Below are 52426 nucleotides of genomic sequence, written 5' to 3'. Positions count from 1 at the left end.
TTGAGTAGAGAGGAACGGCCCGTGATCGAGGCTGAGTTGAAGGCGCGCGTCCAGGCTCCGGAGGCGGTCATGCGGCAGCTCGACGAGCGTGCGACGGCCCGCGTCGAGGTGTACCGGGACACCTACTACGACCGGCCTGACGGCTCGCTGGAGAAGTCCGACCAGGAATTGCGCGTGCGTACCGTCCACGGTGCGGATGGAACCCGCACGGTCCTCACGTTCAAGGCCGCGGCGGTCGACGAGGCGTCCGGCTCGAAGCCCGAGCACGAGACCCAGGTGACGGACGCCGAGGCGGTGCACGCGATCGTCCGTGGCCTTGGCCACGTGCCGGTCATCGCCTTCGAGAAGCGGTGCCGCAACTACGACTTCGAGGCATACGGTCGGCAGATGCTCGCCACGCTCGTCCGCGTCCCCGAGATCGGCGGGACGTTCCTGGAGATCGAGACCCTCGTCGACGAGGACGACGTGAGTTCGGCCCTCGACGACATTCGCGCCGTGCTCGCCGAACTCGGCATCGGCTCCGAGGACCTGACGCGCGAGTTGTACACGGACGCGGTCGCCGCTCAGCGCCGCTGACCTCGGGCATGACGAAACGCCCCCTGCACGGCCGTCATGACCGTGCAGGGGGCGTCGTCATACGTATTCGCGGCGGGTGGGGTCGAGGCCTGCGGAGAGCAGGCCGCCACCGCTGGGTTCTGGTTCCGGATCGGGGGCGCCGTCGCGGCGGCAGACGAGGGCGTCGGGGTCGTCGGCTGGGGCTTGGAGGCTATAGCCGTCCGGGCAGGTCTGCCCGTCGCGGCCGTCCTGGCCGTCCGCCCCCGCGGCGCCCGGTTCACCCTGGGGGCCGACTGGCCCGGGTTCGCCCTGCGGTCCGGCGGGTCCCGGTGGTCCGGCAGCGCCGTCAGTGCCCGGGGTGCCAGCGGCGCCGGTCGGTCCGTCCGTGCCGACACCGTCCGTGCCGTCCTCGCCGGGTGACCCGGAGGGGCCTGGTGATCCGGGGTCGCCCTCCGGGCCGCGCGGTCCGGGGATAGGTACGGGGACGCGGGTGCGGTCGTCGAGGTCCTCGACGGCCTGGCTCGGGTCGGGTGCTTTCGGTGTCTCGCCTGCGGCCTGGACTTGTGCGCGCAGGACGCGCACGTCCCCGGCGAGGGTGCTGACGGCGTTGCCGCGCCGATCGGCCTCGTCGGCGAGCTGGCTGTACCAGGACCATCCGATGACGGCCATGCCGGACAGGGCGATGAGCCAGCAGAAGACGGCGATCCACCGCCAACGCCCAGCGAGCGCGCGTTCTGTGCGCGTCACAGATCGCCTCCCAACTGAACGACTTTGACGCGGAGCCGGGCGATCTCCACCTGATCGGCGTGGCGTTGATCGAGCAACTCCGTGATCCGGGTTTCCCGTTCGGCGAGTCGCTTGAGCATTCCGTCCCGCTCTTCCTGGATCTGGTCGATCTCCGAGTTCATGCGGGCGGTCGCGTTCTCGCCGCGTTTGCCGAGGTACGCCACCATCGAGCCGGACAGCACGCCGACGAGCGCGATCACGCTGCCGATGGTGGTGGCGTCCAAGGTGGCTCCCTACTGGCCGTTCGGGGTGCGGCTGGTCTGCCGGTTGGGCACGGCCCATGTGAAGCCGAGCGCGGCCAGTACGGCGGTGAGCGTCAGCCATCCCTCGGCGGCGGAGATGTGGTCGTCGGCGAGCGCGGTGGACAGCGAGCCGGCGCCCGCGACGGTCCCGGCGACGACGGCCTTCCAATACTTCGCGATCTTCATGGGTGATCCCTTCATCAATGCGGGCTGGAGCAAGGGCGGGTCAGGCGGTGACGTCCGGCCCGGTGACGTCGACGCTGACCTTGATGACGGCGTCGGTGATGGCGTCCTGGACTGCGGTCACCACCGCTGCGGTGTCGACGCCGGAACCGACCAGCTTTGCCAGGGCGGTGACGGCCGCTGTCTGCGCGGCCTCCGCCGTCCGCAGCTCCGTGAGGAACTCCAGCAGTCGCGCCTGCTTGGCGTCCGTGTGGGCCAGGAACACGCCAGCCTGCCTGGTCGGGTCCGTGCCCTCGGCCGCGGTGGGCGAGGTCAACTTGTGCGCCCAGACGGCCTTGGCGTACTCCTCGGGGGTGGGCATGTCGTCCTCCTGGGTGGTGCCGGTCGCGCGGGCGACGATGCCCGGGAACACGACGGTCTTGAACTGGGTCACGCGGGCATCCCCCGGGCAGCTGTGGCCGTTGGGGTTCCAGGCGGCGAACTGGCGGTGGTAGCCGAACCCGGGATCGTCGGCGCTGCGGCAGAGGCGCAGCGGGATCGCGTGCGTCTCGTGCAGCCACACACCCAGCTTGATGAGCTGCTCGACCTGTGCGTCCGTCCACGGGTCGGTGGCCTTCAAGTTGGAGGCGGACTCCAGCGAGATGGCGCCCGTACCGTCGGCCCGCAGGTTGGCGGCAGCGTTCGCGTCGGCCTTCGTCTGGGTGCCGATGAACTGGGCGAGGTCGCCTTCATACCCGAGCCCGAAGTGGGACTCCAGGTTGGTGGAGTCGCGCCAGTACTCGAAGGTGCGGCGAGCCGTCCACGGGGCGGCCAGCGAATGCACGATGAACTGCGTCGGCCGGATCGCGGACTGCGCATCCGACTCGGGTTGCAGCTCCATCCGGGTCGCCCCGGGATACCAGGCCATGAAGCCTCCAGACATGACGAAACCCCGGGCCGGATGGCGCGGGGCGGCGGGGCGGAGCGAGCGAGGGTCAGCTCGGCATGGGCGGGATCTCGACGAAGTACGTCTCGTAGTCGGCTGTCGACAGGACCGTTGGGTTCCCGTCCTCGACACCCGAGATGATCAGCCAGTCGTTCACACTCGCCGTCTGGACGCGGTCATCCCGGTCCTTGAACGTGAGGACCGTGCCGGAATCGGACACGAAAGAGATCCCGGTACACCAAGTGCCCGCGATCTCGGCGCCGTTCGTGCCGTCGTACTGGATGCTGTCTCGGCGGGAAGTGACGAAAGGCATCGTGATCTCCTTGTCAGGCAGTGCGCTTGAGGCTGAGCTGACTGCCCGCGCGCACGTTCGTGGCGGTTGCTGAGAGCGCCCGCTGCGCCCAACGAAGATTCAGGTTCCCCGCCGTGCCAGCCGTCGTGAGCGTGCCGTGGACCCAGGCGTATGTCCCGGTGGACGCCCCGCCGCCGAGATCCTGCACCTCCGAGATGATGCGGGTCTGCATGGTGACGTCCGGCACCGTGCCGGACGAGGTGACATTGACCTGGGCGCCGATCATGCCCCAGGTCATCGCCGCGCCAGACGGCCCAGACCAGCCGAACGTGATGTCCGCGGCGGTAGCCGCGTCGTAGAACAGGTGCAGGTCGACGCTGTACGTGGCGTTGGCCTCGACCGCGGCGAACAACTGGTCGTCGTTCTGCATGGTGATGCTGTTGGTGACCGACTCGGTGGCCGTCTTGGTCTCGATGATCGGGAGCATCGACTCCAGGAAGGCGGCGGTCACCGCGGTGCCGGCGTAGACCGGTGGGTACTTGGGCACGCGGATGCCTCCTCAGAGAGCGATGATCATTGGATGGGCGAGGCTCAGTGGCGCGCCTGAGGCGTGTGCCTTGGCGATGCCGTTGACGGACCGGGCGCCGATGGTGAACGTCTGCGGGTTGCTCGTCCCGCTGATCGCGGTCACGGTCATGACCTCGCCGCCGACCTGGATGTCGAACGGGAAGTCGGCCGCGGTGACCGTCCAGCGCGGGCCGGACGTGGTGTTCACGGACAGGCTCAGGTCGTTGTCGTCGACGCCCGCCGCCAGCTCGCTGCCGGTCGTGTCGGCGTGTCCCAGCACCGCGTCTCCCACCACGCCCACGACCCACGGCGATCCCGGTGTGCAGTTGAACTGCACGTCCCAGTCGTTGGGGTGGCCGATGGTCTCGGTGTAGCCCTGGGCGAGCAGGTCGATCGGGCCCGGGGGCAGGAACGAGGGCGTGTTGGCGATGGTGGCCCGGTCACCGGAGTCGACGTCGGTGACGTCGTCGATCAGCGAGGGTGCCGCCGCCAGGTTGACGTGCAGGACCGGGTAGCGGGCCTCGTCGACGGTGCCCAGGTGCAGGCGCCAGGCGGCGTGATGGACGGGCTGGTCGTCGTCGTACAGGTTGAGGGTGACCGATTCGTCGTACACGCCGACGCCGTCCGGCGGCGCGGCCGTCGACAGCGGCCCCTCGTCCAGGGTGCGGCGTGCGGAGCCGCCCCCGTCGCGCTGCACGGTGACGTCGTTGCGGACCTTCTGGTCGTCGTCGGCCGGTTCCAGTGGCGGCGCAATGTGGCCCTCGGTGGTGTAGTCGAGGGTCAGGGCGACCAGCTGGTTGTAGAGGGTGTGGCGGTCCCGGTAGGCGAGGCCGACGACCTCGCGCTGCTCGTACAGGATGCCGCCGTCGACGTCGGTCGCCGATTCGATCAGCGTCAGCAGGGCGTCGGGGCGCTGCGGGCCGACCTGCTCCTGGCCGGCGTCGGCCTCGTGCAGGAGCAGGGGCAGACTCTCTTCGTCGGCGAGACGCGCCATGCGCTCGCCTGCGGTCTCCCCTGCCCAGGCGTCAATCGCGCCGCTGTAGGCGGCGGTCGTGTTGGAGGGCCAGGCGGAGATATGGCCCAAGGCCATGCCGTCCAGGTCCGGGCTGTAGCCGTCGGGCGGGGACGCGACCCCGGTGGGGCGGCCCACGGTACCGGCGAAGGACGCGCTGAAGGTGCCGGCGTCGCCGCCGATGTCCTGCCAGGCGATGAACCAGTCGACGTTGCCGCCGTTCTGTGTGGCGGTGAACCGTACATAGATCCACTCGCCGTAGAGGTCAGTGCCGGTTCCGATGTCCTGCGTGAAGACGGTCACCCCGTCGGCGTCCAGACCGAAGATGCGGGTCAGATCGTTGCGCTGCTGGATGTACCACTCGGCGACGGTGCCGGTGGACAGGAAGCGCATGAACGTCCGGAGCGTGGTGTTGGCCGTGTCGAGGCGGTAGATGTAGCGCACGGCCCAGCTGGTCGGGGCGGCGCCCGACGGGGCGGGGACACGGCCGTGCATCCGGGGCAGGTCGGTGCCGCTGGAGGCGAGCACGGGCAGCGGGTTGGACGAGGGCAGACTGTCGGCCGACGCCCAGTTGACCCGGGTGAGCGTGAGCGGCTGTACACCCGCGATCGGCGACGCGGCCTGGGTGGCGCTCTGGCCGTCCTCCATCGGCCAGTACGCGAGCGGGGCGAACGACGGCAGGCGTCGGCGCAGCGTGGAGTCGAGGGCCTTGGCGCCCTGGCCCAGGCGGCGCAGGATCCCGGCGGCCTCGATGGGTACGCGCACGTCCTTGCCGGAGACGTCCCAGCGCGACGGCCAGGACGGCACCTCGCCCACGAACCGGACGCGCCGGTTGGTGATGGACGCGGTGCCGTTGACCGTCCAGGTGCGGCCGGCGCTGTCGGCGAACGAGGTGTCGCCGAGGTCCTGGATGGTGAAGTCGGGGTTGGCGACCACGCTGCCGGCGATGCCGTTGCGGACCTCGACACCCAGGACCCGACCCAGGGGGTAGGTCATGACGACGGGCACGACGCCCACCCGTAGCGCAGCAGTGCTGTTGAAAATCGATGTGGTGCCCGCCTGCACGACGGGGTCGCCGAGCTGCGTCCACGTCCCGGACAGGCCCGTGCGGGAGGTGTAGAAGGTGATCGTCCTGCCCGCCGCCCCGTTGTTCACGTCCAGGGTGGCGCGCACGGCGAGCCTGCCGTTGGGCGGCACGACGGGCGCCACGGTCGAGCTGGCGCCCAGGACCGAGGTGCCGTCGGCGGACCACTCGAAGTAGAGCCGGTTGCTGCGCACGCCGAAGAACCAGGACTTGTCCGCACTGGAGCTGCCGAGCTTGCCCATCAGCTCGGTGGTGGACAGCCCGTCGGCGGCGTCCAGCCAGTTCGACAGCTGCGCGTCGACGCGCACGTCGATGTCTCCGGTGATGTCCAGTGCCGCCGCGTCCGGCGTGGACGCGTAGGCAGTGGAGACGCCGGGCAGGTCCAGGTACGGCGTGCCTGCGTGCACCGACACCCGGACCAGGGTGTTGCGCCCGATCAGTCCGTAGTACGGCGACAGCGGGTTCCTGGGCGAGTACTTGCCGAGCCGGTTGTTGAAGGTCAGCATGCACTTGCCGGGGTCGACGCGGGCGCCCTCGTCGGCACGCCCGCGCGAGATGACGATCCTGTCGGTGATGTACACGTCGGACGTGACATCGACCCACGCGCCGCTGATCCACAGGTGGATGCGTACGTCCAGTGGGGTCTGGGGGAACACCATGGCGGCGTCGCCTCCTTACTGCCCGAAGGCGACCTGGACGTTGCCGCGCCCCTTGACCCGGGTGATCTTCCGCATGAGGTTGTGGAACTCGTCGGCCGCGCCGGTCGATTCGAACCGCACGACGACCGCGCCGCCCCCGGCCTGGGCTCCCATGAACTGCGCCATGCCGGTGCCGAGCGGACGCGCGGGTGCGGCGAGCTTCGGGTCGACCAGGCCGGCCATCGTCTTGTCGAGGACGCCGCGGTTGCCCTCGGCGCCCTCGGCGATGCCGGGCGGAAGCCAGTGTCCGATCTCGTCGCCCATGAGCTTGGATGGGGAGCCGATGTGCAGGAACGACTTGGCGGCGTCGACGACGTTCGACTTGACGAAGCTGGTGATCTTCGACCAGAGCCAGCCGCCCATGCCGGAGATGCCGTCCCACAGACCGAGGACCACGTCCCGGCCTTTGTCGTACAGCAGCCGCCCCAGGCCGCCCACGGCGCGCCCGATCCGTCCGGGCAGACCCTGCATCCAGGTGACCAGGTCGAGGGCCTTGCGGACTGCGGCGTTCTTCATGTCGCCGAACCAGCGTCCGATCTGTCCGGGGATCCGGGACAGCCATCCGATCGCCGAGAGGATGCCGGTCGCGGCGCTGCGGATGAATCCCACGACGTAGCCCCAGATCTGGAGCGTCCACCGCTTGACGGTGTCCCAGTTCGCGATGATGAGCGCGACCAAGCCGATGATGATTGCGATCACCCAGCCCACAGGGCCCATGGCGATCAGCCACTGTGCGGCCATGACCGCCGCCCATGCGACGGCTCGCGCGGCCATGAGCAGGAACTGGGCGCCGGACACGACAGCCGCGCGCATGACGGCCAGGATCCACGTGCCGATGGAGACCAGGGCTGAGCCGGTCCACGCCGCCGCGGTGGTCAGCGCGGACGCCACGGCGCCAGCCGCGATACGCATGTAGGCCATGAGGCCGATGCCCATCATCCGCAGCCAGTTGCCGATCACACCCCAGGCGGAGGCACTAATGATGGTGTTCGCGCCGGCCACGACGGAGGCAATCGCCGAGTACGTGATCATCGCGCCCTTGACGACGAGGACCGTTCCGGCCAGCCCCATCAGCGTGTACACCAGCGGCTCGAAGACACCCTGGTTCTTCATGGCAAAGTCGACGAACCCGCCGGCCACATCCGCCAGCCGCCCCAGCGCCTTGCGCTTGAACTCCTCCAGAGCGCTCGCCGCGTTGCCGCCGGCCTTCTCAACGAGCCGGTCGGTGGACCCAGCCGCAGTGTCCATGCCCGCAGCCGCCGCAGCGCCCGCCGGGTCGAGCGCGAACAGCGCCTCGCCGAGCACGTTGCCCGGGTCGCCGAACAGGGCAGCCGCAGCGTTCAGCTTGACCTGCTCGCTGCCCGCACCGCGCAGCCCGTCCATGGTCTTCTGCAAGGCCAGCTTGGCGGAGTCGCCGCCCTGCCCGATCATCTGCGCCATCGTCGAACTGTTCAGGCCGATCGACTCGAAGGCCTTGTCGACGGCGCCCCCGCCGGCGAGTGCCCGCTCGCCGAACTGGCCGATCGCGTCGGCCACCTGGTCGGCGTCCCGGGCGCCCGCCTGAAGTCCCTGCGCGAGCAGGCCGGTTGCGGTCTGCCCGTCCAGGCCGACCCGACGCCACTGGGTGGAGTATTCGTTGAGCGTCTCCAGGAAGTCGCCCGCCTTGTCGGCCGAACTGCCGAGGCCGGTGGTGATGATGTCGAACGCCTCGTCCGCAGAGTCGGCCAGACCGGTGCGCATCAGCTGGCCGACCGCCGCAGTGGTCATCGTCAGGTCCTGGTCGAACGTCGACGCCAGCGCGAGAGCCTTGGTGGTCACCGCCTCCAGCCCGCCCTCGGCGGACGAGGTGTCACCGATGTTCTGGTACACGCCCTTGATGGCCAGGTTGACCGTCTCGACGCTGTCGCCCCACGCGTTCTCGTACACCGACGCGGACACCTGGGCGACGTCGGCCGCCTCCGCCGGACCCAGCCCCAGCTGCGCGGCGAGCTTGTCGTTCGCGGCCTCCACGTTCAGGCTCTGCACGATGCCCGCGCCCAGGGCCACGCCGACACCGGCGCCGATCCCCGCAGCCGCCGTGTCGAACTTCTCCCGTACCCGGTCGATGGTCGCGGACGCCCGGTCCCTGGCCACCAGGTTGAACACCAGCGAGGTGTCGCTCATCGCCGACCGCCCCCTTCCGCAGGGGGCGTCAGCGCCCCTTCTTCAGTTGTTCGCGGGCCTCGTTCTGCGCCTTCTCGAAGGCGTCCAGCCAGTCGAGGTACGCGTCCGCCTGCTCGACCGTGAGCAGGTCCCACTGCCAGGCCTGGATCCCGAGCAGGTGCGCGCCGTCGCCCAGTCGCTTCAGTCGGCGACGGGCAGACTCGCTTTTCCCTCTTCCTCCGGGTCTTCGTATGCGGCGGCGATCTGCTCGTCCAGCCGGGCCAGCGCGGCGAAGGCTTCGTCGCCGGTCGCGGACTCGGCGACCTGCTCGCGCATCTGGATCAGCTCGCCCTTGGAGTACTCCAGGATGAGTTCGTCCCAGGCGAAGTCGACGTCCTCGAACCGGATCTTCTCGTGGTCGCGCTTCATGAACATGTGGAGCAGGGCGCGGCGGCACAGGCTGTTGCCCTTGACGACGTCGATCGTGAACTGGCTGAAGTTGCGTTCGGTGCGCCGCTCCAGCGTCTCCCGCTCGACGCTCATCAGCTTCTTCGGGCTGTACTTCCAGCGCTTCGGTTCGTCGCTGCCCTCGGGGTTGTAGACCAGGTACATGGTGCGTGCTCTCCTATCGGGCTCGGGACGCGATGCGCCTGGCCATGTCTTCCATCGCCTGCTGGACGGCGGCCTTGTAGGTTCCTTCGCGACCCTCGAACGCCTGGTCGAACCACTCGATCTTTCCGCGCTGGGTGACCCAGGCCTCGCGGTTCCCGTACACCGGGTGGCGCCAGCCGGACGCACGGTTCGTGCGCTTGGGCGCGTTGGGGAAGTTGCGGATGTTCTTCGTCTTGAACGCCTTCACCCGGGCGCCGGACCAGCGTCCGCCGAGCTTGACCTCCGGGCGGATCTTCCGGGCGATTGCCGAGCGCAGCGCGGGCGCCGTCTGCAAACCCGCCGAGGACATCGCCATGATGCCGCTCTTGGCCTCGGCGGCGGCCGGCTTGAGGACCTCGCGCATGTTCTTCGCGAGGTCCTTGCGCAGCTGCTTGCCGTCCGCCTCGGCCCGCAGCGCGCGTACCAGGGCGGCCAGTCCGTCGTGTGTCTCGATACCGAGGGCGAACGGCGGGCCGCCCGTCATCAGGACGTCGCCCTCGTCACGGCTCCCGAGGTGGGGAAGCCGAGCGACACGGTGGCCTCGTCACCGACCGACCCGGTGAGCGGGTTCCATCCGTTGATGAGGATGTTCCCGGTGTACTTCGGGTTGGACGTGCCGACCGCGGCCTGGTCGGCGCGCACCTCGAACGGCACGACCGTGCCGAGGAGCGGCCACATGATGGCGTCCAGCTCGGCGGCGGTGAAGGACTGGAGGAACTCGCAGCCCAGCTCTGCGGACTTGAGCCCACCGAGGACTTCCTTCCAGCCGAGCGAGGCGTAGTTCGTGACGTCCTTCTCCTCGACCTCGACGGTCAGCTCCGCCTTCTTGGTGTAGGTGTTCAGGACGTTCGCGTTGATCGACAGGTACTCGGCGAGCAGAACCATCTTGGGCACGGCTGGCCCCCTTTCCGGGCATGGCGAGATTCCCGGACCGGGTCAGGCCGGGCGGGTGGGTGAGCGGCTATCCGATGCCGAGGGTGGCAGCGAACAGGAACGACGGTGTGGTGCCGGAGATGGTCCAGGCGATGCGCCACCATGTGTCGGTGATGGCGGTCCCGTCGGTGCGCAGGATCTGCCCGCCTGCTGCGGTGGCCGCAGCAAACGTCAGCCGGGTGGTGGCCGAGGGGAATCCGACGGCGTCGTCGGACTCGACGCGGGCAGTGATGGACGGGGTGGTGCCGGCCACCGACAGCACGTGCAGTGCGGCGTACAGACGCTTGCCCGCGGCAACGGCGCCGAGGTTGAGGGCAGTGCCGGTACCGGAGGCGGTGCGCGCGGTGCCGGGCGGGTGGGCGAACTGGCCGCGCACCAGCGGCCAGCTGCTCTTCGCGGTGCCGGTCCAGGGGGCGACCTCACCGACCGCGTCGAACAGTTTGTAGTCGGAGCGGAGCGCGCTGGTGAAGTAGGCCAGGTCACCCACGGCCGCACCGTTGTTCGCGCTGATCGACCAGGGGCCGACCCCGCCGAGCTGCGACCAGGACGCGTCGTCGACCTTCGAGGGGTCGCCCGCCTCCCACTGCCCTTCGCCGGAGATTTCCGCCGAGGCCAGCCCGCCGAGGTTCTCCTTCCAGCCCGCCGAGGCGTAGTTCGTGGAGTCCTTCGCCTCAACCTCCGCCGACAGCTCGACCTTGTTCGAGTTCGCGGTCAGGTCGGCGGCGACCGCGAACAGGCGCACGTTCGTGAGGATGGTCTTAGGCACCGGTGCCTCCCTTCGGCCGGCTCTTACGGCCGCTCCTGGGCGGCTCGTCGGGTACTTCCTCTGCGATGCCCGAGGCCACCAGGTGCGCGCCCTGGGCGGTCGGCACGTCGGCCTCTTCGCCCTCGGCGGGCCAGGGTTCGCCGTTGAGCTGGGCGCCCTCGGGCATCGCCTGTGTGATGCGGATTCTCATCAGGTGTTCCCGTCTCCGATGACCTTGATGATCAGCTCGGCGCCCAGGTACGTGGCCCCTGCGTGCTCGTACCAGCGGTAGCCCTGCACTCGTTGCAGGTGCAGGTCGTCGGCCACGCCGCCGAGGGCCAGCTCGCCGGGGGCACCGCGTGCCGCCTCGATGGCCACCTTGAGCGAGGCCTCGCCCGTACCGGACAGCATCGCGTCCAGGATCCGCTGGGTGGACCGGTCGTCGGCGCGGCCGGCCAGCACGCGGCAGGTGAACAGGAGTTCGTCAGTGCCGCGGCCCATAGTCTTGTCGTAGTTGACCTCGACCTCTGCGACGAAGAAGCACGGGGCGACGACCGCGTCCGGAACGTAGCTGGTGCTCGTCAGCTTCCCGATACCGGCGGGCAGGACGACACCACGGGCAGCGTCCGCGATGCCGTCCCGGACCAGGGAGATCTGCACGGCCGCCCCCTCTATCCGAAGCCAGGAAGGATGAACGGCTCGATGAGCGCCCAGACATCGGGGTCGCGGCGGGACAGGTTGCGCACGCCCCACTCGGCCGAGCCGATGATGCCCTCGGGGGAGTCCTTGCGCTTGAACAGTCGCGAGGCCTGGATGTAGGTGGCCTCGCTGATGTCGTCCGGGACGGCGGGCCATCCGAACTTCGCGGTCACCCGCACGCGCGACGTCCCGATACCCCAGACGCCGTTCACGCGCAGCAGCCCCGTGACCGGCTCACCATCGGCGAGCGCGTTGTCCGGCTGCGACTCGTAGCCGGTGACGGCCGTCCAGGATGCGCCGGATCCGGTCTCCACCACGAGCCCGGTGGCGCTGCCGATGTCGTCGACGAGCAGCACCTCGCCGTCGACCTCGCACGCCACACGCCCGGCCGGGCGGTAGACGCGCTGCACGACCGCGGCGTCCAGCCAGAAGCGGCGCCCGGTCGCCCGGTCGATACCGCGCGAGGCCGCCGCCAGCGCCGAGGTCAGTGGCGTGTCGCGGGTGGTGTCGTCGGCCTCGATACCCAGCCGTTCCTTCAGCTCGGCGAGGTCTCCGTACTCGTGCGCCACGGGCGATCACTCCGCCGGCGGCGAAGCCGCGGCCTTCTTCGCCGCCGCCTTCTTCGCCGGGGCCGGGCCGTCGGCCGTCTGCTGCGGTGCGGCCGTCCGCCCCTGTGGCCCTACCTCCTGGCCATCGGTCTCGTAGCCGTGGTGAGCCAGCTGCTCGTCGACCTGCCGGACCCGCTCTTCATCGCCGCGCGCCACGTAGCCGGCGCGCTCCCGCTTCAGGGCGGCGATCATGTTCTCGTCGCGTGCCATGGGGAGTTGTCCCTTCTCAGAAGACCGTCAGGTCCGCGGTGTTCGTGACGTTGGTGTTGGCCGAGTACGCCAGCCGCAGATACCGCCACGGCTGGTTGGGCCGCAGGATCTTCAGCGTGGTGCCTGCGGTGGTGATGTTGAAGGCGGCGACCGCCCCGGTGTCGGGGGTGGCGGGCTCCGCGTAGGAGACGGCGAACCAGTTGGTGGCGTCCGCCGATCCCTCGATCGCGTAGGTGCACGTCGGCGTCGCACCGACCGTGGTGGTGATGGCGAGCAGCGCCGACCGGGCGACGTCTCCTCCGCGGTCGGCGATGTTCGTTGAGACGCCGTTGCCTGCCTGAGCCTGCGACAGCCGTGCAGAGTTCGGCAGCCGGTCGCCGCCGAGGGCCTGAATGGTCGACATCGTGCGGACCTCCGGTCGTCACGCCGTGGTGGGCCGCGCGGCCCGGAGACTCGCCCGGGCCGCGCGAGGAACCGTCAGAACGCCGGTGTGACCAGGCCCGTGCCGCCGACCTTCTGCGTGCCGTTGGCGTAGCGGCCGAAGGTGTACGCGAAGTACGAGTAGGCGACCAGCAGCACCCCCAGCGAGGCGGCGGCCGGCTGCTCGGCGCGGATGAACAGGGGCGCGTTCGGGTCCTCCCACAGGTGGCACTCGGAGGACGGGACCACGTAGATCTCATCCTCGTTCGTGCCCGCCCCGAGGTTCGTCACGATGTTGTTGTCGACGACGACCTCCAGACCACACGGCAGCACGCCGCGGGGGCCGGAGGCGTAGGCGCTGCCCGCGTTCGCGACGCCGCCCGCCTGGACCGGGATACCCGACCAGTTGATAAGCGGCCACGTCGAGGACATCTGGCTCGACAGCCAGTACCAGCGCCGCGAGTGCATCACCGCGTGGCTCGGGCGACCCATCGCGAGCAGCGCACCCTCGACCCCGGCAGCCGCACCCAGGATCTTCGGGTACAGCTCGGCGCCGGTCGGCGTGCCGTCGGTGTACGCGTTGGCGTTGGCCACGTTCGTCAGACCGTTGGTGGCCTGGTTGAGGAGCGTGGAGTCCAGCACCGTGGCGACCCGGTTGAACAGGTCCTGCATCGTGACGTCCTCGATGCCGGTGCCGCGGTCGATCGCCTGCCGGGAGACGGTCTGCTGCCCGGCCGCGGTCTGCACGTTCACCGTCAGCAGCGTGTCGTCCATGTTCGTCTCGGACACCCCCGCGTTCTCCGACGCCTGCACAGCCGCGCTGGACGCGGTGGTGACGCGGGAGATGTTCACGGACATGCCCGACTCGGGCAGCGGGTGCTTGTTGCAGACGTCCGCGAACGGGCGCAGCGCGGCGGTCGCCGGGGCGTACAGCTCGGTCAGGTACTGCGGCACGGTCAGGCCCGCGAACGCGCCAGTGCCGACCGCACGCTGCATGTACTCGGCCCGCTCGACACGCTCTTCACGCATGTGCTGGGCGAGCCGGTGCGAGGCCTCGACGTCCTGGAACAGGAACTGTCGGGACACGTCCATCAGGAACTGCTTGCCGCGCGAGTCGGTGTCGGGGCGGTAGGTCCGCTCCTCCTGGCCGACGCGGGCGACCTGGTCGTAGGAGGGCTTGCGGGTCTGCGTGGCAGAAACCTGCTTGGCCTGCTCGGCCCGCTCCATCTCCTCCGTCTTGATCTTGTTGGCGTTGGCGAGCTTGTTCTCGACACCCGAGATGTCGTTCTTGGCCTGGTCGCGGGCGGCGAACAGTTCGGCGACCCGCTCGTCCTCGTCCGGGGACAGGTTGGAGCGGCCGTCCTGCTGCGCCTTGTCCAGGATGAGCTGGACCTCGGCACCGCACTTCTTGCGCCGCTTGTGCGCGGCCTCGAGCTCGACCTCGATCGAGGCGATCAGGTCGTCGATGGTTCCGGGCATGGCTGTTGAACCTCCGGTAGATCAGGTGGATGTGTGCTGCGGCGCGACCCCTTGCCAGGCCCCGGGCGATCTGCCGGGCACCGATGAGGAATCCCGCCTCCGGGCGATCTGCCGGACGGCGTGCCGTGATGGGTGGTGCGGAGTGGCTAGTCCTCGTCGCTGTCCTGGACGAGGAGGCGGGTACGGAGCATGGAGATGGACCGGCCCTGCACGGGCGCGGCCGGTGACAGCGCGGCAGGGGCGACCGGGATTGCGGGAGCGAGCGCGGTCGAGGCGAGGTCGGCGCGCTCGGCCAGCCGGGCGTAGGCCTCGCGGGCCACCAGCATCGGCATGTTGGGGATCAGCGCCAGGAGTTCTCCGCTGCGCGCCGACACGGATGTGTGGGGGTTGGCGCCGTAGGTGACCGGGCCGACGTCGCCGCGCTCCAGGTCGAAGGACTGGATGCGGTACTCGGTGTAGTCCGGGGACCACTGGCCCGACGTGATGCGGAACATGAACGACTGCTCCCGCACGTCGCTGTCCTCGATGGCCTGGACGAGCAGCTGCACATCCGACCGCTTCGGATTCAGCCAGGCCCGCTGACCGAGGCCGTCATCATCCGCCCACAGCTCAAGCCGGCTGTTCCTCGTCGACGCCATCGGCGTGCCACCGTGGTTGAAGCGGAACACCACCTCAGGGTCGGCGGCGAGCGTCGCGTCCGCAGCACCCTTGGAGACCACCTCGGTGTAGGGCCCGAACATGTCGTACATCTCGTAGCCCTGCTCAAACGCCGAGGCGTAGCCCTCGACCTGGTACCACTCCATCTCGTCGCGCATGATCTTCTTCGCACGCAGCTGCGAGGTGAAGCGGATCTCCGGAGACTCGGGCCGGTCGCGGGGAACGGCCATCGAGGCGGATCCCGCAGCGCCGGCGCGGGCCTGGGCGGCCTGCGCCCGCAGGGTCGCCATGTCGGTCATGAGGATGCTCCCGTCGGGGTCGCGGTGGTGGGCTGCGCTTGAGCGGCACCCTTGCCGAACAGCCGGTCGAACTCGGAGAGTTGGGCATCGGTGAACGGCGGCCGGTCGTCGAGGGCGCGCGCCTCGGACGGGGCCAGGACACGGGAGTCGACCTGGGTCTTGATGACGCTGGCCCGGGTCTGCGGATCCATCCGCAGCAGCGCATTCGTGTTCAGCTTCACGAACCGCGGCTTCGAGGTGAGCGCGGACAGCGCATCCTCGCGCCGCTTCACCGCCGGACCCAGGGACATGACGAGGAACTGCAAGTTCCGCTGCGTCATGTTGGCGTAGGTGACTGAGCTGCCCGACACGGCGGCGTCGATCAGGTCGGACGGGCAGTCGAAGAAACGGGCGATGTCGCCGATGCCGAACTGCTTCGCGGCGATCCAGTCCGCGCCCGCCTGCTCCGCCTGAATCATGTTGTAGTCCCAGTCCATGCCGGTGACGAACAGATCCCTGTTGGCGACGGCCGCCTTGAAGCGACGCTTCGTCTCGTCCGCCTTGTCCGGGGCGATCGTCTTCGCGGTGTTCTTCAGGTGCGCGCTAGGCACCGCGCCGTTGCCGAACCAGTCGAGAGCGAACTGCTGGATGGACAAGTACTCGCTGATCGACCAGGCCGCATACGCCACCGGGGACAGGCCTACATGCAGACCGGACACGGTGTACTGCTTCTCGTGCCAGACCTCGTCCGGCTCGTACACGATGCCCGCGATCTTGTAGGTCAGCTTGCCCTTGCGCATCCGCACGGTGACCTCGCTGGTCGGCTGCAGCTCAATGCGCGCGGGGAAGCCCAGCCCGTCCTTCGCGGTGATCAGGCCCACCGAGTTGCCCGCCCGGTCCAGATCGAACTGGGAGCTGTACAGCCACTCGGGCATCTCGACCCGCTCGCCCCCTGGCTTGAGCAGAACCGGGGGCTTGGGCACCTCTACCTGGATCCCGTCGACCCGCCGGTACACGTCGACCGGCATGGTCGAGATCAGGTTCGCCCGCAGCCGCAGGCACGCCCACACTGCGCTGTGCCGCAGCGCGGATTCGTTGGTGATCGTCACGCTGCCAGAGCGCTGCTCAGGGCGCGGCGGGATGAGCTGATCGGCGGTCTGCCCCGGGTAGGCCCGCTGCTGGAAGAACAGGCTCATCACCCGCCGCCTTTCTGCCTGGCCTGCCGGGCAGCCAGTCCAGACCCGGCCAGGACCACGACGCCGCTGACGGCAAGAGCCGCCCACCCCATCACCTGGTACGCCGCGGCGCCGGAACCAGCCGCCACCAGCAGCAGCCCCACGATGTCGAGCGCGGTCGTCATCAACTCGCGCACACGCCCCCTCCGTTCAGTAGATCGAATCGAGTGGGTCGTAGTCGTCGATCACGTGCGGGCCCCGGATCAGCAGCGCCCAGCGGGCGAACGTCACCGCGCAGAACGCGCTGATCTCGGTCAGTGAACTGGTGCGGTCCAGCGTCCACGCGTCGCCGTTCCGCCGGGTCCGCGCGCCGTTCACCGCGGCAGTCAGTGGCACCTGGTCGATGTGCCGGCCGGTGCCCTGGTTCATCGCGTCGGCCATCTGCCCGCACGCCTCGACGATGTCGCCGCTCCGCATCACGGCCAGGTCGCCCCGCTCCGGGTTCTCCTTGTCCTTGGGCACGTCAATGCCCGCGGCCACCAAGTCGTCGATGAGTGATCCGGCCGGTGCCCCCGACGAGGCGACCGCCACGGCCACTGGCGCCCACAACTTGTGCAGCTTCACCATGGCGGGCACCACCCAGTCCGTACCGGGACGGCGGGCCACAACCTCCAGATGCACCTTGCCGTCCGGCCGCAGCGAGGCAGCAGCGATGGACGAGTACGCCCGGTCCTGAGACACGTCGATCGCGAACGCCACATCCCGGGTCGGCCTGCTCTCCGCATCGACCAGGCCGGGCCACTTCCCCTTCGGAACGTTCGGGTCCACGGGCGGCGTCGGCTTCCGTGTCCGGTTCAGATAGGCACGGTCGAACTCGGCCGGGTCCATCTTCTCCAGCTCCGCGCGGACGACGTCTTCGGTGACCGTGAAGCCGAGCGCGGGCAGCGTCGCGTACCAGGTGGCAGGGTCGTCACGCGGCATGTCCTCGGGGGCGAACCACTCGAAGTACGCCGCCCGTGAGCGGGGCGCTGCTGCGTCCTCGGCGAGCGCGGCGAACAACGATTCGATCAGCTGTCGGCCCATCTTGCGCTTCTTGTTCAGCCACACCGACTTGGTCGTCCCGCCGGCGGACGCCCACCACAGTTGGGCCATCTTCTTCGTCAGCATGGCCGGGCTGAAAGCCTGCTCCAGTCGGTCGTCCTCGTGGGCGAATGCCTCGTCGATGATGCCAAGGTCGAGCGTTGGACCGTGGCCGGCCCTTTCCGTGTTCGCGGTGATGCCCATCTTCGAGCGCGTCGCCGGCCACAGGATCGCCTCGTTGCCGTTGCTCTTCCGGATGCGGGCACGTTTCGCCAGATCCGAGCCGGAGATCTTCTCCCAGAACTCGTCCTCCCAGCGCTGCCGGGCCATGCCTCGGGTCTGCGCCGCGTACACCACGTTCTGCCGGTGCCACGCCATCGCGCGGTGGACCTGCAACCCGAGGATCAGTTCCGTCTTGCCCTGCTGACGCGAGACGCTCAGCCCCACCTCGCGGTGCGCGAACAGCCCGGTCTCGGGGTCGATCTCCAGGGCGACGTCGGTGACGTACTTCTGCCACGGCATCGGCGGCGCACCGAGCTTGGCCATGACCTTCCACAGCTTCGGCCCAAGCGACGGACGGTCCGGGTGCCGAGGCGTCCCCCACAGCGGCGGGCACTCCAGCCCGTACCGCTCCTTGAGGTCCTCGGCGAACTCAGTCGGGGGACGCCAGATCTCCGAGGTCGTCGTCATCGTCCGGCGCCCGCCCCTCCAGCAACTGGGCGAGCGTCTGCCGGAGCTCGCGGTTCAACTGGGGCAGCGTCCGCCCGTCGTCCTGCGCGGGGACCTGCTCGCCGCACGTCTCGCACTCGGCGGTGCCGTCGATCTCGCGGGCCAGCCGGTATGCCATCTCGGACAGGGACGGCTCGACACCGACCAGGTCACCGAGCTGCTCGACGTCGCTCCGGACGGCCTGCTCCACGGGGCCCATGACCGCCCCCTCTACAAGATCATCCCCGACGCATCGGGCCGGGGAGAGAAAAATAAAAGCTGGGCATGGGGTTGCGATATGTCCGATTTCTAAAAATCCCAGGGAGATCCCGAGCCGGATCAGCTCAGATCGCGACTGTGACCTGCACGTTCTCGGGCGGCTCGACCTTGAGTGGTGCGGTCCGCTCTTCTCGTGCTGCGCCGCCGGTGGCCTGGTCGACGTAGCGGTGGCCGTCCTCGTTGCGTAGCAGGGCCGCATACCGGATGCACTGTCCGTCGATGGTGATCGGCCCCTCGTGCGCCACGTCGTTGGGGTCGATGTCGTTGGCGCGCAGCCACTCGGCAACGGCGGTGATCGGGCCGTATGCGGTCTCGTAGGGCACGGGCACGTCAGCCTCCCGCGAGTGTGGGTGCGTGTTCGGTGGCCAGCGCTGCCACGGTGTCCTCCAGCGCGGCGTGGTCGATCAGCCCGCTGGTGTAGCCGCAGGTGCACACGACCATGACCTTGCCTGTCTGCTGGCGATCCATCCATCGCTCGCCCTCGTCGGTGAGCGGACCAGGCCGTGACTTGGTCTGGGCGAAGACGTGCACCAGGTGGTCGAGAGTCCAGGGCTCGGGCGTGCGGATGTAGTCGGTCATGTCCTGGCCGTTGATCTCCAGGTGGCTGATGATCCCGAGCTCCATGGTCAGCCTCCCCTCGTGTTGCCGACGAGCGCGGGGTTGGCGTGCTGATCGGTGAAGCTGCCGCGGGTGGTGGGCAGGCCAAGCCGGGAGATGGTGCGCCAGGTGGCGGTGTGCTCGTCGTTGTCACCGCCGAGGTCGAGCGCGCAGCGTGCCGCCTCGCGCCACTCGGCCAGCTCGGCCTCGGTGAGGGTGAGCGTGTGCGTGGTCATCTGCTCGGTGGTGAGCTTGGCCATGGCGTCCTCTCTACGGTCCGGCGAACCAGTCGACTGAGGTGTGCAGCTGGACGACGTCGGCGAGGGGCCGGTCGCCTTTCTCGTTGTTGCACTTGCGGAGGCAGACGGGGCAGCCGGTCACGCCGTGGATGGGGGCGAGGTTGGCGGGGTCCTTGCGTGCGCCGCCTTTGCTGACGGGGATGATGTGGTCGGCGGTGTCGGATGCGCCGTGGCCGCAGACGATGCAGACATCGGACTCGGCGAGGAGGCGGGCGCGCATCTGCCGGAACTCGTAGCTGGTGAGTTCGCTGCGGTCGGTGGCCACGTCACCTCCGGAAGCTGATCGGCGCCCCAGGGTCCCGGGGCTGGGGCGCCGCCACGGTCCTTGCGGATACCGCATCCCTCGATCACTGCCGGGTGCACCACGTTGCGGGAGAGCGGCAGCCCCGTCCGGGACTTCTGTGTGCCTGTCGTTCCCCGTGTGGTGCTCGGTACGATCCGGGCATCACCGATTAGGGGGGACGATATGGCGACGTTCAACGTGCGTCCGGACATCGACGCGGCCGTGGCGAAGCTGTCGAGCACTGTGGGGACGAAGCGGGAGATCCAGCATCTGCCCGAGGTGCTGTGGGAGGGCGAGACGGTCGAGATGCTCGCCACGGGCGTCTACGGCAAGGGCAACGGGCTGCTGGTGATGACGAACCAGCGGCTCGTCTTCTACTTCCACGGGGTGATGTCGCAGAAGGTGGAGGACTTCCCGTACCGCAGCGTCAGCTCTGTGCAGTGGTCTGGCGGGATGCTGATGGGGACGCTGACGGTGTTCGCGTCGGGCAACAAGGCTGAGATCAAGCAGGTGCCGAAGGATCAGGGGAAGGCGCTGGCGGATCTGCTGCGGCAGCGGATCTCGGAGGCGACGAGCGCTCCGACCCAAGCCGCGCCTGCGGCTGCTCCGGCTGGAGACATCGCCTCTCGCCTGGCGACCTTGGACCAACTGCGTGCGGCTGGTGCGATCACGGATGAGGAGTACCGGGACCGGCGCACGAAGATCCTGGACAGTCTGTAGTGACACGACGAAGCGCCCGCCGGGGGGAGTGGCGGGCGCTTCGTCATGTGTCTGTGGGTGCCGTCTGAGGGCACAGTTGTACACCCGGATCGTGACACGGCCCTGACCTGCGGTCAAGCGGCGTTGCGGGTGCGGCGTTCTACGACGAGTGCGGTGACGTCGTCGACGGTGTACCAGGGCTGTCGGGGGGTGCCGCCGGAGCGCTGGAGCCGGCCGCGCCGGACGAGCTGGCGGACGCCGTCGAGGCTGATGCCGAGAACGCGGGCGGTCTGGTGTGCGGTGAGGTGGCCGGGCCGGATGATCTGCGACTCCATAGCCCCATGATGCGGCAGTGGTGTCGAGTACGTGGTCTCTCCGGGCGCGGAGTTCGGGGCTGATTCGAGGGTCTGGCGGCGGGCCCGAAACTCGAAACTTTGCAGGCCAGACCCGATATCGGGGGCGAAACCGGTTTCGGGGCGGGGTGAAACCACAGCCCCTTGCCGAAACCGGCCCGAGGGCTCTACTCGCCGTCCTCGGCGGCGGGTAGATCGGCGTAGCGGAGCCCCTTGGCGCCGCCGCAGCACTCCCGGATCGTGAGCTGTTTCGTGGCGACCTTGAAGGGCTTGAGGGCGGCGGAGAGAGCGGTGGACGAGCCTGCGGCGTCCATCTCCGTCCAGGGCTTGTACAGGTCGGCCCGGTAGGCGGCGAGGGCCTCGACGAGGCGGTGGGAGTGGACGGCCTCGACTCCGTCGGGCCAGACGGCGCGCAGGTGGTCGAGGACCGTCTCGACGTCCTGCTCCTCGACGGCCGCGCCGACGGCCTGTCCGGTGAGGGTGCCGGCGGCGGTGCGGAGCGCGAGGGCGCGCTTGCCGATGTCCTCGGCTTCGGTCTGCTTGATGAACGCGGCGCGCACGGTGATGCCTTCGCGGCCCCGGGCGAGGATGCCGGTGCCCTGCTCGTCGACGCTGATGTCGGTTGCGCGCATGCCGCGGTCGTAGGCGCCGGTGCCGAGGACGTTGTTGTTCGCCCGCCAGTCCATGACGGCGAGGCACAGGCGGGTGCCGACCGACGAGGAGACGCCCGTGGGCAGTGAGGGTGCGTCGGGGTTCTGGGTGAGCAGGATGAGGATGATGCCGTAGGCGCGGCCCTTCTTGATGAGGCGGGTGGCGAGGGCTGCGGCCTCGTCCTTGTACTCGGCGTGCGTGAACAGCTCTTGGACCTCGTCGATGACGATGACGCGTGGGCCGAGCTGCTGCTCGGGGTACTTCTCGGCGAGGGCGCGGGTGACCTTGCGGCCCTCGGGGACCTCGTTGGCGGGCAGGGACTTGATGAACTTGGCGCGGCGCTGGTACTCGGCGATCCCGGAGCGCATGCCGCCGAGGGCGGCCTCCAGGTCTTCGTCCTCGTCGCCGGACACGTAGCGGTGGCAGACGGGCCGGACGGCGTCCAGGTCGCCGGACCCCTTGAGTTCGAAGATCCACAGTTCGGCGGTGGGGTCGAGGGCGACGCCGAGGACGATGGCGAGCGCGCAGGACGTCTTGCCGGAGCCGGGGATGCCTCCGACCAGCAGGTTGGAGTACATGAGGGTGATCTCGACGAGGTTGCCGCGCGGGTCGAACCCGTAGGGCAGCGGCTCGTAGACGTCGGCCTGGCCGGCCTTCATGAGCGGCCACAGCTTGCGGGTGGCCTTGGCGGGGTCGCGCTGTGCGACCCACAGGACGAGGCGCCCGGGGTGGGCGGTGCGGTCGCCCTCGGGCCACACCGTGCTGATGGGGCGGCGCATGGCGGCGGCGAGTGCGGAGCGCTTCTCCAGGACGGCGGTGGCCTCGATGCCGGGGGGCAGGTCGACTTCGGCGCGCCAGCCGGGGCCGTCGCGCATGACCTCGGAGGCGAACTCGACTCCCTTACGCCCCTTCTTGCCTTCGATGCCGATCGCGGCGAGGGCTTCGAACACCTCGGTGCTGTCGAGGCGGCGCAGGATGTTGGTGGCGACGTAGCGGGTGATGAGGGGCTTGCCGCCCTTCTTGCCGTTCAGGCCTGCGAGGGCGGCGGCCCCGAGGTAGGCGGTGAGCGTCCAGCCGGGCACCATGAACGCGCTGACCATGGTGGTGATGCCGGTGCTGGAGGCGACGGCGAGGGAGGCGATACGGCGGGGGCGGACGCGGCGGGACTTCTCGCGGGACAGGGACAGCCACGCTTCGATGTCGGCGGACGCGGCGGCCTTGGCTTCGACGGGGCGGGCTTCGGTGTCGGCGACCCACTTGCCCCAGCGGACGATGAGGCGTCCGGTGCCGCGCGGGGAGCGCAGCAGGAGGCGGGCGAGGTAGACGGGGGCGCGCAGGGTGTGGAAGGCGGTGACGTGTCCGTAGTAGGACGCGGTCCAGCGGACGGTGTCCTTGAAGGCGTCCCAGCGGCGAAAGGCCGGGGGTACGACGGGCGGGGCGTCGGCGAGGTAGGCCTGTTTCTCGGCGAGCCAGGTGCCTTCGATGGCGGTGTCGGGCGGGTCGACGGGACGCGGTTCGGCGTTCTGGACAACGTCGATGATGGTCTGCCGCGTGGTGGCGTCCTGGGCGTCCTCGGCGTCCTCGGCGTCCTGGGGTGCGTCCTTGTGGAGCTGTACGACGTTGTTCGTCATGCTGGTCTCTCCGTCGTTCTGTTGGGACGTGCGGGGCCCGGGGACGGCGGCTGCTTGGCGGTAGGACGCCGTCCCCGGGGTGGTGCTACTGGTAGCGGCGCAGTTCGCGTTCGATGCGGCGTGCGGCCTGCTCGTGCTGCTGCATCTCGCTGCGGGCGGTCGCACGGTCCTTGCCGCGGCTGGTGCGCATGGTCGTCTTGGCCGCAGCGGCGGCATTGCGGGTGTCGTCGAGTCGGCGTTCAAGGGCGGCGGCCTCACGGGCGCCGCGCTCCTGGGCGCGCTTCTCGATGCGGTCTGCCTCGCGCGTGACCTTGTCGTCGATGGTGTCGACGTTGCGGTCTCCGGCCAGGGACTGTTTCGCGGCCTTGGCGACGAGCCAGGCCAGCCGGACCTTTTCGCCTCGGGTGTAGGAACTGGGCATGGTCAGGCCTCCGTGGTGGTCTCGGGCAGTGCGACGGCGATGCTGGCGTAGGCGGATGCGACGTCGGCCCACAGGGCGCCGGCGGCGGCCCGCAAGGGCACCTCGGCCTTGAGGGTGGGGTGGCTCAGGTCCTGGTCGGCGAATCGGGCGAGTTCCTTTGCCCTGGCGGCGGCGTGGCGGGCCTCGGTGAGGGCCTGGTCTCGGGTCATGGGGTTCCTCTGGGTTGCGGGACGGGCGGATCGGGCAGCTGTCAGCCGGTCCAGTCGACGGAGCCGGGGCCGTTACGGCGCTCGTAGTCCTCCCAGAACGCGGCGTCGCGTTCCTTGCTGGCGCGTTCGGCGGCCTGTCGGGCGGCGTCGAGGTTGGCGCGGGCTTGTGCGGCGTCCTCGCTGCTGGGCATCTTGCGGAACCAGCCCATGGCGGGCTCCTCTCGGTTGTGGGCCGGGTTGTCCGGCCCCACCGCGCCCCCACGGCAACGTTCCATTTGGAACGATGCTGCGGAGGACGGAGGGACCGTCAGCGGCCCTTGCGCAGGTCGTTCCAGAGGTGGCGGAGGATCAGGAGACAGCCGGTGGCGCAGCAGGCGGCGATGGCGAGCGCGATGGACGCGAACGCCAGGCCGATGGAGCCGACGCAGACGGCGCCGCCGATGGCCAGCCACTCGCCCGCGCTGCGTCCCGGCTGGTGCTGGTGCTGGCAGGCCTGCGGGGCGGGCTGCTGCTGGGCGGCCTTGGCGAGTTCGACGGCGGCGAGGGCGATCTGTACGGCGGCCGTGTTCACCGCGGCTTCTCTGGCTGCGGCCTCGGCCTTGTCGAGGGCGTCGCTCATGCCGTCCACCCCCGCATGCGGCGGGTGATGCGCGGCCAGAGCAGAACACCGGCGGCGAACGCGAGGACGGCAGGCTGAGCGACGGCCGTGGCGACGGCGGCCAGGACGAGGGCGAGCAGGGTCGGGTAGGCGACGAGCAGACCGAGGACGACTCCGAAGATGAGGCGCATCATGCCGACACCGCCTCGTGCTCGGGGAGGGCGTCCGGGTGGAAGAAGCTTCGGTTCCGGGCGTCCTTGGAGTGGACGGTGAGGCGTCCTGCAGCAACCCAGGTGCGGACGGTGGACATCTCGATGCCGTACCGCTGGGCGACCTGTGCGGACGTCATGAGGGGCGGCTCGGGTGGCGGCCCGTCTTCGGCGTCCTGGCCTGTCCAGGCCGGGAGTTCGGGCGTCCCGTCGGCGTCCTGCTCGTCAACCCGGTCGAGGGTTACCTCGGCTTCGGACAGGGGTCCCTGGAGGGCCTCTGTCGGTACCTCGGGGACGCTCGGGACGGCGGGGGACGCGGTCGCGTCCTGGGCGTCCTGGGCGAGCCGCTCATGGAGTTGACGCATGAGGGCGCCGAACGCGACGAGCGCGGCCGAGGGTGGCACGGCGGCCACGACGTACTCCATCGGCTGCGCGCCGTCGCCGACGCCGAACACGTTGAGCGCGATGGAGCCGAGGGATCCGAACGCGGCCAGGGTGACGGCCCACCAGTCCATGCCTTGGCGTGCGAGGGAGGCCCGGAGCATGAGGAGCTCTCCGGCGATGATGAACAGGTCGACGGTGGCGGGCCAGGCCCAGGCGCGGGCGCCATCGAGGCCGTTGCCGCCCGCGATGTCGTGCAGGTGTTCATACGACAGCCAGAACGCGGCGGCGGTGAGCAGGACGGTCACGACGGCGGCGCCGATGGCGAGGCCGTCTCGGGCGTTGATGCGGCTCATCGGGGCGGTCACCGGTCCGCCCTCCACAGCCGGTCCAGCTCGTTGGACAGGCGGTAGAGGCGGCCGGCGTGCAGGGCGGTCTCGGCGGCGAGCTCCCGCAACAGGCCGGGGTCCATGCCGGGGAAGTCGTCGACGTCGGCGAGCGGGTACGGCTCCGGCCGCAGTTCGGCGAACGGACCCCAACTGATCCGGGCGGGCAGGAACTCGATGGTTCCGCCGTCCGTCTCCAGCTCGGCCGCGATGGTGCGCCCGACGTGGGTGACGTCGACGCGCTGCACGATCTGCTCGCCGTCGTGACCGAGGCACCAGGCCGGCTCGGCGATGGTGATCTCACCGTGGTCGAGGGTCTGCAGGGTCACCGTGCCGTCCCCGTAGCGGGGCCGCTGCACCGGTCGCAGATCTGCGACCGTTTTCTCACCGACAGCGACGGGCGGATACGCGCGGTCGAGGGCCGCCCCGAGCCCGTCCATGACGGGCTGCACCTCGGCCGGGTGCGCCGTCAGCTGGCCCTGGCTCACGTACCGTTCGAGTTCGACGGAGGCCGCAGCATGCAGCCAGCCCTCAACCTCCCGGCGCACCTCGTCCACCGTGAGGTGTTCAGCGTCGCGGCCTGAGTTCATCTCGGTGAAGCCGATCGACAGGGCCGTCAGCAGCTGCACGCGGGACAGGGCGAACGCCACACGCACCACCACATCCGGTGCGGTGTCCTCTTCCTGGAACACCTCGGTCGGCCCGTACACGGGCAGGTCTTGGCTGCTCACTGGCCGGCCTCCTGCTCGCTGGCGAGGAATGCGGCGACGACGGGGAAGGCGCGGTCGACGGACCGGCGGGCGGCCTCGTCCTCGGCGCCCGGGGCGGGAAGCTTCCCGGCATCGGGGACCTTCTCGGCGGCGCCGACAACATAGTCGACCGGCTCGGCGCCGAGTGCGCGCAGCAGGAGGCGCAGGGCCTCGCGGATGGAGAGGATCTGATCGCTGTCGAGCAGCTGCTGCCCGACGCGAATGGCGACGGCGAGGTCGGTGGGCTCGGGGACGTGGACGCCGGCGGCGTAGGACGGGAACAGGTTGGGGACGGCGGCCCGTTCCTGCTGGCCCTTGGCGTAGTCCTGGCGGGCCAGCTGGTGCAGCTCGGCGACGCGGGTGTGCTTCTCGCTCATCGGGTGCCGCCCGTCTCGCCGATGGCTGCGGTGCGGAAGCCGGTGGTGGCGGGGGTGTAGTAGCCGGCGGCGGTGGCGCCCATCTCACGGTTGCTGTACTGCCAGTGGCCGGTGTCGGCGGGCTTCTCGTGCTGGTTGCGCAGGAGCCGGTAGTGGTGGCCGATGGACTGGCGGGCCATGACGCGCAGGAGGCCGGCGAGGCGGGGGTTGCCGTACTGGATGCGGTCGCCGTAGCGGTAGAGCGCGAGGAACGTGTTCTGGGTGAGGTCTTCGGCGAGGTGCACGTCGGCGCGGCCGTACTGGCTGAGCCTGCCGATGATGGTGTTGCGCACCATCGACCGGTACTCGCGGTACGCGGCGGCGAACTGGTCGTTGAGCTGCTGCGCCGGGGTGCCGCGGTGGTCCGCGGGCATGGAAAGATCGGTCATGCCGACTCCTGGGTTCATCAGGATGTTCGGTAGAGGGTCGGGCGACGCGCGCGCCTCCCGGGTGTTCCAGCACCTGGGAGAGCTGTCGTCCGGCCCTCGCTGTCTATTCGGTTGTGTACTTCTTGATCGCGTTGCCTACTGCGGTCTGGCTCAAGCTCAGATGCTTAGCCAGCGCGTAGACGCTGCCGAGCTCGTCCACCCCGTCCTTCAGGGCGTGAGCTCTCCTCTTCCGGGCCTGTTCTGCTTGGGCGTCGAGCTGTTCCAGCAACTCGTCTTCCGCGCGGATCCGGTCCCTCCATGGGGTGTCTTCCACCTCCAGAAGAATACCGCATGGGGGGTTAAGCACAACCCCCCGTTGAGTATCAGTCATCGTGTCTTCTCCTTACGCTGCGCCCGCCGGAACGCCTCATGGATGAGCCGCTGAGCCTCGGCCAAGTGCCGCACGCAGATCTTCAGCTCGGCGCCCGGGTCGACCGCCTCGCCCGTGCACTGGTTGCCGCGCCCGTTCAGCACCCGGCACGTCACGTAGACGGCCATCACGCCACCGCCCCGCCAGGGGTACGCACTGGTGCGTACCCCTTCTCGTCGTCCTTCGGCTGGTGCAGGAGCAGCAACAGCCAGTCCTGCTCCGTCGCGTACACGCAGTGGCACCACTCGCAGACCAGGGCGGTCTCACCGGTCTTGTGGCGGATCGGCGCCCCGCACGCCACCCCCGTCGAGTCGATGGAGATGCACTGGCCGAGCAGCCGGCCGCGGTCCGGCTTCGCCCCGACGATGGACAACGCGTTGCCCTCCAGCTCCCGCACCTCCCGGGCAAGGTCGCCCGCACCCGGGTAGGAGGCGGCCAGCCACTCCAGTTGCATGGCGAGCCACCGGCAGGCGTGCATCACCCGGTAGTCGAGGCCGCCCGTGACAGCCGGTTCGCCCCAGCCTCGAACGGACTGGATGTCGGAGCGCCACGACTCCAGGACGAGGACGATGCCGCCGTGCCGCAGGTCGAGGACCACCTCGTTCAGGGGAAGCCGGGACCCGGCCGGGCCGGTACTGACGCGCTCACCGGCCGGGCGGACGGCGGGCGCCAGGTACAGGCCCAACTCGACGAACAGCTTCGGCAGACGCTCCAACCTGGCCGCCAGGGCGAGCACGTCCCCGGGGCACAAGTAGCCGTACTCCAGGTCGCGTTCGCACAGTCCGCACTGGTTCATGCGTTCCACTCCAGGATCAGGGCAGCGTCGGCGTCGGTCCTGCTGACGCGGACCTCGATGCGCTGGCAGGTGCAGCTCTCGTCGTCCACGATCTCGACGTCGTAGCCGTCGGCTTCGGCCGCCTGGACGACGGCTTGGATGCGCTCGGCCCACTGCTGGGCGCTCACGCGTCGGCCCTCTGCCGTGCGGCTTCGGGCAGGGCCTCGGCGGCGCGCAGGGCCTTGCGGTCGCGGCGGTCGTCGAGCATCCGGAAGGCAACCTGGGTGAGCAGCATGAAGTACGCGCCCACCGTGAAGCCGATGGACAGAAGCTGCAGTTCGTGGTCACTCATGCGGCGAGTCCTTCCTTGATCGTGCAGTTCTTGGCTCGCAGGTACTGCTCACGGGCGGCGATGAACGCGTCGTCGTCGCCGCCCAAGTCGGGATGCGCTGCGGCCATCGCCGCTTTCAACGCCTTCAGGTCGGGCGCTGCGGCGGGCTTGGGGATCTCGGGCGGCTCGGCGAACAGCAGCAGCCAGTGCGCGGCCCGCACGGAACCGTGCCGTTCGAGTTCCTGCCGGTCGACGTAGCCGGGCTCCCACTCGAACGGGCCGCGGGGGCGCAGGTAGTAGATGCGCTTGGCGGTCTTCTTGGCGATGGGCAGGCTGACGATGCGGCCGGGGATCCAGGTCTGGTCGTCGAGGTCGTACCGGCCGGGCTTGACCGTGTACAGGTAGCCGATGGGGTTGGCGGGCGGGATGACCTTGCCGGTCTTCGCCTTGGACGCCTTGCTCTGGCGCTTGGCGACGTTGAGCTGCCGGAGTTTGCTGGTGGCGACGCCGTGTAGGACGCGGATGTTGGCGTACCGGCCGGCGGCCAGCTGCACGGTGGCGGTGTTGGCCTGCCGGGAAGCCTCGTCGGGGGTGTCGGCCCAACCGTGGGCGTCGCTGCCTCCGACTTCGTTGGCGGTCCAGAACCAGCGGCGCCCGCTACGGCAGCGCCCCCAGAGGATCAGCGGCGGATCGGTGTCGCTCACGCTGCGAGTCCTTCCGTGTCGGGCCACTGGCATCCGTCGAGGCCGCGGCGGTGAGCGTCGGGGACGACGGCGAGGGGCCAGCCGAGGTGGTGCAGGCCCATGGCGAGGAGGGTGTACGCGTCGGCCTGGTCGTACCGGCCGGGGCCGTCGCACTCGACGCCGTACCGGCCGCGCACCGCATCCCGGACCGCACCCTTGGAGCCGGAGCCCTTGCCGGTGGCGTACAGGGCGCGGCAGCTGGGCGGGACGACGGCGTAGGGGATGCTGCGGCGCCAGCACGCGTGGCGGACCATGACGCGCAGGCCGGCCAAGTCCTCGTGCCGGTGGGCGACTCCGCCGCCGAACGACGGCCCTTCGATGACCACCAGGTCGGCGTTGCGGATGTGGATGGCGACCTGGTCGACGATGAAGGCGAGCCGCGGGTGACCTCGGACCCCGGCCTTGGGCCGGATGATGTCGGTCCAGCCCTCCCCGGCCACGCCGGTGCAGGTGAGGCTGAGGTCGAGGCCGATCACCCGGGGAACCGTGGTCGCCTGCACCACAGTTGTGACCGTCTCGGTCACGGCTGCAGTTGAGGGGGACAGGCTGTCCTTCTCAACCGTGGTCATATCGCCACGGTTGACCGGACCTGCGCAGTCCGCTGCCCCACGCAGGTCGCGAGTCGTGGTCATATCGCCACGACTGAAGTCGTGCTGCATCGCGGACTCCCCTCTGATCATGCGGCGGCCATGACACTGAGACGGCTGAGGATGGTGCTGAACTGGTGCACGGCCTGCAGGTCCGAGACCTCACCGGCGGTGCACCCGGGCGGCACCGGGATCCGGTTCACCCGACAGAAGTTGAGCTGCTTGACACTGGCCGGCTTGTTACGCCAGGGCGCGGCCCGGGTGGCAAGCCACCGGCTACCCATGGCCCGGGCCTGCTGCTCCAGCCACGCCTTGGCGTCCGCCAGGGGGAGCGGGATGTCGCGCTTGGGTCCGACGACACCGTTGTTAGCGTCGAACCGCCGCAGCCAGTACGTCCGGTCGGCCGGATTGCGGACCAGGAAGACGAATACTGCGTCCCCGACGGGTATGAACCACACCCCGTCGTCCGTCTTCAGCCAGCGCACCGACGAGCTGTGGAACAGGTCGATCTCCTCGACCTGGACGCGCGACAGGTCGACGAGGCGGCGGGTCTTCTCCTCGGCCTCGCGCACCGCCTCCCGCAGCGTCTGCTCCTCGTCCTGCATCACGACCTCGCGGCCGGTGAGGTCGACGATCGACGCCAGCTTGTGCCGGGTCGAGGCGCCCATCACGTCGAGGATCAGCGCATCCTTCTTGCCGTCGAACAGACGCAGGCCGCGTCCGGCCATCTGGCAGTACAGGCCAGCGGACTTCGTGGGGCGGGCGATGACGACGCACGACGTCCACGGGGCGTCGAACCCTTCCGTAAGGACCATGCAGTTTGTAAGGACCTGGACGGCCCCGGTCTTGTACTGGTCGAGGACGGCGGCGCGGTCATCCTTGGGCATCTCGCCCCAGATGGCGGCGGCCGGAATGCCTGCGGCGGTGAACGCCTCGGCCATCGACTGGGCGGTGGACACGGTCGGCGTGAAGACCACGCCGGGCCGGTCGCCCGCATGCTGCCGGTACGCCTCGGCAATGACCTTCGCCGCCCCGGAGTCGTCGAGGGCCTGACCAAGTTGACCGTCCTGCAGATCGCCCGCCCGGGTCTTCACGGAGTCCAAGTCGAGGCCATCAACGATGATGCGCTTGCCGCGGACGTCGCACAGGTAGCCGTCTTCGATCATCTCCAGGATGTCGAGGGTGAACACGACGTCCTGCCAGACGTCGGCGAGGCCTCCATCGGTGCGGGTCATGGTCGCGGTGAATCCTGCGACGGGCACGCCGCGCCACGCGCCGAAGTGCTCCAGGACCGTCATGTACGACTGTGCGGCGGCGTGGTGGCACTCGTCGACGATGACGAGGCCGATGTCCTCGATGGCCTTGCGGCGCCGTTCGACGGCCAGGGTTTGGATGCTGGCGACGATGACGTCCGCGTCCTGGTGCTCGTCGCGTTCGGCTTTGACGATGCCGACGCGCAGCTGCGGGCATACGGCGCGGATCTTCTCGGCTGCCTGGGCGAGGAGCTCTTCACGGTGGGCGATGACCAGGGCTCGCTGGCCGGCTGCTGCCAGGGCTGCGAGGCGGTCGTGGATGAGGTTGGCGAAGACGACGGTCTTCCCGGCGCCGGTGGGCAGTACGACGGCGAGCCGGTCGTGGGGCCCCTGCCAGCCGGCGGTGAGCGCCTTGATGGCGTCGACCTGGTACGGCCTCGGGGTGAACGTCTCGGGCATTTCACTCATGGCGGTCACCTCGGTTCGTGGTTGCGGGGTTCTGCGGGGATGCTGCGGGGATCTCTGCGGGGATGAGGCTGAGCATCCAAACCGGCTCTGAGCTGCGTCTAAGCGGGCTTTGCGGGAATCTGCGGAATGTTTGAGAGGTCTTCGCATATAGGGATCGGGAATCTTTTTGGTGACGCACTACGCCGTGTGTTGCGCATGGTGTGTGTGATGCGTCCCCTATATGGGTGAGGTGGAGCCACTCCCCGCAATTCCCCGCAACCCCGTAGACGTGCAGGTCGGAGCCGCTTTTTGCGTTGCGGGTAAACCCCGCGGATTGCGGGGTTTTCCTTGCCGCGGTCACCGCTCAGCCCGTCCGGTGCCCTTGTCGACGTGTTGCTCGACGCGCCAGGTGTTCTGCTTCAGGTGGCTGTCGTAGACCAGGACGACCTTGAGGTCCTCGAAGTAGCGGCCCTGTCGGGCCTTCAGCCAGTGGCCCAGCTGTTTGCCGGACGGCAGGTCGCCGTTGTGCAGCTGCGGCACCGTGTCTTTCAGGCCGAGCAGCGCCTTCGTGGTGACCGGATCGGTGCCGATCTTCTGGTGCCAGTCCGTCAGGAATGCCGCCCACTCCTGGGCTTCGTCGTCCAGCGCCGTGCTGGCCTCCCCGCGGTCGGCGAGCCAGCCGGGCACCTGCAGGTAGCCGAGGATTCCGGCGATGACGGACGCCCATGACGAGTAGTCGCCCATGCGGGTGTTGATGGTCTTGGCGCCGTCTGCGAGCCAGCCGCGAACCATGGTGACGAGGGCGGCGACGACGGTGGACGCGTTGTCAGCAAGCCATGCGCGGAGGTCGCCGACGGTGAAGTTGTCGCGCTGGTCGGGGTTCGGGCAGTCGGGGTCCAGGCGGACCCAGAGGGTGCGGCGTCCGTTGTCCCCACCGGTGCGGAGGTTGTTGCCGGTCAGGACCCACAGGCGGTCGTTCGGCATCGTGACGCTGCTCGTGCTGCCTAGGAGCCTGTCGCTCCAGGTGGCGCTCGTGACGAGGGACGACAGGATGGGGCTCTTGATGATGTGCCCGTTGGGCAGGTTGTCCATGGCGATGACTGGGTCGCCGCAGTCCCACATCTTTGCGGTGATGGCCTTGCGTAGCTCGGCGTCGTTCTCGGCCCAGGGGGTTTCGGCCAGTCCGTACAGGCGCCCGAACACGTCCTTCAGGAGGGTCTTGCCGGATGCCTGCGAGGTGCCGGTGATGACGACGAGCGGGGTCGGCCCCGGGACGTAGTGCCGGACGATAGGGGAGAGCAGGGCGCCGAGGTACTGGGCGCGGTCGGAGTTCGCGACGAACGGGAAGTCGGCGAGCATCTGGTCGAGGACGATGTCCTTGGCCCGCTCGACGGCCTCCTTCGACACCTGCGGCTGTAGGCGCCGGAGGGGCACGCGCGGGTGCATGTACAGGCCGGTGCCTCGGTCGTAGCCCGGCGCCTGTACGAGTGATCCGTCGGGCCGGACGACGGGCGAGGTGACGATTCCCCGCAGCGGCAGCAGCGGCCAGTCCTTGCGGCCGAGGATCGTGCCGCAGGTCTTCGGCATAAACAGTTCGCGGACTTCCTTGGTGCCCTCGGTGAGCGGGTCTTTGACGACTTGGTAGGTGGTGACGTGGTCGCCGAGGTAGGCGCGCAGGTTGTCGGTGCCCAGCTGCTTGACGAGCGGGTTGCCTTGGTCGTCCTCGTACACCCAGCACGGGCCGCTGGAGCGCTTGTACAGGTCGGGCAGTTGGTCGGCGCGCATGATGTCGAGCAGCCCGTCGATGGCGTCGGCTTCGTTGGTGATGTCCAGCTCGGGCCTGGCGGGGGCTACGACCCGGAGGTCCGGCCCAGCATCCGACGTCTCGTGTTCGTCCGGCACGGAGTCCGGGTCGACGGCGGACGAGCCGTCGGTGAAGTGGCCGGCTTGGCGCGGGACGGACCGAAGTCGCTCGCGAGGCGGCTCAGATCCGAACCCCTTGAGGCGCAACGCTGCGGCGGCCCGCTTGAACGCGTCGCTGGTGATGCTGCCTTCGGTGAGCAGCGTGTGTGCGGCGAACTTGTCGTAGGGCGTCTCGGACTCGAACGCCGTCGACGTGGTGAAGACGTACAGGCGATCGCGGTCCGAGGCGTGCCCGGTGGTGGCGGAGATGCCCTGGGGCTTGTCCTTGCGGCGCCAGTACGTCGTGCGGCCGCGAGTGAAGATGGGGTCGAACTCGTCGCCGATGATCTGGGGCCAGTCGGTCTTGTTCTCGAAGTCGTCGCCCGGCCGGACGTGCCCGGCGGGCAGTTCGCGCCTGGGTCGTGGGGCGGTCTTCGCCTTCTCGTCGTCGGGCATCGCGTCGTGCGCCTGGCAGAGGGCGTAGATCGCGTCGAGGTCTTCAGGTTCGACGACGGTCATGGTGGAGGGGCCGCCGGACATCCGGACATACGGCTTGCCGCTCGGGTGCGTAGGCCCGTGTGACGGAGCGACAACAACGAACCCGCCCTCGCCGCGCGTCTCGGCAAGAACCCGCACGATCTTCGAGTTGGGCCGCTCCCGGAGCCGCTGCCGCTCCTGGTCGGTGTACTCATCCTCGCGGGCGGGGCGGGATGCGAGCTTCCGATTCCCGGCGGCGGGCCTGCCCTTGACGATGACCTTGAAGTGGACGCCGCCGGACGGGGACCGGTCGGCCCAGCCGGTGGTGACGGCCTTCCAGAGTTCGCCGAGTCCGGAGTTCTCAGCGAGCTCGGTGACCTCATCGAGGAGTCCCTCCTCGATGGCGCGGCCTTCGAACTCGATGAGTTCGACGTTCCCGGAGACGGCGCCGGTGACGACGCCGATACCGGTACGCCGCCCGTCTCCGAACCAGTCGTCATGCTCCTCCGGTGTGGACCTGTTGACCTTGTAGGGGGTCCAGGAACGGACGTCGGGGGCTTTCGTCCCGTCGGCCTTGACGGGGAGAACGCACAGGCCGGCGTCGTGCAGCTCGCGGGCGGAAACCCGGAGGTCGGGGGTCTGCTCGTCGTTCACGAACACTGCTCCTGGCGGAAGACGGGCCAGCCGGGGCCGGGCTGGGGTTCGGGCTTGCCCTGGAGGGCGGCCGGGGTGTGGAGCGGGCAGCGGTGGCCGATGACGTACAGGCGGATGCTGTCGACGGCCCGGCAGTGCCGCCGTTCGGCGCCGCTCCAGTGGCCGCACTCGGGGAGCTGCATATCGCGGGCCGGGCGGCCGGGGGTGTCGCTGCCCCCGGCCGTCACGGTGTTCTGCTGAGTGCTCACGCACACCGGCCGAGGTACGCGGCGCGGGCGCGGACCAGTTCGGCGTGCCGCACGTGCATGGCGGCGACTCGCTGCTCGAAGTGGTCGATCACGGCGGCGAGGCCGTCGGGGTCGAGGTCTTCGAGGAAGTGGTCTCCGATGACCTCGACGGCGGCGTGCGGGACGCGGCGGGCCGGATTCTCGTGGAAGGGACTTACTTGGATCAGCGTGCTGAGGACGGCGGTCGGGGCACTGTCGTCGCCACAGAAGACGGGGAGGCCGGTCTGGTTCTCGTCGTCATGGTTGGTGCACGACAGGTCCGCCGCGAAGTTGGGGATTTCCGCGTCCCCCTTGTGGCGGTGGTCGCAGCCGACCATGCAGGTGATAGGGAGCGATGCGCCCGTGTCGATCTCGGGCGCCGTCCATGTAGGCGGCTGCTCGTTGGCGACCGGCTTGGTGGCGGCCTCGTAGGCGAGAGCGAGGGCGACGCTGTCCGCGATCTTCTTGTGCTGTTCGGTGGCCTGCGCGATGACCTGGCCCGCGGTGACCACCTGAAGGTCACCGAGGGTGGGGTCGCTGCTGGCGAGCAGCATGGGCTGGCCGGTTTCGAGGTCGTTCATGACCTCGACGAGCCAGAAGGTGCTGAGGCTCTGCTCTCTCGGGGCAGGCGACGCAGTCGGCGCCTCGGGTTGTGCTTGAATTGCCATGAGGACGTTCTCTTTCCGGCGGCGGCGCTAATGGGGTGGCTAGACCCCGGGCGTCGCCGTCTTGCTGGTTAGCGCTGGTGGATGAGGCTGTTCTCGTCAGACGGGGCCGGGTGGCTAGACCTGGCCCCGTCGCTGTTCTCCGGGGTGACGTGCAGGACCCGGAGAAGGTCCTGCGTGATGACGCGGTAGGCCTTACCGGCGCGGACCAGCGCGCATGGAAACTCGCCCTTCTGGGCGAGCTCGTAGGCGGTGGTGCGGCCGAGACCGAAGGCGCGTCCGCCGGTGACGATGTCTACCGTGGCCGGGAGGGCCAGGAGGTCGTCGCGGGTGAGCGGGCTTGCCATGGGTTCCTCCATGGGACGGACGGTCCGGCATGATGCGGGACTGCCCAGTAGCGTTCATGACTGCCGCGTAGTACGTTTACGTCGTGCCCCGTACTACGTTGAGTTGGACGCTATCAGAGAATCCGGGGAGTGTGTGATACGTGAGCAAAGATTTCCGTACCACTGCATCGGCTGGTGGGGCTTCCCATCGCGTGCCGAGGGTCCGCCTCGCTGACGACGTTGCGGTCGTTGACGAGGAATGGATCAGGTACAGCACCCTCGGCGACCTGGCGGAACTCCAAGATGAGTTCTATCTCCGCGTCCTCAAGGACTACGACGCCGATTCCTCGCTCGATGAGATCGCCGACCTGGTTCGCACTTACGGACAGCTATGCCTCGACGATTACGTCGAGTGGGATGGCGGTTGGATGGGCAACTGGGAGCAGCGTTCGATCGCCACCGAGTCTCGGTTCCGGTACAAGGAGAAGTACAAAAAAGATCTCCTACTGCCCGACAGCCTGGTGAACCTCTGGGAAGGCAGGCCTCACCTCGACACCTTCAGGTTCTTGCGTGACGGATGGATCGTTGCGTCGGCCACAGGGGATCTGGCCGACTATCACCGCCTATTCGAGGGCCTCCCCCACGCAGGATCGCTGGAAGAAACGGTGAGGGACTGGGTCAATGGACTCAATAAGGCGCTTGGCGTAGCACACCCCAGGATTGAGCATCCGCTTGCACATGAAGAGGGGGCCACCCTGTATGGGGCGTCTTGCCTGCAGCTGTACAACCACATCACCGAGCAGGCGCAGTACAAGATCTGTGCCAATGAGGCATGCGGCCAGATCTTTGTCCGACAGCAAGGGCGCTCGGGTGGGCAACAGCGCAAGAGTGAAGGCGTCAAGTACTGCTCCAGCAAGTGCGCGCGGGCGCAAGCGCAGCGCGAGCTCCGGCGCCGACGAGCGGAGCCGGCATCCGACGAGGTGATCTTGGAGGCTCAGCGCGAAGAGAGCCGCACGATGACAATGCTGGCTCTTGCTGGCGCCCGTGAATCGCAAGGAACGCTGCCCCTTGGGGGGCTGCTGAGGAGCAAGCGCTTCGAGCTTGGGATCGACGACCGCGCCGTCCGGCGTAAAGCTGGCGTCGCTGCTCCGGTGTTGGTGGCGATCGAGGCAGATGACTTCAGGCGCTACGAGGGACAATCGGTTCACATGGTTCGCTGGATTACCGCGCTGGCCAATCTGTATGGCATGGATCATAAAGAATTGGTGGCTCGCTACACGGCGGACGAATTGCTACGGCTGACTCGCTAGCGAAAAAGGATTGACCCATGCCCAGTTCCCGCCGCGCGGGCGGAATCAGCAAGCGGTGCGAGTGCCGTGGCCCGGACGGCAAGCTGCTCAGCAACGCGTGCCCGCAGCTGACGAAGAAGAACCACGGCGCCTATGCCGTCCGGCAGGAGCTCCCGCCGACCGCTGAGGGCACCCGCCGCACCTTCCGTCGCACCGGCTACGCCAAGGTCACCGACGCGCAGAGCGACCTCTCGAAGCTTCAGGGGATCCTTGACCTGCCCGGCGACGACGAGGACGCCGCCCGCCGTGTCGGCGACCTGCTCCAGGACGTGATGCGCCGGCGCCTCGACGTTCCCGAGCCGGTCGAGGTGTCCCGCAAGCTCGGCGTCGGCGTCCCGCTGGACGGCAAGACGCTCGTCGGCGACTGGCTCGACCAGGTCATGGCCAAGAAGGCGACCCGCACCACCACGAACCACGGCTACGAGAGCCACATCCGCGTCCACCTCAAGCCCGCCATCGGGCACCTGCGCCTGGACCGGCTCGGCGTCGGCCACGTGCAGGACATGTTCGACGCGATCGACGACCGCAACGACCTGATAGCTGCAGAGAACGCCGCGCGCCGCGAGCAGGTCGCGCGCTCCAAGAGAGGGAAGCCCGGGGCGCCGAAGGCTGCTGAACGGGCGAAGCTCGCCGCCGAGCGGGCGAAGCTCGCAGAGATGCCGCCGTTCCGCCGGATCACCGGCCCTGCGACGAAGCAGGCGATCAGGCGCACGCTCCGTATGGCGCTGAACAAGGCGATCGCCGGGCAGCTCATCACCTTCAACGCCGCGCAGCACGTCGAGCTGGCGCCGGCCGCCCGGCCGAAGGGCCTGCTGTGGACGGACGAGCGGGTCGCGCGCTGGAGGGAGACCGGTGCGAAGCCATCCCCAGTGATGGTGTGGAACCCTGCCCAGCTCGGCGCGTTCCTCGACGAGGCCGAGGGCGACCGCCTGTACGCCTTCTTCCACCTGATCGCCCATCACGGCCTGCGCCGCGGCGAGGGCGTGGGCCAGGACTGGGCGAACTTCAGCGCGGCGAGGAAGACGATCCTTGTGGCTACCGAGATCGTGGTCGACGGGTGGACGCCGATCGAGACGACTCCCAAGACGCAGGACTCTGCGTCCACGGTGAAGATCGACGCGGGCACGGTCGCCGTCCTCGAAGAGCACCGCGCCCGGCAGCGGGCAGAGCGCGACGCCTGGAACGCGCGGGCCGCCGCTGAGCGGGAGCAGGGCAAGGACACGCCGGACTGGGCGGACACCGGCAAGATATTCACGACCGAGTCCGGGGAGTGGCTGCACCCGGACGTGGTGAGCAAGGCGTTCAAGCGGATCATGCTGGCGGCCGATCTGCCGCCCATCAACCTGCGCGACCTGAGGCACGGCGCGGCGGCGCTCGTGAAGGCCGGCGGCGGGGACATGAACGACGCGAAGGTGAAGCTGCGGCACTCGACCTACGTGCTCACCGTCGACACGTACATGGAGCTGTTCGAGGAGTACGAGGAAGAGCTGACGGAGAAGGCGGCGGCGTCCGTGCCGCGCGCTCGGCGGGGTACGAGCGAGCCCCCGGCTCCGGGCGGCACTGACAATGGGCAGGGTTCGGCGTAGAGTTGAGTGGAACGGATGAGGCCTCGTCACCCCAGGTGGCGGGGCCTTTCTGCTGGCCCGCTGCTGGCCCGAACGCTCCGGAACTAGTCGACAGCTACCGGCATAGGGCGACACGAGGACGAGTGAGGGACGGCACCGAAAGTCCCGTTGACCAGCATGTATCGACTGACCCCGGCATAGTGTGACAGTCGCCGGAATTAGACGGTCCGTCAGGTCCAGAGACTTTTAATCCATTGGTTGTGGGTTCGAGTCCCACAGGGTCTACGGTCGCGGGTCGGGGATACCCCATTTGACCTGCGGTGCAGCGCCTGGTTCGGCTTTGGTCGGGGCAGGCGCTGTGGTGTTTTCAGGTGCTGTGGTGTGGTGCGGGGGCTTCCGGGAAGTCCGGCTGTTCGGGGCCGTGCGGGATGTCGATGCGCTCCTCGCCGGTGCGCAGGGCGCGAAGGATGACCCTGGCGACGTACTCGGGGGTGTGTGCGACCAGGCCGGGCGGCACGTTGGCGCTGTCGCGGAAGATTCCGTCGCCGAAGTCGGTCGCGGTGACGGACGGCAGGATCAGGGAGACGTCGATGCCGTCGGCGGCCAGTTCCTGGCGGGCCACGGCGCTGAGCATGTTCACCGCCGACTTGGACGCCGTGTAGGCGCCGATCCCGGGCGACGGGAACGCGGTCGCGCCGGAGCTGATGTTGACGATGCGGCCCCCCTTCTGACGTCTCATCACCGGAAGCACCGCCTGGATCGTCGCGAGGACGCCGACCACATGCAGCTCCAACAGGCGGGAGTACGCGCCGAGATCGACCTGCTCCAGCGGGCCGTGGAGACTGGCCCCGGCGTTGTTGACGAGGCCGTCGACCCGGCCGTGCCGTCGCGTCGTGGCGTCCACCAGGGCCCGTACCTGGGCGAGGTCGGTCAGGTCGGTCGGGACGGCGAGGGCGTCGTCCAGTTCGGCGCCGAGGGCCTTCAGGCGGTCGGCCCGGCGGGCCGCCAGCACCGGCAGCGCGCCGACGCCGTGCAGCAGCCGGGCGGTCGCCTCGCCGATGCCGGACGAGGCTCCGGTGACGATGATCACGCGGTCGGACAGGTCCTGAGCCTGATCAGGATCAGGATCAGGATCAGGATCAGGCTCCGTGGTCGTCTGGTCCGCGTTCGTCTGGTCCATGGTCATAGGTGTGTTCCTCGCCTGGTCCTGAGGGGTTTCGGTCAGTCAACCCGTCGTCCTCGCCGTCCTTAAGGTCCGATCCGGGCGCGATTGATACCGTGGAGGTATGGGTGACCTGGAGGTCCGGCAGCTGCGTTACTTCGTCGCCGTCGCCGAGGAACTCCACTTCGGGCGGGCCGCCGAGCGCCTCGGTATGACACAGCCGCCGCTGTCCCGTGCCGTCCGGGAACTGGAACGGCAGTTGGACGTACGGCTGCTGGAGCGCACCACGCGCCAGGTCACGCTCACCCCCGCCGGGGAGGTGCTGCTGCGTGAGGCCCGTACCGCGATCCAGGCGGTCGGCGCGGCCGGCCGGCGGGCCCAGCACGCCGGGCGGACCGAACCCGGGCTGCGCCTCGCGATGAAGCCCGACTACGACGGCGGACTGCTGCCGGAGATCCTCGCCGCGTACGCGTGCGATGCGGCGGCTCTTCCGGTGGAACTCGTGCTGAGCGGGTGGGGCGAGCAGCTGCCGGCGCTGCACGACGGCAGTGCGGACGTGGCCCTGCTGCCGATCCCCTTCGACGAGCGGGGTGTGGACGTCGAGCCGCTGCTGACCGAGCCCCGGCTGCTCGCCCTGGCGGCGGACGATCCCCTGGCCGCCCGTCCGACCCTGCGCGTGGCCGACCTGGCCGGCCGGATCCTGCCCGACGGTACGCCCGTACCCGCCGACCGGGGCTATCTTCCGCCGACCTCCTTCGACGCCGGCCAGGCGGCCCAAGGTGGCCGTGAGGGGCAGAGCCGACCGGCCATGCCCGGGGTGCGGTCGGGCCGGCTGGACCTGGCGCAGATCGTGAGCCTGATCGAGCTGGGCCGCATGATCTGGTTTCCGCCCGAGTCCGTCGCGCGGCGCCATCCACGGCCCGGCATCGCCTACCGGACCGTCGACGACCTCCCGCCGCTCACCCTCGTCCTGGCCTGGCCCCGTGAGTCACGGTCACCGGCCGTCGCCGCGTTCCTCCGGGCGGCGACGGATGTCGCGGCGGCTGCCTGTCCGGCCGGCCGGCCGTAGCGTCGGCCGGCCGTAGCGCGCTGCTCGCGTGCGGCTGGCTCAGCCCGGCCGGGTGCCCGTCCAACCGTCGGACGGCCGTGGCGCTGCTCGTGTGTGGCTGGCTCAGCCCGGCCGGGTGCCCGTCCAACCGTCGGACGGCCGTGGCGCTGCTCGTGTGTGGCGGGTTCAGCCTGGCCAGGCGCCTGTCAGGCGCCGGACGACGGTCGCCGGCCGGCGCCGCGTTCGTCCGGGTGGCGACGGGTGTTGCGGCGGCGGCTGCCTGTCCAGTCGGCCGACCGTAGCGCCCGCCGCTCGTGTGCGGCGGTTCAGCCCGGCCAACTGCCCGTCAACCGCCGGACGGCCGTGGCGCCGCCGCGGTCCACGGCTGCCTTGACGCCGGCGAAGACCGCGCCCTGGAGGACGGCCGCGGACAGGATCTCGCCCCAGCCGCGGTGCTCGTCGGTGGCGTGGGGGGCGCGCTCCTCCTGTGCGAGCCGTTTCCAGGCCTGCTGGAACAGCGCGCCGGCCAGGACGCCACCGAGGGCGCCCATGGCCATGCCGACCGGTTTGTAGGGGACCTTCGAGGCTTTCACCGGCGCTTCCTCGACCGGCGGACGAGCAGCAGCGCCACGATCGCGCCCACGACGACCAGCTGGCCGCGGTTGGCGCGCGCCGCCCGCATGCCCTGGCTCGCCTTCTCGCGTACCGGTTCCGAGGTCTTGTCCCGGGCCACTTCCGCGACGTGCACGGCCTTGTCGCGGACCTGCTCGGTGGCTGTCGAGGCTTTCTCGCGGACCTGCTCGGTGGCCGTCGTGGCCTTCTCGCGGACCTGCTCGGTCGCCGCCGCGGCCTTGGCGCGTACCGGTCCGGGGGTCCTGTCCTGCATGGCCTGGGCCGCGTGCGTGGCCTTGTCCCGGAGCTGGGACGTGACCTGGGTGGTCTTCTCGGCGACCTGCTGCCTGACGGCCGCCGACTTCTCCTGGGCCCGGGCCTTGACGTCGGTCTTCGCCTCGGGCGCCTCGGCGGTCTTGCCGAGTTCCTCGCGGGGCGCCTCCACCCGGATGCGCAGTTCCTCGGGGGAAGGGGGCGTCGCCCCGTCGTACGGCTGTGACTTGTCCTCGGTCATCGCTGTGCCCTCTCCTCGATCGTGGCCACTCGGCCCCGACGCTGTCGATCGCGGCCACATCGGCCCTGACGCTGTCCACGGTCCGCTCGGGCGCCGCCGGGGATGCCCTGCCGAACCGCTGCTTCCCGCCGAGCACCGCCATCAGCGCGGTGACGGCGGTCAGGGCGGTCAGGACACCTGTGCGTTCCTCGGATCGGCTGTGCGGGTACCCCCGGATCCCCGCCTCACCCCGCCGCGTTGGCGGGCCAGTTCCGCGTCGCACTCCAGGCCCAGCAGGATCGCCAGATTGGTGATCCACAGCCAGATCAGGAAGATGATCACGCCGGCGAAGGTGCCGTAAGTCCTGTTGTACGAGGCGAAGTTCGCCAGATACACCGCGAACCCTCCGGAGGCGGCCATCCAGATCGCCAGCGCCAGGAAGCTGCCCGGTGTGATCCAGCGGAAGCCGCGGCCCTTCGGGTGCGGTGCCGCCCAGTACAGGATCGCGATCATGACCGTGACCACCACCGCCAGCCCCGGCCACTTCGCGACCGACCACACCGCGAGCGCCGTGTCGCCGAACCCCAGTGCGGTGCCGACCTGTTGGGCCAGGTCGCCGGTGAACACGACGGTCACCGCGCTGACCACGGCGAGGACCATCAGGGCCAACGTCACGCCGACGCGGACCGGCAGCACCTTCCACATCGGACGGCCCTTCGGGACGTCGTAGATCGTGTTGGCGCTCCGGATGAACGCGGCGACATAGCCCGAGGCCGACCACACCGCGATGAGCACGCTCAAGGCCGCCATGACCGAGCCGATTCCCGTGGTGCCCTCCATCTGCGACACCACGTCGTGCAGGACCTCCCGGGCCGAACCCGGGGCCAGGCTCTGGATGTTGTCCAGCACCCGTTGCGACGCCGACCGCCCCATGAGCCCGAGCACGGAGATCAGCAGCATCAGCGCCGGGAACAGCGCCAGGATGCCGTAGTACGTCAACGCCGCGGCCCGGTCGGTCAGTTCGTCCTTCGTGAACTCCCTCGCGGTGCCTTTCAGCACCGTCCACCAGGAGTGCCCGCGCGGGACCGGGGGAGTCTCCGGCCCGGCCCCGGGCGTCTCGTAGGCCGCCCCGACCTCGCCGTCCCTGCTGCCCCCGTCGTCCCCGTAGCGCCTGCCGTCTTCGTCGTGTCCGTCATGGCGTCCGCGCCGTTTCAGCATCCGTGGCATTCCGTACAGATATCCGGCCGAGCGGCACTCATACCCGTACGCGGGCGGCAGTCAGTCCACGCTCAGCCCACGCTCAGCTCGCTGAGGCCGCCCAACTCGCCCAGCGGCAGCGTGTGGTGGGTCTGCAGGACCTTCGCGCGGAGGTAGCGGACGTTCGCCGGAGTGGTGAACACGCCTGTGGGGACGCGGTCTTGGACGTCCATGCCCAGGGTCCGGAGCTGGTTCGCCTTGTCCGGGTTGTTGGAGAGGAGGTCCAACGACGTGATGTCCAGGGCCCGGAGCATCTGGGCCGCCGCCGTGTAGTCGCGGGCGTCCTCGGGGAGGCCCAGCGCGGCGTTCGCGGCGTACGTGTCGAGGCCCTCGTCCTGGAGGGCGTACGCGTCGAGCTTGTTGTAGAGGCCGATGCCCCGGCCCTCCTGGCGGAGGTAGAGCAGCACGCCGCCGTGCTCGGCTATGCGCTCGACGGCCTCGCGCAGCTGCGGGCCGCAGTCGCAGCGGGCCGAGCCGAAGACATCGCCCGTGAGGCACTCGGAGTGCAGCCGGACGAGCGGGGTGGTGCCGGGCGCCGGTTCGCCGAGGACCATCGCCACGTGCTCCAGGCCGTCGGCCAGGCCGTGGAAGGTGACCAGTTCGGTGTCGACGCTGTAGCCGTCGTGGAAGCGCAGCGGCACCCGGACGCGGGAGCGCTGGGTGGCGGCGGGGAAGTCGGGCATGCGGGTCTCCCGGGTGGTCCTTGATCCTCTAACCTCAGATCTGTTTCAGTTTTGAAGCAGATCCTCACTCGAAGGGTGACCCTACCTCATGTTTCAAAGTTAAAGCAACGGAGTTTCGGCGTCACGGAGCCGCGGACCGGCGCAGCCACGGCAGGCCCTCCGGCGACGGCGCCGACTCCGTCCCGTCCCCCTGCAGCGCCCGCTCGACGCCCGTGCAGATCTCCTCCAGCTGGCCCACCTGCTCCGGGGTCAGATGGTCGAAGAGGGACGCGCGGACCGTGGCGACATGGCCCGGGGCGGTGCGTTCCAGCACCGCCATGCCCTCGTCGGTCAGCGCGGCGACGGTGCCCCGCTTGTCCCACCGGCAGGCCTCACGCCGTACGTGACCGTCCTTCTCCAGCCGTGCCACCGCGTACGTCAGCCGGCTGCGCGTGATCTTCAGTTTCTCGGCGAGATCGGTCATCCGCAGCCGCCGCTCGGGCGTTTCGGAGAGGTACGCCAGGATCGTGTAATAGAGGTGCGGCATCCCGGCGTCCTGCTGGAGCTGCCGGTCGAGCGCGTCCTCCAGGAGCAGGGAGGCCCCGACGTACGCGCGCCACGCGCGCTGCTCCTCGGGGGTGAGCCAGCGGGTCGTCATGCCACCAGTGTAGGTTTGTTTAAAACTTGAACCAACCGGTACCGGAAGAAGTACGCGAAGCAATACTCGAAGTACGCGAAGAAAGTGCGCCCATGCCCCTCCCCCACGTCCTGTTGTCCGCCGCCGTCTCCCTCGACGGCCACCTGGACGACACCGGCCCCGAACGGCTGCTGCTCTCCAGCCCCGCCGACTTCGACCGGGTCGACGAGGTACGGGCGTCCAGCGACGCGATCCTCATCGGCGCCGGCACCATCCGCGCCGACAACCCGCGCCTCCTGGTCAACTCGCCCGAGCGGCGGGCCGCGCGGCTGGCGGCGGGCAAGCCGGAATACCCGCTCAAGGTGACGGTGAGCGGCTCGGGGGAGCTGGACCCGGCCGCCAACTTCTGGCACACGGGCGGCGAGAAGGTCGTCTACACGACGGACAAGGGCGCCGACCGGGCCCGGGAGGTGGGCCTCGGTGCCGATGTCGACATCGTCGCCCTGGGACCCGGCCCCCTCGACTGGCGGGCCCTTCTCGAACACCTGCACGACGTGCGAGGCGTACGGCGTCTCATGGTCGAGGGCGGCGGCACCGTCCACACCCAGCTCCTCCAGCAGGGCCTCGCCGACGAACTCCAGCTCGTCCTCGCGCCCCTCTTCGTCGGCGCCCCCGACGCCCCCCGCCTCTTCGGCCCCGGCGCCTACCAGGGCGGCCGGCTCCGGCTGACCGAGACCCGGCGGATCGAGGACGTCGTCCTCATGCGGTACGAGCCCACCGCCCCCGGCACCGGCCCGCTCCCCGTCGCCGCCGACCGGCACTGGCTGGCACTGGCGTGTGAACTGGCCGAGCGGTGTCCGCCGTCGCGCACGGCGTTCAGCGTCGGCGCGGTGGTGGTCGCCGCCGACGGTACGGAGCTGGCGCGCGGGCACTCCCGGGAGGGCGGCGACCCGGTCGTGCACGCCGAGGAGGCGGCCCTCGCCAAGCTCGACCCGGCCGACCCCCGGCTCCCGACGGCCACCGTCTACAGCAGCCTCGAACCCTGCGCCCGCCGCGCCTCCCGCCCCGCGCCCTGCGCCCGGCTGATCCTCGACGCGGGCGTCCGCCGGGTGGTGACCGCCTGGCGCGAGCCGGACACCTTCGTGGTCGCGGCGGACGGGAGTGGGCTGCTCACGGGCGAGGGCGTCGAGGTCGTCGTCCTCCCGGAGTACGAGGAGCGGGCCAAGGCGCCCAACGCCCACCTGCCCGGCTGATGCTCAATCGCGGTGATCAACCGTCGTGATCAACCGTGGTGATCGGGGTCCCGCGGATGGCGTATAGTTGTGTTCAGCGGCGCGGGGTGGAGCAGCTCGGTAGCTCGCTGGGCTCATAACCCAGAGGTCGCAGGTTCAAATCCTGTCCCCGCTACTGAAGGCCCAGGGCCGGAAACCAGGAAACTGGTTTCCGGCCCTGAGTCGTTTCCAGGCCCCCCTTTTTTCCGGCCCGTCCCGCCCTTTTCGCGGGCCCGCCCCACCCTTCTCCTTTAGCCCGGTCGGTCCACCCGGCTCGCCCGCCGTACCCGTTCCCGGAAATCTGAGCGGGACGAACCTGAACGGGACGGGGCGGGTGATCCGGCGGGAGACGAGACGAGTGGCGCGGTCGGGAGAGCCGGGAGGGACGGGATCGCCGGAAGAGGCGGTGGTGGTCTCCCGGGTGCGGACCCTCGTGCGCGTCCTGCCCGCGCTCCTGATCGTCGCCGGGATCGTCTACGACTACGCCACCCCGCACGACTTCACCGCGGTCCCCTTCTTCACCGCCGCCCCGCTCATCGCCGCCCCGCTCTCCTCGCTGCGCACCACGGCCGTCACCGGCGCTGCCGCGCTCCTCGCCGAGTACCTGGTCCACGTCCGCTTCGAGTTCTCCTCGGACGCCGACACCCTCACCGAGACGGTCACCGTGGCCACGGTCGCCGTCCTGGCCGTCGTCATCAACCGCGTCGTACGCCGGGGCGACCGCCGCCTCGCCACGGCCCACGAGATCGCCGAGGCCGCGCAGCGCGCCGTACTGCCCGAACCGGACGCGCACATCGGCGGGTTCGAGATCGCCGCCCGGTACGAGGCCGCCCAGGAGGGTGCCTTCATCGGCGGCGACCTTTACGCCGTGCAGGAGACCCCGTACGGCGTGCGGCTCGTCCTCGGGGACGTGCGGGGCAAGGGGATGGGGGCCGTGGCGGCCGTCGCCGTCGTCATCGGGGCGTTCCGGGAGGCCGCCGAGCAGGAGGCGACCTTGGAGGCGGTCGCCCAGCGGCTGGAGCGGGCCCTCGCGCGCGAGGCCGCCCGGCGCGGCGGTCTGGAGATCACCGAGGGCTTCGCCACCGCCGTACTCGCCGAACTCCCGCACGGCGACGGGATCGTCCGCATCGTCAACCGCGGCCACCCCCCGCCCCTGCTGCTCACCGCCGACGGCACCCTGCGCGTCCTCAGCCCGTCCGAAGCCGCGCTTCCGCTCGGCATGGGCGACCTCGGCGGCGCGCCCGACCGTGCCGAGACGACGCCTTTTCCCGGCGGCGCGGCGCTGCTCCTGCACACCGACGGGCTGTCCGAGGCCCGCGACGGGCACGGCGTCTTCTTCGATCCGGCGGCCCGGCTCACGGGCCGCGTCTTCCGCGACCCGGCCGCCCTCCTCGCCGCCCTCGCCGACGAGGTGCGCCGGCACTCGGGCGGCGGCACGACGGACGACATGGCGCTGCTCGCCGTGAGACGACCCTGAGAGCGATTGTCATCGGTTGTCGTCGGTTGTCACCGGCCGTGAGTGAACGATCCCGCTCCGCATAACATCTGACACACAGTCAAAACTCAGGAGTCACTTACGGCATGGTCAACTCGCCCGATTTTCACCGGTGCTGGCCTAGAAAGTCCTCGGGAAAAGGATTAACGATCAACGGGAACGGCTTGGAATCCGGGGCCCTGGTCTATTAACGTTCGATAACGCAGCGCGGTTGTCCCAGCCGTCACAAGAGTCGGCTCCGTGCGCACGCGCCGAATCCCGCGAGGGAACCGGGGAACCACCAACTTGGGGTGAATCGCTCGTCCGCCGCCGTGGCAACACGGCAGGTATACGCGCGTAGGAGACCTTCCTGCTCCGAACCCGTCAGCTAACCCGGTAGGCGAGAAGGAAGGAAAGGAGCACGCCCACGTGGCGTCAAACCCGGCCGCCCCAGAGGCCCCGTTCGTACCGAGTCAGCGCAGCAGCGAGACCGAGGCCGGCAAGATCCCGACCTTCGGCTTCGGCAGCCGTCGCACCGACGAGGGCCCTTGGGAGGAGTGGAATCCCAGCGCGGACACCACTCGTCCGGTTCGCGGCCGGCACCGCGTCGGCAAGCAGCGCGGCGGCGGAGGACTCGCCCGCAGCTCCACCGTTCTCGGCGTCGGTGTCATAGCCGCCGTCGGCGGGGCCGGCATGGCCACCGCACAGACCGGCAAGCCGCCCGTCTCCATCTCCATCCCCGACCTGCCCTCCGTCGGCTCGCCCTTCGCGGGCGACGACGACTCGAAGGACGAGCCCCAGGGCTCCCCCAACGCGCTCAGCAGCGTCGGCGTCACCTCCGAGGAGACCGAGCAGGGCACCAGCGACGCGGGTGAGGCCCTGCGCGCCCGCATCATCCTCCAGGCCGAGCAGCAGAAGGACCAGGCCGAGGCCAAGGTCCAGCAGGCCGCCCAGGACGCCGCCGCGAAGAAGGCCGCCGACGAGGCCGCCAAGGTGAAGCGCGAGGCCGCCGCGAAGGCCGCCGCCGCGAAGAAGAAGGCCGCCGAGGAAGCCGCGGCGAAGCTGGAGGCCGCGCGGCTCGCCGAGCTGGCCAAGCAGTACACGTTGCCGACCTCCTCATACACGATCACCTCGACGTTCGGCCAGGCCGGCTCGCTGTGGTCCTCCGGCTACCACACCGGCCTCGACTTCGCCGCTCCCACAGGTACCCCGCTCAAGGCCGTCCACACCGGCACGATCACCGAGGCGGGCTGGAGCGGCTCCTACGGCTACCGCACGATCCTCACCCTCGAGGACGGCACCGAGATCTGGTACGCCCACCAGTCCTCGATCAACGTCAGCGTCGGCCAGAAGGTCAACACGGGTGACGTGATCGGCCGAGTCGGCGCCACGGGCAACGTCACCGGGGCCCACCTCCACATGGAGGTCCACACCAGCAGCTCGGACACCGCGGGGATCGACCCGATGGCGTGGCTGCGGAGCATGGGCCTCAACCCGTAAGACAGACGTTGCTCGATAGGCAGACGTTGCTCGATTCCGACTGATCCCGACTGATTCCGGCGTTCACACGATGTTCGTGAACCGCCGGAATCAGTGCGTCCGGGTCGGGCGTTGACAAGGAGCATGACTACTCCTGCTCTGCGCAAGCTCGGATCATCGGACCTGGAGGTCTTCCCCCTCGCCCTCGGCGGCAACGTCTTCGGCTGGACCGCCGACGAGAAGGCGTCCTTCGAGGTGCTCGACGCCTACGCCGCCGCCGGCGGCAACTTCCTCGACACCGCCGACTCCTACTCGGCGTGGATCGACGGTAACCAGGGCGGCGAGTCCGAGACCATCATCGGCAAGTGGATCAAGTCGCGCGGCAACCGCGCAGACGTCGTCGTCGCCACGAAGGTCAGCCAGCACCCCGACTTCCCCGGCCTCTCGGCCGCCAACATCAAGGCCGCCGCCGACGCCTCCCTCCGCCGTCTCGACACCGACCACATCGACCTCTACTTCACGCACTTCGACAGGCCCGAGGTGCCCGTCGAGGAGATCATCGGCGCCCTCGACGAACTCGTGACCGCAGGCAAGGTGCGGCACATCGCCGTCTCCAACATCTCGCCGGAGCGGCTCCAGGAGTCCCTGGACTTCTCCGACCGCGAGGGCCTGGCCAAGTACGTGGCCATCCAGCCCCACTACAACCTGGTCTCCCGCGACACGTACGAGGGCGCGCTGCAGGACATCGCCTCCCGTACGGGCCTCGCCACCGTCCCGTACTACGCGCTGGCCTCCGGCTTCCTCACGGGCAAGTACCGCCCCGGTGCGACGGTCGAGGGCGCGCGTGCGGCGGCCGGCGCCGGCAAGCAGGGGGAGACGGAACGCGGCCGGAAGGTCCTGGCCGCCCTGGACGAGATCGCCGCGGCCCGCGGTGCGGCCGTCGCCACGGTCGCCCTGGCCTGGCTCGCCGCCCAGCCGACGGTGACGGCCCCGATCGCCTCCGCCCGCACGGTGGAGCAGCTCCCGCCGCTGGTCGCGCTGGCAGAACTGGAACTGACGGAGACGGAGGTCGCGAGCCTCACGACGGCTTCGGCGTGAGCGGCACGTGACGGCTGAGCCTGACGCCTGACGGCTGCGGGTGCGTTGTGGCTGGTCGCGCCGGCTTGGCGTTGCCGTGCCCTCGTCTGTCGGTGGGGGCGTGGTGTGTGTGCGGCTGGCTGCGTGGCGGGGCTTGATGGTGGGGGCTCGTCGTGTGGGGTACGGCGGGCGGCTTCGGGCTGCGGTGTCCTCGTCTGCCGGTCAGGGCGCGTGGTGCGTGCGGCTGGGCTGTGTGGCGGGGAGGGGGGCGGGCGTCGAGGTGGCCCCCGGCCTGTGGCGGGGCGCGGGAGGGGCTTGACGGCGGGGCCCGTCGCGTGGGTTGCGGTGGCTTCGTCTGCCGGTGAGGGGGCGTGGTGCGGGCGGTCGGCCGGCTGGCCGGCCGCATGGCGGGGGAGGGCGTCAACGCCGCGCCGCGCCCCGCCATGCGCCCCCCCCAGCCGTGATCCGGGCGGCAGGCTCAGGAGCGGTACGGGTTGTAGACCGCCGGGTACGGCGTCGTCGGCCCGTACCCCTGCTGGCCGTACTGCTGGACGTACGGCTGCTGTACGTAGGGCTGTTGCGCGTACGGCTGTTGCCCGTACGTCGGCCAGATGACCGGCGGGGCCACCAGTACCGGAGCCGGGGCGATGGTGCGTGCCGCGTGGTCCAGGGCCGGGCGGGCCACCGCCCTGCGCTCCCACAGCGCGCCCAGCAGCTCCTGCTCGCGGACGACGAAGTCGGCGCGCGCCCGGCCGAGGCGCCCTCGGTGGCGCAGGAACGCGAGTGAGGTGGCGTACGCCTCGTACTGCGCCACCGCACGCGCCGCCTGCCTGCCCAGATGGCGGCGGGCGTACTCACGGGCGAGGCGGCGGGCGCGCATCGAGCCGAGGGCGTACGGCTCGGCCGGGGCCAGCCAGCCGGCCTGCGCGTACGCCGGCAACTCGGCGCGGACGGTGCGCAGCTCGCGCTGCCGGGTCCAGATGACCAGCCAGGTCAGCAGCCCGAACGCGGGCACCATGAACGCGGCGTACACCGCGAAGAACCCGTACTCCCCGAAGGACGACGAGCCGTTCCAGAAGGCGTGCATGCTCATCGCGAGCAGCAGCCCGGACAGCGGCAGCAGCACCCGGCGGACGTGCTGGCGCTCGCCCGACAGCGCGGAGATGCCGAAACCGATGCCGGTGAGGACCGTGAACAGGGGGTGCGCGAACGGCGACATGATGACGCGCACGAAGAAGGTCGCCGCGGTGACCGAGGCGATACCGCTGTCCCCGGTCAGCTGGTCGGTGCCGAAGGCGGTGCCGAGATAGAGGATGTTCTCGGTGAAGGCGAAGCCGGTCGCGGTGACCCCGGCGATGACGACGCCGTCGACGATCCCGGTGAAGTCGCGCCGCCGGAAGAGAAAGATGAGCAGTACGGCGGCTGCTTTCGCGGACTCCTCGACGATGGGCGCTATGACGGTCGCCCCGAGGGTGTCCGCGCTGGACGGGTCGGCGGTGGCGGTCGCTATCCATCTCGTCGCGAAGCTGTTGGCGACGATCGCTATCAGGGCCGCCGCGCAGGCGCCCCAGGCGAACGAGAAGACCAGGTTCCGCCAGGGCCCCGGCTCGACCCGGTCCAGCCACCGGAACGCGGCCACGAGCAACGGCACGGGGAACACGGCGAGCCCGAGCCCGACCAGGAACCCCTCGGTGCCGGTCTGTTCGCGGACGAGAGCGAGGATGACGAGCCCGGAGAGCGCGAGCAGACTGGTCAGGGCGCCGTACCGCACCCACTTCCGCTGCCACCAGTGAGCGTGCCGCAGCGTTCCGCCGACGGGGCCGTCGGTGGGGCCGCTGGGGTGCGTCGGGTACGGGGGAAAGGTGGCCACGGCATTGACCCTAACGGCCGGTGCGTTACGAGTGCTGGCGCTCGTGTTCTGCGGGGGTTGGGGCTCGTGCTCTACGACTGCTGTACGCGGCGGAACAGCAGGTCGTTCACGACATGTCCCTTCTCCAGTCCCTGGCCCTCGAAACGGGTCAGTGGCCGGAACTCCGGACGTGGCGAGTAACCGCCCCCGGGCAGGGTGTTCTCGAACTCCGGGTGCGCGTCGAGCACTTCGAGCATCTGCTCGGCGTACGGCTCCCAGTCGGTCGCGCAGTGCACGAGCGCGCCGGCGCGCAGTCTGCGGGCGACGAGATCAAGAAACTCGGCCTGAATCAGCCGCCGCTTGTGGTGGCGCTTCTTGGGCCAGGGGTCGGGGAAGTAGACGCGCAGGCCGTCGAGAGACTCTGGGGTGAGCATCTCGCGGAGCAGGATGATGGCGTCCCCGTTGGCGACGCGGATGTTGGTCAGGCCCTGCTGGTCGGCGAGATTGAGCAGGTTGCCCTGTCCAGGGGTGTGCACGTCGACGGCGAGAATGTTGGTGCCGGGATCGGCGGCGGCCATCTGCGCGGTGGCCTCCCCCATCCCGAACCCGATCTCGAGTACGACGGGCAGGTCGTCCCCGAACAGCTCGCCGAGCCGGAGGGCGTGGCCGTCGATGTCGAGGCCCCACTTGGGCCACAGCCGCCGCAGGGCATCACCCTGCCCGGCGGTGACCCGGCTCCGCCGGGGCTGAAAGCTCCTGATCCGCCGCTCGAAATGCGACCCGGCGGGATCGGCCTGCGGCCCGCCGGGGAAGCGGGGGGTGCCCTTGGGGCGAGAAAAGTCAGACACAGTGGCCCCAATTTACCGCCAGGTTTTCTTCGCCCCCGCCGCCCCTACCCGTCCCATCCTCGGGGGCTCCGCCCCCGAACCCCCGTATCGCGCTGAACGCGCTCGTCCTCAAACGCCGGACGGGCTGAC

At 69.7% G+C, this 52426-nt stretch carries 68 protein-coding genes, 1 tRNA gene and 1 riboswitch (1 of these 70 cut by a window edge); of the genes, 11 read left to right on the top strand and 58 right to left on the bottom strand.

The window, feature by feature from the left end; all coding sequences use genetic code 11:
* A protein-coding gene (locus ACWDR4_RS38340; RefSeq protein ID WP_450415394.1) for a helix-turn-helix domain-containing protein crosses the window boundary here: on the top strand, window positions 1-4 show its end. 851 nt of this gene lie to the left of the window's left edge; the window shows 4 of its 855 coding nt (coding positions 852-855); the start codon falls outside the window, past its left edge; its stop codon occupies window positions 2-4.
* Window positions 5-21: 17 nt separating this feature from the next.
* On the top strand, window positions 22-576 hold the full coding sequence (cyaB, locus tag ACWDR4_RS38335) for a class IV adenylate cyclase (RefSeq protein ID WP_450415393.1): 555 nt from the start codon (window positions 22-24) through the stop codon (window positions 574-576).
* A gap of 57 nt (window positions 577-633) precedes the next feature.
* On the opposite strand, the gene ACWDR4_RS38330 is transcribed toward cyaB, so the two are convergent.
* From ACWDR4_RS38330 to ACWDR4_RS38200, 27 genes are all read right to left on the bottom strand, one after another.
* On the bottom strand, window positions 634-1302 hold the full coding sequence (locus ACWDR4_RS38330; protein WP_450415392.1) for a collagen-like protein: 669 nt from the start codon (window positions 1300-1302) through the stop codon (window positions 634-636).
* Window positions 1299-1565 carry a hypothetical protein gene (locus ACWDR4_RS38325; RefSeq protein WP_307627530.1) on the bottom strand — a complete coding sequence of 89 codons (267 nt, stop codon included), beginning with the start codon at window positions 1563-1565 and terminating at the stop codon, window positions 1299-1301. Before ACWDR4_RS38325 ends, ACWDR4_RS38330 begins: the two co-directional genes overlap by 4 nt.
* Before the next feature lie 9 nt (window positions 1566-1574).
* Window positions 1575-1769 (bottom strand): hypothetical protein, encoded by a 195-nt coding sequence (locus ACWDR4_RS38320; RefSeq protein ID WP_450415390.1) that lies wholly within the window; start codon window positions 1767-1769, stop codon window positions 1575-1577.
* 40 nt (window positions 1770-1809) lie between these two features.
* Window positions 1810-2673 (bottom strand): peptidoglycan recognition protein family protein, encoded by an 864-nt coding sequence (locus ACWDR4_RS38315; RefSeq protein WP_450415388.1) that lies wholly within the window; start codon window positions 2671-2673, stop codon window positions 1810-1812.
* A gap of 67 nt (window positions 2674-2740) precedes the next feature.
* Window positions 2741-3004 (bottom strand): hypothetical protein, encoded by a 264-nt coding sequence (locus tag ACWDR4_RS38310; protein WP_450415386.1) that lies wholly within the window; start codon window positions 3002-3004, stop codon window positions 2741-2743.
* A 13-nt stretch (window positions 3005-3017) separates the two neighbouring features.
* Window positions 3018-3530 carry a hypothetical protein gene (locus ACWDR4_RS38305; protein WP_450415384.1) on the bottom strand — a complete coding sequence of 171 codons (513 nt, stop codon included), beginning with the start codon at window positions 3528-3530 and terminating at the stop codon, window positions 3018-3020.
* Between the two features lie 12 nt (window positions 3531-3542).
* A complete protein-coding gene (locus ACWDR4_RS38300) occupies window positions 3543-6305 on the bottom strand; it encodes a hypothetical protein (RefSeq protein ID WP_450415383.1) in 2763 nt (920 codons plus the stop codon).
* Window positions 6306-6320: 15 nt separating this feature from the next.
* Window positions 6321-8507 (bottom strand): phage tail tape measure protein, encoded by a 2187-nt coding sequence (locus ACWDR4_RS38295; protein WP_450415381.1) that lies wholly within the window; start codon window positions 8505-8507, stop codon window positions 6321-6323.
* A 180-nt stretch (window positions 8508-8687) separates the two neighbouring features.
* Window positions 8688-9098: a hypothetical protein gene (locus ACWDR4_RS38290; RefSeq protein WP_450415380.1), complete on the bottom strand. Its 411-nt coding sequence runs from the start codon at window positions 9096-9098 to the stop codon at window positions 8688-8690.
* A 13-nt stretch (window positions 9099-9111) separates the two neighbouring features.
* The gene (locus ACWDR4_RS38285; RefSeq protein ID WP_450415379.1) at window positions 9112-9621 is read right to left on the bottom strand and encodes a hypothetical protein; all 510 of its coding nucleotides are present in this window, start codon (window positions 9619-9621) and stop codon (window positions 9112-9114) included.
* Window positions 9621-10022 carry a phage tail tube protein gene (locus ACWDR4_RS38280; RefSeq protein WP_450415411.1) on the bottom strand — a complete coding sequence of 134 codons (402 nt, stop codon included), beginning with the start codon at window positions 10020-10022 and terminating at the stop codon, window positions 9621-9623. Before ACWDR4_RS38280 ends, ACWDR4_RS38285 begins: the two co-directional genes overlap by 1 nt.
* Window positions 10023-10098: 76 nt before the next feature.
* Window positions 10099-10836: a hypothetical protein gene (locus tag ACWDR4_RS38275; RefSeq protein WP_450415378.1), complete on the bottom strand. Its 738-nt coding sequence runs from the start codon at window positions 10834-10836 to the stop codon at window positions 10099-10101.
* Complete coding sequence (locus tag ACWDR4_RS38270) at window positions 10829-11026, bottom strand: hypothetical protein (protein WP_450415376.1); 198 nt, start codon at window positions 11024-11026, stop codon at window positions 10829-10831. The genes ACWDR4_RS38275 and ACWDR4_RS38270 overlap by 8 nt, the downstream gene beginning before the upstream one ends.
* Complete coding sequence (locus tag ACWDR4_RS38265) at window positions 11026-11475, bottom strand: hypothetical protein (protein WP_450415374.1); 450 nt, start codon at window positions 11473-11475, stop codon at window positions 11026-11028. The genes ACWDR4_RS38270 and ACWDR4_RS38265 overlap by 1 nt, the downstream gene beginning before the upstream one ends.
* Before the next feature lie 11 nt (window positions 11476-11486).
* Window positions 11487-12083 carry a head-tail connector protein gene (locus ACWDR4_RS38260; RefSeq protein WP_450415373.1) on the bottom strand — a complete coding sequence of 199 codons (597 nt, stop codon included), beginning with the start codon at window positions 12081-12083 and terminating at the stop codon, window positions 11487-11489.
* A gap of 6 nt (window positions 12084-12089) precedes the next feature.
* A complete protein-coding gene (locus tag ACWDR4_RS38255) occupies window positions 12090-12332 on the bottom strand; it encodes a hypothetical protein (protein ID WP_450415371.1) in 243 nt (80 codons plus the stop codon).
* A 16-nt stretch (window positions 12333-12348) separates the two neighbouring features.
* Entirely contained in the window at window positions 12349-12735 is a 387-nt protein-coding gene (locus ACWDR4_RS38250; protein WP_450415369.1) for a hypothetical protein, read from the bottom strand.
* A 74-nt stretch (window positions 12736-12809) separates the two neighbouring features.
* Complete coding sequence (locus tag ACWDR4_RS38245) at window positions 12810-14231, bottom strand: hypothetical protein (protein WP_450415368.1); 1422 nt, start codon at window positions 14229-14231, stop codon at window positions 12810-12812.
* Between the two features lie 146 nt (window positions 14232-14377).
* The gene (locus ACWDR4_RS38240; protein ID WP_450415366.1) at window positions 14378-15187 is read right to left on the bottom strand and encodes an HK97 family phage prohead protease; all 810 of its coding nucleotides are present in this window, start codon (window positions 15185-15187) and stop codon (window positions 14378-14380) included.
* Window positions 15184-16362 carry a phage portal protein gene (locus ACWDR4_RS38235; protein ID WP_450415364.1) on the bottom strand — a complete coding sequence of 393 codons (1179 nt, stop codon included), beginning with the start codon at window positions 16360-16362 and terminating at the stop codon, window positions 15184-15186. The genes ACWDR4_RS38240 and ACWDR4_RS38235 overlap by 4 nt, the downstream gene beginning before the upstream one ends.
* Entirely contained in the window at window positions 16362-16538 is a 177-nt protein-coding gene (locus ACWDR4_RS38230; protein WP_450415362.1) for a hypothetical protein, read from the bottom strand. The genes ACWDR4_RS38235 and ACWDR4_RS38230 overlap by 1 nt, the downstream gene beginning before the upstream one ends.
* Window positions 16539-16551: 13 nt before the next feature.
* The gene (locus tag ACWDR4_RS38225; protein WP_450415360.1) at window positions 16552-18111 is read right to left on the bottom strand and encodes a terminase large subunit domain-containing protein; all 1560 of its coding nucleotides are present in this window, start codon (window positions 18109-18111) and stop codon (window positions 16552-16554) included.
* Window positions 18074-18349, bottom strand: coding sequence for a hypothetical protein (locus tag ACWDR4_RS38220; RefSeq protein ID WP_383215463.1), 276 nt, complete (start codon window positions 18347-18349; stop codon window positions 18074-18076). The genes ACWDR4_RS38225 and ACWDR4_RS38220 overlap by 38 nt, the downstream gene beginning before the upstream one ends.
* A gap of 124 nt (window positions 18350-18473) precedes the next feature.
* The gene (locus ACWDR4_RS38215; protein WP_450415358.1) at window positions 18474-18737 is read right to left on the bottom strand and encodes a hypothetical protein; all 264 of its coding nucleotides are present in this window, start codon (window positions 18735-18737) and stop codon (window positions 18474-18476) included.
* 1 nt (window position 18738) lies between these two features.
* Entirely contained in the window at window positions 18739-19032 is a 294-nt protein-coding gene (locus ACWDR4_RS38210; RefSeq protein WP_450415357.1) for a hypothetical protein, read from the bottom strand.
* Window positions 19033-19034: 2 nt separating this feature from the next.
* Complete coding sequence (locus ACWDR4_RS38205; protein WP_450415356.1) at window positions 19035-19265, bottom strand: hypothetical protein; 231 nt, start codon at window positions 19263-19265, stop codon at window positions 19035-19037.
* Window positions 19266-19275: 10 nt separating this feature from the next.
* A complete protein-coding gene (locus tag ACWDR4_RS38200) occupies window positions 19276-19569 on the bottom strand; it encodes an HNH endonuclease (RefSeq protein ID WP_450415354.1) in 294 nt (97 codons plus the stop codon).
* A gap of 201 nt (window positions 19570-19770) precedes the next feature.
* Between ACWDR4_RS38200 and ACWDR4_RS38195 the strand changes: the two genes are divergently transcribed.
* The gene (locus ACWDR4_RS38195) at window positions 19771-20307 is read left to right on the top strand and encodes a PH domain-containing protein (RefSeq protein ID WP_450415353.1); all 537 of its coding nucleotides are present in this window, start codon (window positions 19771-19773) and stop codon (window positions 20305-20307) included.
* A 113-nt stretch (window positions 20308-20420) separates the two neighbouring features.
* Here ACWDR4_RS38195 and ACWDR4_RS38190 read toward each other — a convergent pair whose 3' ends face one another.
* The 23 genes from ACWDR4_RS38190 to ACWDR4_RS38080 form a co-directional block, all read right to left on the bottom strand.
* Complete coding sequence (locus tag ACWDR4_RS38190; RefSeq protein ID WP_450415351.1) at window positions 20421-20621, bottom strand: hypothetical protein; 201 nt, start codon at window positions 20619-20621, stop codon at window positions 20421-20423.
* 185 nt (window positions 20622-20806) lie between these two features.
* Window positions 20807-22921, bottom strand: coding sequence for an FtsK/SpoIIIE domain-containing protein (locus tag ACWDR4_RS38185; RefSeq protein WP_450415349.1), 2115 nt, complete (start codon window positions 22919-22921; stop codon window positions 20807-20809).
* Between the two features lie 85 nt (window positions 22922-23006).
* On the bottom strand, window positions 23007-23342 hold the full coding sequence (locus ACWDR4_RS38180; protein ID WP_450415347.1) for a DUF6257 family protein: 336 nt from the start codon (window positions 23340-23342) through the stop codon (window positions 23007-23009).
* A 2-nt stretch (window positions 23343-23344) separates the two neighbouring features.
* Complete coding sequence (locus ACWDR4_RS38175; RefSeq protein WP_450415346.1) at window positions 23345-23551, bottom strand: hypothetical protein; 207 nt, start codon at window positions 23549-23551, stop codon at window positions 23345-23347.
* Between the two features lie 41 nt (window positions 23552-23592).
* The gene (locus ACWDR4_RS38170) at window positions 23593-23826 is read right to left on the bottom strand and encodes a hypothetical protein (protein ID WP_450415344.1); all 234 of its coding nucleotides are present in this window, start codon (window positions 23824-23826) and stop codon (window positions 23593-23595) included.
* 32 nt (window positions 23827-23858) lie between these two features.
* Window positions 23859-24170 carry a hypothetical protein gene (locus tag ACWDR4_RS38165; RefSeq protein WP_450415342.1) on the bottom strand — a complete coding sequence of 104 codons (312 nt, stop codon included), beginning with the start codon at window positions 24168-24170 and terminating at the stop codon, window positions 23859-23861.
* A complete protein-coding gene (locus tag ACWDR4_RS38160; RefSeq protein WP_450415340.1) occupies window positions 24167-24343 on the bottom strand; it encodes a hypothetical protein in 177 nt (58 codons plus the stop codon). The genes ACWDR4_RS38165 and ACWDR4_RS38160 overlap by 4 nt, the downstream gene beginning before the upstream one ends.
* Entirely contained in the window at window positions 24340-25107 is a 768-nt protein-coding gene (locus ACWDR4_RS38155) for a DUF2637 domain-containing protein (protein ID WP_450415339.1), read from the bottom strand. Before ACWDR4_RS38155 ends, ACWDR4_RS38160 begins: the two co-directional genes overlap by 4 nt.
* Window positions 25104-25856 carry a DUF6907 domain-containing protein gene (locus tag ACWDR4_RS38150; RefSeq protein ID WP_450415337.1) on the bottom strand — a complete coding sequence of 251 codons (753 nt, stop codon included), beginning with the start codon at window positions 25854-25856 and terminating at the stop codon, window positions 25104-25106. The genes ACWDR4_RS38155 and ACWDR4_RS38150 overlap by 4 nt, the downstream gene beginning before the upstream one ends.
* The gene (locus ACWDR4_RS38145) at window positions 25853-26251 is read right to left on the bottom strand and encodes a hypothetical protein (RefSeq protein WP_450415336.1); all 399 of its coding nucleotides are present in this window, start codon (window positions 26249-26251) and stop codon (window positions 25853-25855) included. The genes ACWDR4_RS38150 and ACWDR4_RS38145 overlap by 4 nt, the downstream gene beginning before the upstream one ends.
* Window positions 26248-26679: an RNA polymerase sigma factor gene (locus tag ACWDR4_RS38140; protein WP_450415334.1), complete on the bottom strand. Its 432-nt coding sequence runs from the start codon at window positions 26677-26679 to the stop codon at window positions 26248-26250. Before ACWDR4_RS38140 ends, ACWDR4_RS38145 begins: the two co-directional genes overlap by 4 nt.
* A gap of 103 nt (window positions 26680-26782) precedes the next feature.
* Window positions 26783-27049, bottom strand: a complete 267-nt coding sequence (locus tag ACWDR4_RS38135) for a hypothetical protein (protein ID WP_450415332.1) — start codon at window positions 27047-27049, stop codon at window positions 26783-26785.
* Window positions 27046-27216 carry a hypothetical protein gene (locus tag ACWDR4_RS38130; protein WP_450415330.1) on the bottom strand — a complete coding sequence of 57 codons (171 nt, stop codon included), beginning with the start codon at window positions 27214-27216 and terminating at the stop codon, window positions 27046-27048. The genes ACWDR4_RS38135 and ACWDR4_RS38130 overlap by 4 nt, the downstream gene beginning before the upstream one ends.
* Window positions 27216-27884 carry a hypothetical protein gene (locus tag ACWDR4_RS38125; RefSeq protein ID WP_450415329.1) on the bottom strand — a complete coding sequence of 223 codons (669 nt, stop codon included), beginning with the start codon at window positions 27882-27884 and terminating at the stop codon, window positions 27216-27218. Before ACWDR4_RS38125 ends, ACWDR4_RS38130 begins: the two co-directional genes overlap by 1 nt.
* Complete coding sequence (locus ACWDR4_RS38120) at window positions 27881-28051, bottom strand: hypothetical protein (RefSeq protein WP_450415328.1); 171 nt, start codon at window positions 28049-28051, stop codon at window positions 27881-27883. The genes ACWDR4_RS38125 and ACWDR4_RS38120 overlap by 4 nt, the downstream gene beginning before the upstream one ends.
* Complete coding sequence (locus ACWDR4_RS38115; RefSeq protein ID WP_450415326.1) at window positions 28048-28215, bottom strand: hypothetical protein; 168 nt, start codon at window positions 28213-28215, stop codon at window positions 28048-28050. Before ACWDR4_RS38115 ends, ACWDR4_RS38120 begins: the two co-directional genes overlap by 4 nt.
* Window positions 28212-28898 (bottom strand): hypothetical protein, encoded by a 687-nt coding sequence (locus ACWDR4_RS38110; RefSeq protein WP_450415325.1) that lies wholly within the window; start codon window positions 28896-28898, stop codon window positions 28212-28214. Before ACWDR4_RS38110 ends, ACWDR4_RS38115 begins: the two co-directional genes overlap by 4 nt.
* A complete protein-coding gene (locus tag ACWDR4_RS38105; RefSeq protein ID WP_450415324.1) occupies window positions 28895-29506 on the bottom strand; it encodes a hypothetical protein in 612 nt (203 codons plus the stop codon). Before ACWDR4_RS38105 ends, ACWDR4_RS38110 begins: the two co-directional genes overlap by 4 nt.
* 107 nt (window positions 29507-29613) lie before the next feature.
* Window positions 29614-31245 (bottom strand): DEAD/DEAH box helicase, encoded by a 1632-nt coding sequence (locus ACWDR4_RS38100; RefSeq protein WP_450415323.1) that lies wholly within the window; start codon window positions 31243-31245, stop codon window positions 29614-29616.
* A gap of 336 nt (window positions 31246-31581) precedes the next feature.
* On the bottom strand, window positions 31582-34257 hold the full coding sequence (locus tag ACWDR4_RS38095; RefSeq protein WP_450415321.1) for a bifunctional DNA primase/polymerase: 2676 nt from the start codon (window positions 34255-34257) through the stop codon (window positions 31582-31584).
* The gene (locus ACWDR4_RS38090) at window positions 34254-34505 is read right to left on the bottom strand and encodes a hypothetical protein (RefSeq protein WP_450415319.1); all 252 of its coding nucleotides are present in this window, start codon (window positions 34503-34505) and stop codon (window positions 34254-34256) included. The genes ACWDR4_RS38095 and ACWDR4_RS38090 overlap by 4 nt, the downstream gene beginning before the upstream one ends.
* On the bottom strand, window positions 34502-35191 hold the full coding sequence (locus tag ACWDR4_RS38085; RefSeq protein ID WP_450415318.1) for a DUF6907 domain-containing protein: 690 nt from the start codon (window positions 35189-35191) through the stop codon (window positions 34502-34504). The genes ACWDR4_RS38090 and ACWDR4_RS38085 overlap by 4 nt, the downstream gene beginning before the upstream one ends.
* A 68-nt stretch (window positions 35192-35259) precedes the next feature.
* Window positions 35260-35535 carry a DNA-binding protein gene (locus ACWDR4_RS38080; RefSeq protein WP_450415317.1) on the bottom strand — a complete coding sequence of 92 codons (276 nt, stop codon included), beginning with the start codon at window positions 35533-35535 and terminating at the stop codon, window positions 35260-35262.
* A gap of 140 nt (window positions 35536-35675) precedes the next feature.
* Here ACWDR4_RS38080 and ACWDR4_RS38075 point away from each other — a divergent pair, with 140 nt between their 5' ends.
* Window positions 35676-36824, top strand: coding sequence for a helix-turn-helix domain-containing protein (locus tag ACWDR4_RS38075; protein WP_450415315.1), 1149 nt, complete (start codon window positions 35676-35678; stop codon window positions 36822-36824).
* 17 nt (window positions 36825-36841) lie between these two features.
* Window positions 36842-38449: a tyrosine-type recombinase/integrase gene (locus ACWDR4_RS38070; RefSeq protein ID WP_450415314.1), complete on the top strand. Its 1608-nt coding sequence runs from the start codon at window positions 36842-36844 to the stop codon at window positions 38447-38449.
* 346 nt (window positions 38450-38795) lie between these two features.
* Here the strand turns inward: ACWDR4_RS38070 and ACWDR4_RS38065 are convergent, their stop codons facing one another.
* The gene (locus ACWDR4_RS38065) at window positions 38796-39614 is read right to left on the bottom strand and encodes an SDR family NAD(P)-dependent oxidoreductase (RefSeq protein ID WP_450415312.1); all 819 of its coding nucleotides are present in this window, start codon (window positions 39612-39614) and stop codon (window positions 38796-38798) included.
* A 100-nt stretch (window positions 39615-39714) separates the two neighbouring features.
* Between ACWDR4_RS38065 and ACWDR4_RS38060 the strand changes: the two genes are divergently transcribed.
* On the top strand, window positions 39715-40659 hold the full coding sequence (locus ACWDR4_RS38060; RefSeq protein ID WP_450415310.1) for a LysR family transcriptional regulator: 945 nt from the start codon (window positions 39715-39717) through the stop codon (window positions 40657-40659).
* 305 nt (window positions 40660-40964) lie between these two features.
* Here the strand turns inward: ACWDR4_RS38060 and ACWDR4_RS38055 are convergent, their stop codons facing one another.
* From ACWDR4_RS38055 to ACWDR4_RS38035, 5 genes are all read right to left on the bottom strand, one after another.
* Complete coding sequence (locus ACWDR4_RS38055) at window positions 40965-41231, bottom strand: DUF4235 domain-containing protein (RefSeq protein WP_450415308.1); 267 nt, start codon at window positions 41229-41231, stop codon at window positions 40965-40967.
* Window positions 41228-41764: a DUF3618 domain-containing protein gene (locus tag ACWDR4_RS38050; protein ID WP_450415307.1), complete on the bottom strand. Its 537-nt coding sequence runs from the start codon at window positions 41762-41764 to the stop codon at window positions 41228-41230. The genes ACWDR4_RS38055 and ACWDR4_RS38050 overlap by 4 nt, the downstream gene beginning before the upstream one ends.
* A 168-nt stretch (window positions 41765-41932) precedes the next feature.
* Window positions 41933-42961 carry a YihY/virulence factor BrkB family protein gene (locus ACWDR4_RS38045; protein WP_450415306.1) on the bottom strand — a complete coding sequence of 343 codons (1029 nt, stop codon included), beginning with the start codon at window positions 42959-42961 and terminating at the stop codon, window positions 41933-41935.
* 71 nt (window positions 42962-43032) lie between these two features.
* Complete coding sequence (locus tag ACWDR4_RS38040) at window positions 43033-43683, bottom strand: GTP cyclohydrolase II (protein WP_450415304.1); 651 nt, start codon at window positions 43681-43683, stop codon at window positions 43033-43035.
* Window positions 43684-43804: 121 nt separating this feature from the next.
* Window positions 43805-44320 carry a MarR family winged helix-turn-helix transcriptional regulator gene (locus ACWDR4_RS38035; RefSeq protein ID WP_450415302.1) on the bottom strand — a complete coding sequence of 172 codons (516 nt, stop codon included), beginning with the start codon at window positions 44318-44320 and terminating at the stop codon, window positions 43805-43807.
* 92 nt (window positions 44321-44412) lie between these two features.
* Here ACWDR4_RS38035 and ACWDR4_RS38030 point away from each other — a divergent pair, with 92 nt between their 5' ends.
* The 5 genes from ACWDR4_RS38030 to ACWDR4_RS38010 all read left to right on the top strand — a co-directional run bounded on the left by ACWDR4_RS38030 (window position 44413) and on the right by ACWDR4_RS38010 (window position 49621).
* Entirely contained in the window at window positions 44413-45552 is a 1140-nt protein-coding gene (locus ACWDR4_RS38030) for a dihydrofolate reductase family protein (RefSeq protein ID WP_450415301.1), read from the top strand.
* 80 nt (window positions 45553-45632) lie between these two features.
* Window positions 45633-45706 (top strand) — tRNA-Met (locus ACWDR4_RS38025).
* A gap of 180 nt (window positions 45707-45886) precedes the next feature.
* The gene (locus tag ACWDR4_RS38020) at window positions 45887-47047 is read left to right on the top strand and encodes a PP2C family protein-serine/threonine phosphatase (protein ID WP_450415409.1); all 1161 of its coding nucleotides are present in this window, start codon (window positions 45887-45889) and stop codon (window positions 47045-47047) included.
* A 257-nt stretch (window positions 47048-47304) separates the two neighbouring features.
* A riboswitch (cyclic di-AMP (ydaO/yuaA leader) is annotated at window positions 47305-47462 on the top strand.
* Window positions 47463-47473: 11 nt separating this feature from the next.
* On the top strand, window positions 47474-48544 hold the full coding sequence (locus ACWDR4_RS38015) for a M23 family metallopeptidase (RefSeq protein ID WP_450415299.1): 1071 nt from the start codon (window positions 47474-47476) through the stop codon (window positions 48542-48544).
* 123 nt (window positions 48545-48667) lie between these two features.
* A complete protein-coding gene (locus ACWDR4_RS38010) occupies window positions 48668-49621 on the top strand; it encodes an aldo/keto reductase (protein ID WP_450415298.1) in 954 nt (317 codons plus the stop codon).
* Window positions 49622-50078: 457 nt separating this feature from the next.
* On the opposite strand, the gene ACWDR4_RS38005 is transcribed toward ACWDR4_RS38010, so the two are convergent.
* Together ACWDR4_RS38005 and trmB are read right to left on the bottom strand one after the other, a co-directional pair.
* Window positions 50079-51470 (bottom strand): PrsW family glutamic-type intramembrane protease, encoded by a 1392-nt coding sequence (locus ACWDR4_RS38005; protein ID WP_450415296.1) that lies wholly within the window; start codon window positions 51468-51470, stop codon window positions 50079-50081.
* A gap of 71 nt (window positions 51471-51541) precedes the next feature.
* Entirely contained in the window at window positions 51542-52297 is a 756-nt protein-coding gene (gene trmB / locus ACWDR4_RS38000; RefSeq protein ID WP_450415295.1) for a tRNA (guanosine(46)-N7)-methyltransferase TrmB, read from the bottom strand.
* Window positions 52298-52426 lie beyond the last annotated feature (129 nt).

The organism is Streptomyces sp. NPDC000878, from assembly GCF_053599695.1.
Note: the sequence above shows the minus strand (reverse complement) of the source record. Positions and strands in the feature narration are given on the sequence as shown.

What these genes read in the sequence shown, in the direction of transcription:
- ACWDR4_RS38320 (WP_450415390.1), bottom strand. Translation starts at nt 1,769, where the DNA reads ATGAAGATCGCGAAGTATTGGAAGGCCGTCGTCGCCGGGACCGTCGCG.
- ACWDR4_RS38315 (WP_450415388.1), bottom strand. Translation starts at nt 2,673, where the DNA reads ATGGCCTGGTATCCCGGGGCGACCCGGATGGAGCTGCAACCCGAGTCG.
- ACWDR4_RS38310 (WP_450415386.1), bottom strand. Translation starts at nt 3,004, where the DNA reads ATGCCTTTCGTCACTTCCCGCCGAGACAGCATCCAGTACGACGGCACG.
- ACWDR4_RS38300 (WP_450415383.1), bottom strand. Translation starts at nt 6,305, where the DNA reads ATGGTGTTCCCCCAGACCCCACTGGACGTACGCATCCACCTGTGGATC.
- ACWDR4_RS38295 (WP_450415381.1), bottom strand. Translation starts at nt 8,507, where the DNA reads ATGAGCGACACCTCGCTGGTGTTCAACCTGGTGGCCAGGGACCGGGCG.
- ACWDR4_RS38290 (WP_450415380.1), bottom strand. Translation starts at nt 9,098, where the DNA reads ATGTACCTGGTCTACAACCCCGAGGGCAGCGACGAACCGAAGCGCTGG.
- ACWDR4_RS38285 (WP_450415379.1), bottom strand. Translation starts at nt 9,621, where the DNA reads ATGACGGGCGGCCCGCCGTTCGCCCTCGGTATCGAGACACACGACGGA.
- ACWDR4_RS38280 (WP_450415411.1), bottom strand. Translation starts at nt 10,022, where the DNA reads ATGGTTCTGCTCGCCGAGTACCTGTCGATCAACGCGAACGTCCTGAAC.
- ACWDR4_RS38270 (WP_450415376.1), bottom strand. Translation starts at nt 11,026, where the DNA reads ATGAGAATCCGCATCACACAGGCGATGCCCGAGGGCGCCCAGCTCAAC.
- ACWDR4_RS38255 (WP_450415371.1), bottom strand. Translation starts at nt 12,332, where the DNA reads ATGGCACGCGACGAGAACATGATCGCCGCCCTGAAGCGGGAGCGCGCC.
- ACWDR4_RS38250 (WP_450415369.1), bottom strand. Translation starts at nt 12,735, where the DNA reads ATGTCGACCATTCAGGCCCTCGGCGGCGACCGGCTGCCGAACTCTGCA.
- ACWDR4_RS38245 (WP_450415368.1), bottom strand. Translation starts at nt 14,231, where the DNA reads ATGCCCGGAACCATCGACGACCTGATCGCCTCGATCGAGGTCGAGCTC.
- ACWDR4_RS38240 (WP_450415366.1), bottom strand. Translation starts at nt 15,187, where the DNA reads ATGACCGACATGGCGACCCTGCGGGCGCAGGCCGCCCAGGCCCGCGCC.
- ACWDR4_RS38235 (WP_450415364.1), bottom strand. Translation starts at nt 16,362, where the DNA reads ATGAGCCTGTTCTTCCAGCAGCGGGCCTACCCGGGGCAGACCGCCGAT.
- ACWDR4_RS38225 (WP_450415360.1), bottom strand. Translation starts at nt 18,111, where the DNA reads ATGACGACGACCTCGGAGATCTGGCGTCCCCCGACTGAGTTCGCCGAG.
- ACWDR4_RS38220 (WP_383215463.1), bottom strand. Translation starts at nt 18,349, where the DNA reads ATGGGCCCCGTGGAGCAGGCCGTCCGGAGCGACGTCGAGCAGCTCGGT.
- ACWDR4_RS38210 (WP_450415357.1), bottom strand. Translation starts at nt 19,032, where the DNA reads ATGGAGCTCGGGATCATCAGCCACCTGGAGATCAACGGCCAGGACATG.
- ACWDR4_RS38205 (WP_450415356.1), bottom strand. Translation starts at nt 19,265, where the DNA reads ATGGCCAAGCTCACCACCGAGCAGATGACCACGCACACGCTCACCCTC.
- ACWDR4_RS38195 (WP_450415353.1), top strand. Translation starts at nt 19,771, where the DNA reads ATGGCGACGTTCAACGTGCGTCCGGACATCGACGCGGCCGTGGCGAAG.
- ACWDR4_RS38190 (WP_450415351.1), bottom strand. Translation starts at nt 20,621, where the DNA reads ATGGAGTCGCAGATCATCCGGCCCGGCCACCTCACCGCACACCAGACC.
- ACWDR4_RS38185 (WP_450415349.1), bottom strand. Translation starts at nt 22,921, where the DNA reads ATGACGAACAACGTCGTACAGCTCCACAAGGACGCACCCCAGGACGCC.
- ACWDR4_RS38180 (WP_450415347.1), bottom strand. Translation starts at nt 23,342, where the DNA reads ATGCCCAGTTCCTACACCCGAGGCGAAAAGGTCCGGCTGGCCTGGCTC.
- ACWDR4_RS38175 (WP_450415346.1), bottom strand. Translation starts at nt 23,551, where the DNA reads ATGACCCGAGACCAGGCCCTCACCGAGGCCCGCCACGCCGCCGCCAGG.
- ACWDR4_RS38170 (WP_450415344.1), bottom strand. Translation starts at nt 23,826, where the DNA reads ATGGAACGTTGCCGTGGGGGCGCGGTGGGGCCGGACAACCCGGCCCAC.
- ACWDR4_RS38165 (WP_450415342.1), bottom strand. Translation starts at nt 24,170, where the DNA reads ATGAGCGACGCCCTCGACAAGGCCGAGGCCGCAGCCAGAGAAGCCGCG.
- ACWDR4_RS38160 (WP_450415340.1), bottom strand. Translation starts at nt 24,343, where the DNA reads ATGATGCGCCTCATCTTCGGAGTCGTCCTCGGTCTGCTCGTCGCCTAC.
- ACWDR4_RS38145 (WP_450415336.1), bottom strand. Translation starts at nt 26,251, where the DNA reads ATGAGCGAGAAGCACACCCGCGTCGCCGAGCTGCACCAGCTGGCCCGC.
- ACWDR4_RS38140 (WP_450415334.1), bottom strand. Translation starts at nt 26,679, where the DNA reads ATGACCGATCTTTCCATGCCCGCGGACCACCGCGGCACCCCGGCGCAG.
- ACWDR4_RS38135 (WP_450415332.1), bottom strand. Translation starts at nt 27,049, where the DNA reads ATGACTGATACTCAACGGGGGGTTGTGCTTAACCCCCCATGCGGTATT.
- ACWDR4_RS38130 (WP_450415330.1), bottom strand. Translation starts at nt 27,216, where the DNA reads ATGGCCGTCTACGTGACGTGCCGGGTGCTGAACGGGCGCGGCAACCAG.
- ACWDR4_RS38125 (WP_450415329.1), bottom strand. Translation starts at nt 27,884, where the DNA reads ATGAACCAGTGCGGACTGTGCGAACGCGACCTGGAGTACGGCTACTTG.
- ACWDR4_RS38115 (WP_450415326.1), bottom strand. Translation starts at nt 28,215, where the DNA reads ATGAGTGACCACGAACTGCAGCTTCTGTCCATCGGCTTCACGGTGGGC.
- ACWDR4_RS38105 (WP_450415324.1), bottom strand. Translation starts at nt 29,506, where the DNA reads ATGACCACGGTTGAGAAGGACAGCCTGTCCCCCTCAACTGCAGCCGTG.
- ACWDR4_RS38100 (WP_450415323.1), bottom strand. Translation starts at nt 31,245, where the DNA reads ATGAGTGAAATGCCCGAGACGTTCACCCCGAGGCCGTACCAGGTCGAC.
- ACWDR4_RS38085 (WP_450415318.1), bottom strand. Translation starts at nt 35,191, where the DNA reads ATGGCAATTCAAGCACAACCCGAGGCGCCGACTGCGTCGCCTGCCCCG.
- ACWDR4_RS38080 (WP_450415317.1), bottom strand. Translation starts at nt 35,535, where the DNA reads ATGGCAAGCCCGCTCACCCGCGACGACCTCCTGGCCCTCCCGGCCACG.
- ACWDR4_RS38070 (WP_450415314.1), top strand. Translation starts at nt 36,842, where the DNA reads ATGCCCAGTTCCCGCCGCGCGGGCGGAATCAGCAAGCGGTGCGAGTGC.
- ACWDR4_RS38065 (WP_450415312.1), bottom strand. Translation starts at nt 39,614, where the DNA reads ATGACCATGGACCAGACGAACGCGGACCAGACGACCACGGAGCCTGAT.
- ACWDR4_RS38060 (WP_450415310.1), top strand. Translation starts at nt 39,715, where the DNA reads ATGGGTGACCTGGAGGTCCGGCAGCTGCGTTACTTCGTCGCCGTCGCC.
- ACWDR4_RS38050 (WP_450415307.1), bottom strand. Translation starts at nt 41,764, where the DNA reads ATGACCGAGGACAAGTCACAGCCGTACGACGGGGCGACGCCCCCTTCC.
- ACWDR4_RS38045 (WP_450415306.1), bottom strand. Translation starts at nt 42,961, where the DNA reads ATGCTGAAACGGCGCGGACGCCATGACGGACACGACGAAGACGGCAGG.
- ACWDR4_RS38040 (WP_450415304.1), bottom strand. Translation starts at nt 43,683, where the DNA reads ATGCCCGACTTCCCCGCCGCCACCCAGCGCTCCCGCGTCCGGGTGCCG.
- ACWDR4_RS38035 (WP_450415302.1), bottom strand. Translation starts at nt 44,320, where the DNA reads ATGACGACCCGCTGGCTCACCCCCGAGGAGCAGCGCGCGTGGCGCGCG.
- ACWDR4_RS38030 (WP_450415301.1), top strand. Translation starts at nt 44,413, where the DNA reads ATGCCCCTCCCCCACGTCCTGTTGTCCGCCGCCGTCTCCCTCGACGGC.
- ACWDR4_RS38010 (WP_450415298.1), top strand. Translation starts at nt 48,668, where the DNA reads ATGACTACTCCTGCTCTGCGCAAGCTCGGATCATCGGACCTGGAGGTC.